Annotated in this window: 33 protein-coding genes and 3 pseudogenes (1 of these 36 only partly in view); 16 read left to right on the top strand and 20 right to left on the bottom strand. The window is 69.7% G+C overall.

The annotated features are described in order from the left end of the window. The 4 genes from KUTG_RS07250 to KUTG_RS07235 form a co-directional block, all read right to left on the bottom strand. Positions 1-1,560: the 5' portion of a glycoside hydrolase family 5 protein gene (locus KUTG_RS07250; protein WP_043715829.1), read on the bottom strand. The gene continues 180 nt to the left of window position 1, outside the view; 1,560 of the gene's 1,740 nt are visible here — the first part of the coding sequence; its start codon is at positions 1,558-1,560; the stop codon falls past the left edge of the window. A 123-nt stretch (positions 1,561-1,683) separates the two neighbouring features. Beyond that, a complete protein-coding gene (locus KUTG_RS07245) occupies positions 1,684-2,679 on the bottom strand; it encodes a trypsin-like serine peptidase (RefSeq protein WP_043715827.1) in 996 nt (331 codons plus the stop codon). A gap of 58 nt (positions 2,680-2,737) precedes the next feature. Continuing rightward, on the bottom strand, positions 2,738-3,940 hold the full coding sequence (locus KUTG_RS07240; protein WP_052394161.1) for a PucR family transcriptional regulator: 1,203 nt from the start codon (positions 3,938-3,940) through the stop codon (positions 2,738-2,740). 200 nt (positions 3,941-4,140) lie between these two features. Further along, positions 4,141-4,797, bottom strand: a complete 657-nt coding sequence (locus KUTG_RS07235) for a class I SAM-dependent methyltransferase (RefSeq protein ID WP_232240695.1) — start codon at positions 4,795-4,797, stop codon at positions 4,141-4,143. Positions 4,798-4,968: 171 nt separating this feature from the next. Between KUTG_RS07235 and KUTG_RS07230 the strand changes: the two are divergent. Together KUTG_RS07230 and KUTG_RS07225 are read left to right on the top strand one after the other, a co-directional pair. Beyond that, positions 4,969-6,146, top strand: a pseudogene (locus KUTG_RS07230) (ROK family protein). Between the two features lie 126 nt (positions 6,147-6,272). Next, a complete protein-coding gene (locus tag KUTG_RS07225) occupies positions 6,273-6,908 on the top strand; it encodes a winged helix-turn-helix transcriptional regulator (RefSeq protein ID WP_157494379.1) in 636 nt (211 codons plus the stop codon). A gap of 107 nt (positions 6,909-7,015) precedes the next feature. Here the strand turns inward: KUTG_RS07225 and KUTG_RS07220 are convergent, their stop codons facing one another. Both KUTG_RS07220 and KUTG_RS07215 read right to left on the bottom strand, forming a co-directional pair. Beyond that, on the bottom strand, positions 7,016-7,651 hold the full coding sequence (locus tag KUTG_RS07220; protein ID WP_043715825.1) for a DUF4360 domain-containing protein: 636 nt from the start codon (positions 7,649-7,651) through the stop codon (positions 7,016-7,018). A 161-nt stretch (positions 7,652-7,812) separates the two neighbouring features. Continuing rightward, positions 7,813-8,547, bottom strand: a complete 735-nt coding sequence (locus tag KUTG_RS07215; RefSeq protein ID WP_043715823.1) for an SDR family oxidoreductase — start codon at positions 8,545-8,547, stop codon at positions 7,813-7,815. 205 nt (positions 8,548-8,752) lie between these two features. On the opposite strand from KUTG_RS07215, the gene KUTG_RS07210 reads away from it, so the two are divergent. Next, positions 8,753-9,976 carry a serine/threonine-protein kinase gene (locus KUTG_RS07210; RefSeq protein WP_084581020.1) on the top strand — a complete coding sequence of 408 codons (1,224 nt, stop codon included), beginning with the start codon at positions 8,753-8,755 and terminating at the stop codon, positions 9,974-9,976. After that, positions 9,970-10,269 carry a hypothetical protein gene (locus KUTG_RS07205; protein WP_157494378.1) on the top strand — a complete coding sequence of 100 codons (300 nt, stop codon included), beginning with the start codon at positions 9,970-9,972 and terminating at the stop codon, positions 10,267-10,269. Before KUTG_RS07210 ends, KUTG_RS07205 begins: the two co-directional genes overlap by 7 nt. 21 nt (positions 10,270-10,290) lie before the next feature. On the opposite strand, the gene KUTG_RS07200 is transcribed toward KUTG_RS07205, so the two are convergent. Then, positions 10,291-11,856, bottom strand: coding sequence for a cellulose binding domain-containing protein (locus tag KUTG_RS07200; protein WP_043715814.1), 1,566 nt, complete (start codon positions 11,854-11,856; stop codon positions 10,291-10,293). 155 nt (positions 11,857-12,011) lie between these two features. On the opposite strand from KUTG_RS07200, the gene KUTG_RS07195 reads away from it, so the two are divergent. Together KUTG_RS07195 and KUTG_RS07190 are read left to right on the top strand one after the other, a co-directional pair. Next, positions 12,012-12,656 (top strand): 4'-phosphopantetheinyl transferase family protein, encoded by a 645-nt coding sequence (locus KUTG_RS07195; RefSeq protein ID WP_043728572.1) that lies wholly within the window; start codon positions 12,012-12,014, stop codon positions 12,654-12,656. Positions 12,657-12,697: 41 nt separating this feature from the next. Continuing rightward, positions 12,698-13,537, top strand: coding sequence for an LLM class F420-dependent oxidoreductase (locus KUTG_RS07190; protein WP_043715812.1), 840 nt, complete (start codon positions 12,698-12,700; stop codon positions 13,535-13,537). 60 nt (positions 13,538-13,597) lie between these two features. Here KUTG_RS07190 and fabI read toward each other — a convergent pair whose 3' ends face one another. The 7 genes from fabI to KUTG_RS07155 all read right to left on the bottom strand — a co-directional run bounded on the left by fabI (position 13,598) and on the right by KUTG_RS07155 (position 23,337). Next, on the bottom strand, positions 13,598-14,353 hold the full coding sequence (gene fabI / locus KUTG_RS07185) for an enoyl-ACP reductase FabI (protein WP_043715809.1): 756 nt from the start codon (positions 14,351-14,353) through the stop codon (positions 13,598-13,600). Beyond that, complete coding sequence (fabF, locus tag KUTG_RS07180) at positions 14,353-15,606, bottom strand: beta-ketoacyl-ACP synthase II (protein ID WP_043715807.1); 1,254 nt, start codon at positions 15,604-15,606, stop codon at positions 14,353-14,355. Before fabF ends, fabI begins: the two co-directional genes overlap by 1 nt. Before the next feature lie 4 nt (positions 15,607-15,610). Next, the gene (locus KUTG_RS07175; protein ID WP_043715804.1) at positions 15,611-17,269 is read right to left on the bottom strand and encodes a thiamine pyrophosphate-binding protein; all 1,659 of its coding nucleotides are present in this window, start codon (positions 17,267-17,269) and stop codon (positions 15,611-15,613) included. Between the two features lie 11 nt (positions 17,270-17,280). Further along, the gene (locus KUTG_RS07170) at positions 17,281-18,144 is read right to left on the bottom strand and encodes a DUF4429 domain-containing protein (RefSeq protein WP_043715802.1); all 864 of its coding nucleotides are present in this window, start codon (positions 18,142-18,144) and stop codon (positions 17,281-17,283) included. Next, complete coding sequence (locus KUTG_RS07165; protein WP_084579003.1) at positions 18,141-19,427, bottom strand: MFS transporter; 1,287 nt, start codon at positions 19,425-19,427, stop codon at positions 18,141-18,143. Before KUTG_RS07165 ends, KUTG_RS07170 begins: the two co-directional genes overlap by 4 nt. 674 nt (positions 19,428-20,101) lie before the next feature. Then, a complete protein-coding gene (gene lanKC, locus KUTG_RS07160; protein ID WP_043715798.1) occupies positions 20,102-22,696 on the bottom strand; it encodes a class III lanthionine synthetase LanKC in 2,595 nt (864 codons plus the stop codon). Continuing rightward, entirely contained in the window at positions 22,693-23,337 is a 645-nt protein-coding gene (locus KUTG_RS07155; RefSeq protein WP_043715796.1) for a GNAT family N-acetyltransferase, read from the bottom strand. The genes lanKC and KUTG_RS07155 overlap by 4 nt, the downstream gene beginning before the upstream one ends. An 830-nt stretch (positions 23,338-24,167) precedes the next feature. On the opposite strand from KUTG_RS07155, the gene KUTG_RS07150 reads away from it, so the two are divergent. The 4 genes from KUTG_RS07150 to KUTG_RS07135 all read left to right on the top strand — a co-directional run bounded on the left by KUTG_RS07150 (position 24,168) and on the right by KUTG_RS07135 (position 29,426). Further along, positions 24,168-25,391, top strand: a complete 1,224-nt coding sequence (locus KUTG_RS07150) for a class I adenylate-forming enzyme family protein (protein ID WP_052394157.1) — start codon at positions 24,168-24,170, stop codon at positions 25,389-25,391. Further along, positions 25,375-26,859: an aldehyde dehydrogenase family protein gene (locus KUTG_RS07145; RefSeq protein WP_198047051.1), complete on the top strand. Its 1,485-nt coding sequence runs from the start codon at positions 25,375-25,377 to the stop codon at positions 26,857-26,859. Before KUTG_RS07150 ends, KUTG_RS07145 begins: the two co-directional genes overlap by 17 nt. Beyond that, the gene (locus KUTG_RS07140) at positions 26,856-28,343 is read left to right on the top strand and encodes an FAD/NAD(P)-binding protein (protein WP_052394156.1); all 1,488 of its coding nucleotides are present in this window, start codon (positions 26,856-26,858) and stop codon (positions 28,341-28,343) included. Before KUTG_RS07145 ends, KUTG_RS07140 begins: the two co-directional genes overlap by 4 nt. Before the next feature lie 294 nt (positions 28,344-28,637). Continuing rightward, positions 28,638-29,426 carry a maleylpyruvate isomerase family mycothiol-dependent enzyme gene (locus KUTG_RS07135; protein ID WP_043715793.1) on the top strand — a complete coding sequence of 263 codons (789 nt, stop codon included), beginning with the start codon at positions 28,638-28,640 and terminating at the stop codon, positions 29,424-29,426. 252 nt (positions 29,427-29,678) lie between these two features. Here the strand turns inward: KUTG_RS07135 and KUTG_RS07130 are convergent, their stop codons facing one another. Then, a complete protein-coding gene (locus KUTG_RS07130) occupies positions 29,679-30,194 on the bottom strand; it encodes a hypothetical protein (protein ID WP_043715791.1) in 516 nt (171 codons plus the stop codon). A 192-nt stretch (positions 30,195-30,386) separates the two neighbouring features. Here KUTG_RS07130 and KUTG_RS07125 point away from each other — a divergent pair, with 192 nt between their 5' ends. Beyond that, positions 30,387-31,694, top strand: a complete 1,308-nt coding sequence (locus tag KUTG_RS07125) for a lysine N(6)-hydroxylase/L-ornithine N(5)-oxygenase family protein (RefSeq protein WP_043715789.1) — start codon at positions 30,387-30,389, stop codon at positions 31,692-31,694. Here the strand turns inward: KUTG_RS07125 and KUTG_RS07120 are convergent. Genes KUTG_RS07120 through KUTG_RS07110 form a run of 3 tightly spaced genes read right to left on the bottom strand, consistent with a single transcriptional unit; the run spans position 31,687 to position 34,582 of the window. Continuing rightward, positions 31,687-32,496, bottom strand: a complete 810-nt coding sequence (locus KUTG_RS07120) for an ABC transporter ATP-binding protein (protein WP_043715787.1) — start codon at positions 32,494-32,496, stop codon at positions 31,687-31,689. The two genes, KUTG_RS07125 and KUTG_RS07120, sit on opposite strands and share 8 nt — an antisense overlap. Before the next feature lie 3 nt (positions 32,497-32,499). Beyond that, positions 32,500-33,540: a FecCD family ABC transporter permease gene (locus KUTG_RS07115; protein ID WP_043715784.1), complete on the bottom strand. Its 1,041-nt coding sequence runs from the start codon at positions 33,538-33,540 to the stop codon at positions 32,500-32,502. Between the two features lies 1 nt (position 33,541). Next, a complete protein-coding gene (locus KUTG_RS07110; protein ID WP_043728570.1) occupies positions 33,542-34,582 on the bottom strand; it encodes a FecCD family ABC transporter permease in 1,041 nt (346 codons plus the stop codon). 130 nt (positions 34,583-34,712) lie between these two features. Here KUTG_RS07110 and KUTG_RS07105 point away from each other — a divergent pair, with 130 nt between their 5' ends. The 5 genes and pseudogenes from KUTG_RS07105 (at position 34,713) to KUTG_RS07090 (ending at position 55,329) form a co-directional block, all read left to right on the top strand. Continuing rightward, complete coding sequence (locus KUTG_RS07105) at positions 34,713-35,513, top strand: hypothetical protein (RefSeq protein WP_043715783.1); 801 nt, start codon at positions 34,713-34,715, stop codon at positions 35,511-35,513. Continuing rightward, positions 35,414-42,271: pseudogene (locus KUTG_RS63285) on the top strand (amino acid adenylation domain-containing protein); the annotation flags it as partial. The gene KUTG_RS07105 and the pseudogene KUTG_RS63285, both read left to right, overlap by 100 nt. A gap of 71 nt (positions 42,272-42,342) precedes the next feature. Beyond that, a complete protein-coding gene (locus KUTG_RS58105; protein WP_198047050.1) occupies positions 42,343-53,973 on the top strand; it encodes a non-ribosomal peptide synthetase in 11,631 nt (3,876 codons plus the stop codon). A gap of 110 nt (positions 53,974-54,083) precedes the next feature. Continuing rightward, complete coding sequence (locus KUTG_RS07095) at positions 54,084-55,109, top strand: ABC transporter substrate-binding protein (RefSeq protein WP_043728567.1); 1,026 nt, start codon at positions 54,084-54,086, stop codon at positions 55,107-55,109. A gap of 10 nt (positions 55,110-55,119) precedes the next feature. Next, positions 55,120-55,329 (top strand): MbtH family protein, encoded by a 210-nt coding sequence (locus KUTG_RS07090; RefSeq protein ID WP_043715781.1) that lies wholly within the window; start codon positions 55,120-55,122, stop codon positions 55,327-55,329. 76 nt (positions 55,330-55,405) lie between these two features. Here the strand turns inward: KUTG_RS07090 and KUTG_RS07085 are convergent, their stop codons facing one another. Together KUTG_RS07085 and KUTG_RS07080 are read right to left on the bottom strand one after the other, a co-directional pair. Continuing rightward, positions 55,406-57,157, bottom strand: coding sequence for an ABC transporter ATP-binding protein (locus KUTG_RS07085; protein WP_043715779.1), 1,752 nt, complete (start codon positions 57,155-57,157; stop codon positions 55,406-55,408). Then, positions 57,154-57,671, bottom strand: a pseudogene (locus KUTG_RS07080) (ATP-binding cassette domain-containing protein); the annotation flags it as partial. The pseudogene KUTG_RS07080 and the gene KUTG_RS07085, both read right to left, overlap by 4 nt.

Below are 57,671 nucleotides of genomic sequence, written 5' to 3'. Positions count from 1 at the left end.
TGCGTTCATGTCGGCCGGCACGTGCAGCTCCGTCGGGGCGTCCGAGGCCGATCCCTGCCACACCAGCACGCCGTAGCGGCCGCTGCCGACGATCGCCGACGTGGCGGGCATGGAGCCGGGGACCGGGTTCCAGGTCAGCACCTGGCTGCCGTCGCGCGACCGGTCCTCGTAGGTGAACGCCAGCGTGTGGCCGGCCACCGCCGCCGGGTACAGCCGGTCCAGCAGCCGCGAATCCAGGCGGAGCTGATTTCCTTGCACGGCCGAGTAGTCCTCGCCGTTCCAGGCGTCGGCCGTGGTCAGCACCTTGCTCGGGTTGTCGTTCATCAGCTCGTGGTGCTGTCCACTGTAGACGTCCCAGTGCCACTGCGTGCCCGACAGCACCGGGCCGGACTGCGCCGGGTGGCTCCACCAGTTCGCACCGGACAGCCGTGAGTCCAGCGCCTGGTACATCGCCTTCTCCACGGTCGGCGTCTTGTCCGACGTGTTGCCGGTCAACGGGTGCCCGAACTCGGTGACGATCGCCGCCGTGCCCAGTGCCGTGGCGCGGTCGCGGATCGTGCCGAAGTCGTTCGAGTACTGGCCGTCGCCGGCCTTGCCCGGCATGAACACGCCCGACTGCGCCAGCTCGTCGTAGAAGTGCGTGTTGAAGACGTAGCGGGTGCCCATCGCGCCGGTGTCGAGGAAGCCGCCGACCTGCTTCTGGAACGAGATGTTGGCGTTCCAGAACATGTTCGGCTCGACGAAGGCCGGCTTGTCCGGCCAGCCGGCGGTGTCCATGGCCTGCCGGAAGCGCTGGAAGAACGGCCACAGCACCGTCTGCTCCCAGGACTGGCTGGTCTGGTTGCTGTCGTAGCGGCCGGCGAACGGCTCGTTCCACGGGTCCATGCCGGCGAGCCCGGCGAACTCGTCGGCGCTCAGGTGGTCGTGCAGGTAGCGCATGGTCTGCGTGGCCTGGTTGACGAACTCGTCCTGCACGCCGTTGGCGTTGTGCCAGAAGTCGCTGGTGGCCGCGGTAACCGCGCCGTTGTTCGTGACGTTTTGTCCCCAGTGGACACAGAGGCCGCAGCTCTCCTGCGGGTAGTGGCCCTGGTCCACCACCCACTTCGGCGCGCCGTCGCCGCTGTACCAGCTGCCGGTGTTGAACAGGTAGCGGGAGTAGAGGTCCTGGTGGTAGTCCGGCAGCACCTCGAAGCCGGCGTCCAGGAAGGCCCGCATCTGGTCGGTCAGCTTGGTCAGATAGCCGGTGTCGACCTGGCCCTTGACCGGTTCAACGCCGGCCCACGAGATCATGAAGCGGACCGCGTTGGCGCCGGTGAGCCGGCGCATCGCCGCGGCCGAGGCCTGTGCGTCGGCCGTGCTCGCGAACGGCAGGAAACCGTTCTCGGCCAGCTTCACCTCGCCGGCTATGTTGAAGCCCCGCAACACGACCTCGCGGCCATGACCGTCCACAAAGGTCCCGTTGTGGACGGTCAGGCCGCGTGTTTCCGTTACCGCTGTCGCCGCGGGGGCCGTGCTGAGCACAGCCGTCGCCGCCGCGAGCACCGCGATCAGTGCCCTCATCACGCTCCCTGTAAAACATGAAAAAAATTCGCGCTTGACGGTAGTGATGAGCGTGAGCAGGGGTCAATGGGCCGTTCGGTGCCTTTCTCGATGCTCTTTGCGCTGATCGACTCGTTCGACAGGTCAGGAATGCTGGGCGCGTTCGTACAACGGTTTGGTGATCTTGCCGCTGAACTGCGGCCCGACCAGGTGTCGCGCGCATCCCGAGTGGTCTGGCGTGGCACAGACGTTGTCTGTGCCGGTCGTGAGATAGCCGCCCTGGGTGTTGTCGCCGACGACGGTGCCGATGCCGTGGTGGAAGTCGGCGATCCGGGGGCCGCCGCTGGAGCCGCCACCCATGGTGCAGGCCGCACCCCACATGTCGGGACCGGCCGGAAAGTCGGGCGGTCCCGGGTACTCCTTGGCGACGCCGTGGCAGAAGGCCGGCCGCTCGCCGGTGTACTCGGGCAGGTTGTCACGGGCGGGATCGCTGCTGGCGCGGGGATAGCCGAACTGGAACTGGTCGACGGCGCCGGGCCGGTCGAAGCCGATGTGCTGGGCGGCGCCGACGGCGTCCCGGACCCGCTGGCCCTGGGCGTTCGGGTTCAGCACCACGAAGGCCTGGTCGTACGGGTCGTACTTGGCGGCGTCCTGCTGGTCGTTGCGCAGCCAGGTCGCGTCGGCCACGCCGAGCCGGCCGACGAACTCGCCGTACGGGGCCTGGCCGTCGTGGTAGCCGGGGACGAACAGCACGTTGGCGTTCCAGGCGTTGTTGTCCCCCAACAGATCCGTGTTGTTCACGCAGTGCCCGGCGGTCACCGCCGTGCTGCGGTTGGCGCTGTCCACGACCGTCGCCGTGCAGCTGGCGTCCTCGCCGTGGTCGGTGAAGAACAGCCGGCCCACCGTCCGGTTCTCCCCGGTCCAGGGCGCGCCGTCGGGGCCGGCCTTGGGCGGGTTGTGCACAGTGGACGGCACGATGAGCGCCCTGATCCGCTCCGGCGTCCAGTAGGCCAGCACTGCCTGCTGGTCGGCGGCGCTGACCGCCTGCTCGTGCACCACCACATGGTCCGCGGCCGTCGCCGTCGGCGCGACGAAAACCGTGCCGGCGAAGAGAATTCCGATACCGAGTGCGGTTCGCATGCCGGGAGGCTACGGCCGAGATGTCAGGAACCTGTGGTGAGGACTTGAAGGTGCTGTGCTAGCCGGCTTCGCGGTCCTCCTGCTCCTGGGGCGGAGGCTCGATGAGGGAGGCGGCGCGGAGGGCGACCTCCAGCTCGAAACGGGCGTCGGGGCAGCGGAGCTGGTCCCCGAACAGGCGCTCCACCTGCCGCATGCGGTAGCGCACGGTTTGCGGGTGCACACGAAGGCGAGCGGCGATCTCGGGGGCGCCGCCGCGGGTCTCCAGCCATGCCAGCAGCGTCTCGCCCAGCCGCTTGTGCTGCTTGTCGGTCAGCGGCGCCAGCGGCGCGAGGCGCGTGCGGATGAGCTGCTCGACCAGGAACTCGTCGGTGAGCAGCCACAGCGTGGACAGGTGATCGGCGCACCGCACCGGGGAGGTGTCCTCGATGGTGTTGCGCCGCACCAGCTCCCGGGCCAGCTGCGCATGCCGGTACGACTTGGCGGCGTCGGACAGGGCGGTGGTCGGCCCGATCACCACCCGCCAGCCGGGCAGCGCGTCGGCGCAGCGGGACCACCAGTCGGCGGCGTCGGGATCGGGCACGATCAGGCAGGCCTGGGCGCCCTGGAAATCGGCCAGCACGGTGTCCGGCAGCTCGGGCACGGAGTCTCCGCTGACACGATCCAGCATCACGACGCAGAGCTGCGCCGGCAGCGGCCAGCGGGCGGGGGCGGCGAGCTCGGCCGCCTCGGGGCGGTCCCGGTCCTCCTCGCTGATCAGCAGCCGCACCAGGCGCTTGCGTCGCCGTTGCAAGCCCTGCGCGCTGCGGGCCTGCATGTCGGCGTAGCCCTCGACCGACAGGGCGATCAGCTCGTCGGCGTAGGCCAGGGTGGCCTCGCCGAGGGTGAACATCATGGCCGTGGGCAGGCCGCTGCGCTGCCTGAACCGAATCAGGTGCCGCCACGCCACGCGCGTGCCGAGGCGGTAGGCCTTCTGCAGTGAGTCGAGGCTGCGGCCCTCGCTGGCCTCCAGCCGGCCGAGCTGGCGGTACACCTCGGCGAAGTCGGCGCGGGGCCGGTCGGGTTCGGCGATGCGGTCCACGAACTGCTTCAGCGCCTGGTCGACGCCCAGCCGGATGGCCTGCCCGTAGCAGCCGTCCAGCGGCTTCGCGTACTCCGGGATCGTGGCCCGGATCGTGTGGACGATGTCCTCGGCCAGCGGGGCCAGCTGAGGTCTGATCAGTGTCGCCAATTCCCTGGGCAGCCGTTCGGCGGTCGTTCTCATGGCTTCATCCCCAGAACTGTCGTGGTGCGGTGATTCTGCCACACGGGACCGGTTTTGACTCCGGTCAGTAATCGTCACCACCGTGACAGTGAAGTGCTCATGATCGTGATAAAAACCGCAGAAAAGCCTTTCGCTCCATCACTGTCGAGTAACCCTCAACCCCCCGCGAGTCCCGCTCTCCGGCACACCGAAACACGGTTTCAAGCACACACCGCGACCAGGGACTTGGTCAGACCGGCGGCGCGCTCGTGCCAGATGTCCGAGTCGGGGAACAGCAGGCGCATCTCCGTCAGCGACAACAGCTCGGTGGCCAGCACGGCGTCGGTCGACTCGGCGCGGCCGGGAATCGCGGCGTGACCCAGCGGCCACAGGCGCACGGCCGCGGCCCGGGCCGGCACGGGCAGGAACTGGAGCCCGGGGAACGCCCAGTGCGGCTCGATGGGGAAATACCGGTAGGGCGTTTGCACCCAGTGCCGGTCGGAATGCCCGTGGATCACGTCCGCCAGCTGCCGCCGCCGGGAATAGCCACCGACGTGCTCCAGCAGGGAATTCGACACCACCAGGTCGAACTCCTTGCCCGACAGGCCTTCCGGCGCGCAGGCGTCGCCGACGACGTGGTCGACCCAGGGCTCCGGGGCCTGCGCCGGCACCAGGTTCACGGTCGTGACATGGGCCGGCCGGATGCTCGACTGCCGCCAGAAATCGGGCAGCCCGCCCAGATCGAGCACCCGCATCGACGCCAGCGACGGGAACCGCCGCGTCAGCTCGTTCCACCGCTTGGCCCGCGCCCGCGCGGACAGCGACCCCGGATTGTTCGGATCGGTCAGCACGCGCTGGATGGTGCGGCTCATGCTCATGGCCGGCTCCTCGCCCCTCGCCCCTCTACCCGACCCATCGGCCCGACCCCGTGACCGATTACGGGGGGTCGCTCGGACGCCACGAAACGGGCAAGGGCCCCTTCGGCCGCCCGACTACGTACACTCCGCCAGGTGAGCGAAACGGCCGGTATCCCGGTCAGACAGCAGGGGATGCGCGACCACAACCTGGGTGTGGTGCTGCGCGGCATCGCCGACGGCGAGGGCGTGTCGCGGGCCGAGGTGGCCGCGGCGACCGGCCTGACCAAGGCCACGGTCTCCAGCCTCGTCGACGAACTGGCCCGCCACGAGCTGATCGTGGAGGCCGGGCCGGCCGGCAACAGCGTTGGCCGCCCCGGACAAGCGCTGCGGCTCAACCCCGACGGGCCGGTCGGTGTCGGCGTCGAGATCAACGTGGACTACCTGGCGTGCTGCGTGCTCGACCTGTCCGGACGCCCACGGCACCAGGCGGTGTCGTTGGCGGACAACCGGGACCGGCCCGTGGCCGAAGTGCTGGCCGAGGCGGCGGGGCTGGTGGAGTCCGCGTTGGACGGGGCGAAAGCCGCCGGACTGTCGGCGTCCGGCGTCGTGGCGGCCGTGCCGGGCCTGGTGCGGACGGCCGAAGGGCTGCTGGCCTCCGCGCCGAATCTCGGCTGGACCCAGGTGGCGGTGGTGGACGACCTGTCCCGGCCCGGGTGGCCGCGGGTCAGCGTGGAGAACGAGGCGAACCTGGCGGCGCTGGGGGAGTTGTGGTTCGGCGAGCCCACCCGCACCGACTTCATCCACGTCTCGGGCGAGATCGGCATCGGCGCTGGCGTGATCGTCGGCGGCGAGCTGTTCCGTGGCCGCAACGGCTTCGCCGGGAGCTCGGTCACGTGACGGTGCGGCCCGACGGCCCCGTCTGCGGCTGCGGCGCCCGCGGCTGCCTGGAGGCGATCGCCGGCCAGGAGGCGATCCTGCGCGCGGCCGGCCTGCCGCCCAGCACCGGCACGACCCTGGCCACCCCGGCCGGGCCGTTGGCTCGGCTGGTGGAACGGGCGGTGGCAGGCGACGAGCGGGCCGTCAACGCCGTGCGGACGGCCGGTGAGGCCCTCGGCGTCGCCCTGGCCGGCATGGTCAACCTGCTCGACCTGGACGCCGTGCTGCTGGGCGGCATGTTCGCGTTGCTGGCGCCGTGGCTGCGGGAGCCGGTGCAGGCCGAGATGGCGACCAGGGTGTTGGGCGCTCGGTGGACGGAGCCGCAGGTCGAGGTGTCCAGACTCGGCTGGGAGGCGGCGGTTCGCGGCGCGGCCGGCTCCGTGGTCAACCGCATCGTGCAGAACCCGGCCGACCACATGCGCCGATCGGCCTGACCGGCCACGTCGGCTCTTGGACCGAGACCCGGAAAAACGCCGATTCCGCCTCTCGTGACCGTTCCCGAGGATAAGGTTGTATCAGCAAACTTTCGTGCCGGTGATCCCACGGGGGAGGTGAGGATCTTGAACATCAGGCGTGCCTACCACCAGTACTGCGGCCTCGCGTCCGCGCTGGACGTGTTGGGCGAGCGGTGGACCCTGCTGATCGTGCGTGAGCTCCTGTTGGGGCCGCGCCGCTACAGCGATCTGCTGGCCGACCTGCCGGGGCTGGGCACCAACCTGCTGGCCGACCGGCTGAAGTTCCTGGTCGACAAGGGCGTCATCCAGCAGTGCGCCGGCCGCCCCGCCTACGAGCTCACCGCGGGCGGCGCGCTGCTGCGGCCCATGGTGCTCGACCTCACCCGCTGGGGCTTCGGCTTCACCCCGGACAAGTCCACTGTGGACGCCGTGCGCCCGCGCTGGGGCTTCCTCGCCGCCGAGACCCGCCTGCGCGAGGACCGCGCCGGCGACATCGACGAGGACTATGAGTTCCACGTTGACGACGAGGTCTTCCGGTTCGAGGTACGGGACGGCCGCGTGCAGGCCGCGGCCGGGCGGGCCGGGGCGGCGTCGGTGGTGGCGACGGCGGACGCGGTGACGCTGGTGCGCTTGGGCGCCGGCCAGATGTCGGCGGACGACGCCATGGCGGCGGGGGAGCTGACCATCAGCGGCGCGGCCGACGCCGTGCGCCGCTGCCGGGAGCTACTGGACCTGGTCTGAAGCACCGCGAGTCCCGCTCTCTCGGGCAAGCATGAAGCAGGTTGCGACCGGCGCATGAGGAAGCCCCGCGCCACACCGTCGCACGGGGCTTCCTTTTGACCTGACCGTCAGGGGCAGGTCTTCCACGCGAAGTGGTAAGTGGTCGTAATGCCCACGTCCGTTGAGTCCATGCTGAGGAAGCTGGTTGTCGTCTTCGGGTTGGACGTTCCGGAGGCAACCCGGAGTTCGGTGTTAATGTTGAAGTTCCGCTCCTGGCCGCACGGCTCCCAGATCAGGGAGGCGATATCGGTGGTGTCGGTGTTCTGCCAGTCGTCGTCGAACGGCCCGGAGAGGTTGTGCGAGATATAGGCCGTCGGCGCGTTGCCCTGGAAGTAGTAGTTGGCGCGCTCCTGTCCGGTCGCACCCTTCTCCAGATGGCCGAATCCCCGGTAATCGGCCTCTGCGATCGCGTACGTGAATCCTGACGGCACGTGAACCCGGAGGTTCAGCTGGCAGTTCTTACGCAGGTCGGTCGGGAGCGCACCGACCCCGACCTGCGCCGTGTAGCTGCTGTAGGTCACGGTGAACGCCGTGTTGTCCGGGGCGACGGCGACCGCGGCCGTGCCGGCCGGGCACCCGGAGCCGAGGACCGTCGCGACGTCGATGACAATCTTGTCGGGCGGCGGAGGGGTGGTCCACGCAAACGGCTGGATCGTTTGCAAGAGGGAGAAAACCACACCGGTTGCGGCCAGCGTTTTCAGCATGGGTGTCCTTCCCAATACTCCACGACTGGGGGGCGGGTGCGACCCACGGTAGCCGCAAATGCGAAAAATGTGGCCCACTGAACGGAGTAACAAGCTGAGTCGTATTCAGCTTCGTCCTGACAGGGCACGATGGGATCGTCCCATGAGCGGCCTTTATTGTGTCAGCCGCGCCCGATGAATGGCATCGATGTGGCCATGACGGTCATGAACTGCACATTGGCGCTCAAGGGTAGGCCCGCCATGTAGAGCACCGCGTCGGACACCGCGGAGACGTCCATACGCGGTTCCGGGCGAATGGAGCCGTCCGCCTGGGGCGCACCGTCGGCCATTCGGGCGGTCATCGCCGTCTCGGCGTTGCCGACGTCGATCTGGCCGCACGCGATGTCGTGCTGGCGGCCCTCCAGCGACAGCACGCGGGTCAGTCCGGTCACGGCGTGCTTGCTCGCGGTGTAGGCCACCGAGTTGGGCCTCGGCACGTGCGCGGACAGCGAGCCGTTGTTGATGATCCGGCCGCCACGCGGCCGCTGGCGCTTCATCACCCGGAAGGCGGCACGGGCGCAGAGGAAGGAACCGGTGAGGTTGGTGCCGATCACCTTCGACCACATCTCGGCCGACATGTCCTCGACGGGCGCGGCCCGGCCGTTCGTGCCGGCATTGTTGACCAGAAGGTCGAGCCGGCCCCACGTGCTCTCCACGGTCTCGAACAGGGCCTCGACCTGTTCCTCGACCGCCACGTCACACGGCACGACCAGGGCGTTCTCCCGGTCGCCGGCGGTCTCCCGCAGCGTCTGCTCGCGCCGCCCGGCCAGCGCCACGTGGTAGCCGGCGTCCAGCAGGGCCACCGCCGTGGCCGCCCCGATGCCGGCGCCCGCGCCGGTCACAATTGCTGTCCTCATGCTGGTCAACGTACCGTCGCACGTCCATAGTGGACCCGGGTCAGGTGTGGCCAACACCTACTGCCCGTAGTAATACAAGGTCGCTATTGTGTGACCCATCGAGGGACGTGCGGGTGAGGGTGTTCACGAGGAGTAATCGGTCATCGACACGGGGCAGCTGATCGGCGGGCACTACCGGCTGGTCGAACGGGTGGGCAGCGGCGCCATGGGCGTCGTGTGGCAGGCCAGGGACGAGCGTCTCGAGCGGCTGGTCGCGATCAAGCAGCTCGTGCTGCAGCCCGGCCTGTCCGAGCAGGAGACGGACGAGGCGCGGCGGCGGGCCATGCGCGAGGCCCGGATCGCCGCCCGACTGCAGCATCCCAACGCGATCACGGTGTTCGACGTCGCCGAGAACGACGGCGAGCCGTGCCTGGTGATGGAGTTCCTGCCGTCCCGCAGCCTGTCCTCGGTGCTGGCCGAGCGCGGCACGCTCTCGCCCGAGGAGGCGGCCAAGATCTGCGCGCAGGTGGCCTCGGCGCTGTCCGCGGCGCACGCGGCCGGCATCGTGCACCGGGACGTGAAGCCGGCCAACATCCTGCTCACGGAGAACGGCACCGCCAAGATCACCGACTTCGGCATCTCCCGCGCCGTCGGCGACGTCACTGTCACACAGACCGGGATCTCGGCCGGAACGCCCGCGTACCTGGCGCCCGAGGTGGCCCGCGGCCACGACCCGAGCCCGGCGGCGGACGTGTTCTCGCTCGGCGCGACCTTGTACAACGCGGTCGAGGGCCGGCCGCCGTTCGGCACCAGCCAGAACCCGCTCGCCCTGCTGCACGCCGTCGCGACGGGCAAGGTGCCGCCGCCCAAGCAGGCCGGCTCCGTCACGACGCTGCTGATGGGCATGCTGGACGCCGAGCCCGAGGCCCGGCCGACCATGCGGGAGGCCGCGGACGCGCTGACCGAGGTCGGCGCCGGCCGCTCGATGACCTGGACGCCGACCGCGAGGACCGCCGTGTTGGCCGCCGAAGGCGAGGCCGAGCCGCCGGCGTTGTTCCTGGCCACCGCGACGCTGCCGGAGCAGACGACCAAGCAGGACGTGCGCCAGCCGCCGGCGCCGGACAAGCCGGCGTCGCGGCGGACGATCATCATCGGGCTGGTCGTGGCGGTGGTGGTGATCGCCACCGGCCTGATCGTGATCGCGGCCCTGAACGGCAACGGCAACGGCGGCACCCCGCCGACGACCTCGCTGAAGCCGACGACGACCGCGGGCCAGGTCCCGCCGCCGGCCAACACCGGGACGCAGCAGACCTCGTCCGCGCCGGCGCCGAGCAGCACGACCGGCGCCTCGACGACCACGACCACGACCACCACGACGACGACCCGGCCCAGGCCACCAACGATCCCGGCGGCCCGCCGATCGACAAGGGCCAGGCCGGCACCTTGGTGATCAACTACTACAACACCCCGAATCCGACCGCCGGGTGGGGTTCGCTGTCGACCAACATCCAGGCGCTGTTCAACAACGACCAGAACGCCTACAACCAGTACTGGGCCGGATTCAGCCAGGTCTACGGAAACGGCGCTTTCGGTGTGTCCGACAATCCCGACGGCTCGGTCTCGGTGCCGGTCGACGTCACCTTCATCGGCACGGACGGCAGCAACGTCACCCAGCACAAGCAGATCCGGGTCATCCGGGTGGCCGGCCAGTTGCGTATCGACGGCGACCCCCGCAAGAGCTGATCGGGGGCCGCCGCCTCGACATCAGCCGGTGAAAGCCTCGAATCGCCGGCTGAAGTCGTACGGCTGCTGCGTCACATTGGTGCAGTTGGTCAGGCTGCCGTTGCACGCGTTGCGGTCACGGGTGACCTCCCAGAAACCCAGCTCGCCCAGGTGCTTGCCGTTGGCGTAGGTGGCCAGCGCCGAGGCATTGGCCAGCGAGAACGTGCTGGCGTCGTCGTTGACGCCGAGCATCGGCGTCACACCGACCATGCCCCACAGCTGGGAATCGGTCTTCGCCGGGTAAATGGCCTTCAGCTGGTCATGCGTGGCCTGCGCCGCCTGCTGCGCCTTCAGGCCCATGTCGATGCCGTCGTGCTGGCCGTAATCCATGGCCATCACATTCACCAGGCTGACGTCCACGCCGTGGTTCACCGCCGACTGCACGATGTATGTGCCGTCCGAAGTGAGCCCGTAAGGCATCACCGGCAGCGTGTACGAGACCTGGAGGCCCGGATTCGCCGCCTGCAACTTCGCCAGCACCGCATTGCGCCGGTCGACGGAAGTGTGGTCGACGACCGCGGCGCCCTCGATGTCGAAATCGAGCCGGCTCGTGGCGTACGCGGTGATGATGGCCTGGTATTGCTGCTGAATCGCCGTCTGGTCGGTGCACGAGCCCGCGAGTTCGGTGCCGGCCTCGCCGCCGAAGGAGATCGTCACGTCGCCGCCCTGGGCCCGCAGCGCGTCGATGTCGGCCCGGTCCCAGCCGGTGGTCGGGTCGTAGGCGTTGAACCAGCTCGCCTTGCAGCCGTTGCCGGTGACGAAGGCCAGGGTGAAGTTCTGCAGCCCGGAGGCGTTGGCGGTGTCGGTCAGCACCGGCGTCGGCCACGAGCCCATGTCCACGTACGGCGCCACCTTCAGCGGCCACGTGCTGCCGCTGCCCGAGCCGGCGGCCGTCGTAACGGTGATGGCGTTGGAAGCCGCCGACTGGTTGCCGGCCAGGTCGTGCGCCTTGACCGTGAACGTGTACGCAGTGGACGGCGCCAGGCCGGTGACCGTGGCCGAGGTGCCGGCGATGGTCAGCGCCTTGGTCGACCCCTTGTAGACGTCGTAGCCGGTGACGCTGATGTTGTCCGTCGACCCCGACCAGCTCAGCGCGACGCCCGTGGTGGTGATGGTGCCGGCCTTCAGATTGCTCGGCGCGGACGGCGGCGTCGTGTCCACCACCCCGGCGCAGGTCGCCCCGTTCAGCAGGCAGTTGCCCGGCAGCGCCGATCCGCTGGCGACGAAGCCGAACGCCGCCGTCGCCCCGGCCGCCACCGTGCCGTTGTAGCTCTTGTTGGTGAACGTGTAGTGGTTGTTGCTGACGGTTTCCGTGGCGTCCCAGGACGACGACACGGTGGTGCCGGCCGGCAGGTCGAACTCCACCTTCCAGCTGCTGATGCCGTGATTGCTCTGGTTGGTGACGGTGTACTGGCCCTGGTATCCACCGCCCCAGGCGGAGGTCTGGGCGAAGTCGGCGCTGACGGCGCCGGGAGTGGCCGCAGTGGCCGGCGCGGCCAGCAAGGCCAGGGCGGCGACGACCAGCAGGGTTAGGCGTCGTGACGACATAGGGCTGCTCCAGTGAAGGTGGTGGCAGCCGTGCAGATCATGCGGGACCGTTCGACCGTCGCGCTAGGTCCGTTCGCCGTAGCCGGTGCTCGCCCGGCTTCGACATGGTCGTCGAGGTGCGGGGCGTCCCCGGCCGGACCGGTAACGTCCGTGCAGTGATCGAGGACCTGCTGCCCGCCGAGGTCGTGTCGGCCGACGTGCTCGGCGACGACCCCGACGCCCGGCTGCTGCCCGAGGAGGAGCCGGACGTCGCCCGGGCCGTGGAGAAGCGGGTCCGGGAGTTCACCATCGCGCGCACCTGCGCCCGGCGGGCCCTGGGCAAGCTCGGTGTGCCCGAGGTGCCGATCCTGCGCGGCCCCAAGCGGCAGCCGCTGTGGCCGGCCGGCATCGTCGGCAGCATCACCCACACCCGGGGCTACTACGCCGCCGCCGTCGCCCGGGCCGACGAGATGCTGACCGTCGGCATCGACGCCGAGATCCACGACGAGCTGCCCGACGGCGTTCTCGGCGTTGTCACCTTGCCCGAGGAGCGGGAGATGCTGGCCGCGCTGCCCGGCGATCTGTTCTGGGGCCGCATCCTGTTCAGCGCCAAGGAGAGCGTGTACAAGGCGTGGTTCCCGCTGACCGAGCGATGGCTCGGTTTTGGCGACGCGCGCCTGACCTTCCACCCGGACGAGAACCGGTTCTCGGTCGAGCTGCGGGTCGAGCCACCCCTGGTCTGTGGGGTGCCGTTGACCGGCTTCGAGGGCCGCTACCTGGTGCGGGACGGTTTCGTAGTGACGGCGATCGCCCTGCGCTGATACCGTGCCAACTAGAACGCGTTCTAGTTTGTGAGGTGGCTATGAGGTTCGGCGTCGTGCTATTCAGCAGCGACCGGGGCATCCGTCCGGCGACGTGCGCCCGCGCCGCCGAGGACGCCGGCTTCCACTCCTTCTACGTCCCCGAGCACACCCACATCCCCGTACGCCGCGACGCCGCCCATCCCCGCACCGGCGGCGCCGAGCTCCCCGACGACCGCTACCTGCGCACCCTGGACCCCTGGGTCTCCCTCGGTGCGGCCGCCGCCGTGACGTCGCGGATCCGCCTGGCCACGGCGGTTGCGCTGCCGGTGGAGTCCGATCCGATCACCCTGGCCAAGGCTATCGCGACCCTGGACTACCTGTCCGACGGCCGCGTCACGCTCGGCGCCGGCTTCGGCTGGAACACCGACGAACTGGCCGACCACGGCATCCCCGGCCGCTTCCGCTACACCGCGCTGCGCGAGTACATCGAGGCCATGCGGGCCTTGTGGACCTCTGACGTCGCTGCGTACCAAGGGAAGTTCGTGTCGTTCGGCGACAGCTGGGCCTACCCCAAGCCTGTCCAGTCCCACCTGCCGCTGCTGATTGGGGCCGGCGGCACCGAGCGCACCTTCGACTGGATCGCCGCCCACGCCGACGGCTGGATCACCACGCCCGGCGAGACCGACGTCGACGCCGCTGTGCGCCTGCTCCTGGAACGCTGGTCCAAGGCCTCCCGCCCCGGCAAGCCCTACATCGCCGCCCTGGACCGCGCCACCCCCGACCGTATCGAGCACCTCTCCGCCCTGGGAGTCGACGAGATCATCATCGGCGTCCCCGACAAGGACGAGGACACGGCCCTGGCCTTCCTAGCCAAAATGGGCACCCGCCTACACCCCTGAAGCTGTGAAGGGGGCTTTCCCGCACTCCGAGTGTGGGAAAGCCCCCTTCCCAACTCAAAGTCAGCCGATGATGTGCACGCCGCCGTCGGCGTAGACGATCGAGCCTGTTGTGGCCGGGAGCCAGTCGGACAGGAGGGCGCAGACCGTGCGGGCCACCGGCTCGGCGTTGTCGGCGTCCCAGCCCAGGGGAGCCCGGGCGTTCCACGTCTCGCCGATGTCGGCGAAGCCGGGGATGGACCGGGCGGCCATCGTGCGCAACGGCCCGGCCGCGACGAGGTTGGCCCGGACCCCATGCGGGCCGAGTTCCCTTGCCACGTAACGGGTGACGGACTCCAGCGCAGCCTTGGCCACGCCCATCCAGTCGTAGTCGGGCCACGCCACACGGGCGTCGTAGTCGAGGCCCACCAACGAAGCCCCGGGCGTCAAGAGCGGGGCAACGGCACCGGCCAAGGCCTTGAAGGAAAAGGCCGACACGTGCACGGCCGAGGCGACGTCCTCCCACGGCGTGGCCATGAAGTCGCCGAAGCACGAGGCGGGGGCGTTGGCGATGGAGTGCACGACCCCGTCCACGGCCGGCATGTGCTCGGCGACCCGCTCGGACAGCGACGCCAGGTCCGAGGCGGATGTCACGTCCAGCTCGACGACCGGCGCGGGCTTGGGCAGACGGTCGGCCAGCCGGCGGACCAGGGACAGCCGGCCGAAGCCGGTGAGCAGGACCTCGGCCCCCTGCGACTGGGCGACCCGGGCGGTGTGGAACGCGATGGACGACTCGGTGATGACCCCGGTGATCACGAGCCGCTTGCCGGTGAGCAGCATCAGTGCTCCCAGGCCGACAAAACCAGCACTGCGTTGTGCCCGCCGAAGCCGAAGGAGTTGCTGACGGCGACCCGAACCTCGTGCTCCTGTGCCACATTGGGCACGAAGTTCATCTCGGCGTCCAGAGGGTCGTCGAGGTTCACCGTGGGCGGCACGACGCTGTCCCGCATGGCCAGGGCGCACACGATGGCCTCGACCGCACCGCCGGCCCCGAGCATGTGGCCGGTCATCGACTTCGTCGAACTCACGGGCACGGCACTGGCGCGAGCCCCCAGCACAGATCGGATGGCGTAGACCTCACGCTCGTCGCCGATGGGAGTGCTGGTGCCGTGGGCGTTGATGTAGTCCACATCGGACGAATCGACGCCGGCGTCCTCCAGCGCCAGGCGCATGGCCTTGCGGGCGCCGATCGCCTCGGGATGCGGGGCGGTGAGGTGGTAAGCGTCCGAAGTGGACCCATAACCGCTGACCTCGGCCAGGATGGGCACGCCGCGGCGAAGGGCGTGTTCCAGTTCCTCCAACACCAGCACCCCGGCCCCGGAGCTCATCACGAAGCCGTCGCGGGCGGCGTCGAAGGGGCGGGAGGCCCGCGTCGGGTCGTCGTTACGGGTGGAGAGCGCGCGGGCATTGGCGCTACCGGCCAGATCGGCGCGGTTGAGGCAGCTCTCGGCCCCGCCGGCGACGACGACATCCGCTATGCCGTAACGGATCCAGCGGGCGGCCTCGCCGATGGAGTCGGTGCCGGTGGCGCAGGCGGTGGACTGGGCCCGGCTCGGACCCTGGGCCCCGATGCGCATCGTGACCTCGCCGACGGCGCTGTCGATCGCCCCGGTGACCTGCGAGAACGGGCTCACCGCGCGGGGACTGCGATCCCGCACGACGTGGGCGACCTGCTGGTTGTAGTTGGCCGCGCCGTAGCCGCTGCCGATCAGCACGCCGACCCGGTCGGCCTCGTCCGGCCCGATGGTGAACTTGGCGTGCTCGACGGCCTGCTGCGCGGCCCCGACCGCGTACTGGGCGAACGAGTCCAGCCGGCGGCTCACCGTCCGCGGCATGTAGTCCTCGGGGTTGAAGCCCCGCACCTCACCGCCGATCCGCACCGTGAGGCCCGTGGTGTCCACAGTGGTCAGCTCGGCGATGCCGCTGCACCCGCGCAGCATCGCCGACCACGTCTCCTCCACCGTCAGGCCAAGCGGGGTGACCGCGCCCCAGCCGGTGATCACGATCCGGCGCGGCGCTCCTGCAGTGCCCATCTCGTCACGACCTTTCCTCTTTCAGTGTCGGGAAGTCCCCCTCCAGCTGTGAAATCCCGGGCGGCGCGTCGTCCAGCTCGACCGGCACCCGCGCGATGGCGACCGTGCCGTGCTCGGTCGCGGCCAGCGCGTCGGTCAGCTGCTCGCGCAGGTGGCCCCGCTCGGTGAGCGTGATGGCGTGCACGTGGGGATGCCGGGTCGGCGCGGTCCGGGCCCGGGTGAACGAGAACTCGGTCAGCCCGCGCTGCTCCAGCTGCGTCTGCAGCCAGCCGTAGCCGCCGTTGTCCAGCACCACGAACAACACGCCGATACCGTTCTCCACCAGGGTGTCCACATCGGACATGACCATGGTGAACGCGCCGTCGCCGACGAAGGCGACCACCTGGCGGTCCGGGTGGGCCAGCCGCACGCCGCCGGCCGCCGCCGCGCCGAAGCCGAGGCTGGTCTGCTCGGACGGCACGATCGAGCCGCCGCACCGGAAGTACGGGAAGATGTAGGACCACATGTCCTGCAAACCGTTCTCCTGCACGAGGATCGCGTCCGGCCGCAGCGCGTCCTGCAAGGCGGCCAGCACCTCGGCGATCTGGAGCCGGGGCGTGGCCCGCAGTCGGGCCAGCTCAGTCGCGGCATCGTCCACAAGCGACCGTCGAGCGCCGGTGACCCGCTTGAGCCACTGGGGGTCGGGCTCGCCGACCAACCCCAGCCACGACCGCACGACATCGCCGCCGTCGCCCAGCACTCGCGGCCCGGCGAACTCCGTGCTGAACTCGGCGGCGTCGATGTTGACCTGCACGGTCTGCTGGTCGTGCCGCCAGCCGTAGCGAGCGGTCTCCTCCAGCCGGCTGCCCAGGGTGATCACCAGATCGGCGTCGCGCACCAGCTCCGACACCGCCGGCCGCGCGTACAATCCGGCCAGGCCAAGGAACTGCGGATGCTCCTCGTCGAACGAGCCACGCCCGGACGCCGTCGCCAGCACCGCCGCGCCGGTCTTCTCGGCCAGCTTCTCCAGCAGTCGCCCCGAGTTCCGGTGCCGCATGCCGCCGCCGACCAGGATCAACGGCCTACGCGCCAGCTGAATCGCCTGCACGGCAGCACTGTCGGCGCCGGCAACCGAAACCGTGCGCTCGATCGGCGCGGCCCAGGGCCGGGTGCGCACGATCTCCGTCTCCCGCAGGTCGTCCGGGAACTCGACGTACACCGGCCCCGGAACCCCGCTCGCCGCAACGTCGAATGCCCGCTCCAGGGCGGCCACCACCCGTGACGGGTGATCCACCCGGGTCGCCCACTTGGTCAGCGGGGCCAGCACCGCCAGCTGGTCGAGCTCCTGAAAGGCCCCGGAGCCCCGGTGCTCCGACGACGTCCCGGTAGCGAGGACGACCACCGGGACGGCGGAGAACCTGGCCTCCAGCAAGCCGGTCAGCGTGTTCGTGACGGCCGGTCCCTTGCCCACCACGACAACGCCGGGTCGGCCGGACGCCATGGCGTGGCCGGTGGCCATGAACACGGCGTTGCGCTGGTCCCGGCACAACACCGAAGTCAGCTTGGAGCCGTCGACGGCGGCCAGGTAGCCCAGGTCGTCGCTGGGCAGGCCGAACACCGTCTCCACGCCGGCGGTTTCCAGGTAGTCGACGGTGGCGTGCCAGCAGCCGGGATAGGTGATCATCAGCGTGCCCCTCAGATCTGGTCCAGCAGGTGCTTCTTCTTGGCTTCGAACTCCTCGCGGCTGAGCAGGCCGTCGGCCATCAGCCCGCCCAGCGTGCGGATGGCCGCCGCGACCTGCTCGGCGCGGACGCCGGCCGAGGTCAGGTCCCCGATCGGGCCGCTGCCGTTGCCGATGGCGGCCGTCAGCGCCGCCGCGAAGGGCAGGGACTCCGCGACGGCGCCGTAGCCGAGCCCGAACAGCAGGGTGTGCGGGTCGTCGATCACGTCCATCTGCGGCCGCAGCACACCGACCGGCCGCAGCCGCAGGTGGCCCCGCACGAACCCGGGCAGCGACCACTCCACGGCGGCCAGCTCGCCGATCCGGTACACCTGGTCGCCGCCGGCCTGCTTGGCCAGGCTGGCCTTCATGCCCCAGGACAACCGCACCGAGTCGCCGTCGAACGTGGCGACACCGTCGAAACCGCGCAGCCGCAACGGAGCCGTGTCCGTGTCGAGCAGGAAGCGCGGCGCCGGCTCGTCGGTCAGCGCGCACCGGTCGTTGATCGTGTCCTTGTACCGCAAGGCGTGTTCGGCCTGGTGCTGGTCCAGCTCCAGCCGGTAGAGCGCGTAGTCCTCGGGCAGCTGCCCGGCCGCGACCTCGGTGTACGGGTCGGAGCCCGGCCGCAGGGACAGGGCCAGCGACGGCAGCCCGTCGTCGTCGTGCACGGTGGCCGAGGTGATCGCCTCGAACGGCACCAGCCGCTGCCCGATCCGGCGCAGCAGTCTCGGCACTCCCTTGCTGGCCGAGTAGTTGACCTGCACACCGGCCGGGGTGAACGCCCACGTGGCGTTCCGGCCGGCCAGCGTCAGGTCGAAGTCCAGTTCCGGGCTGCTCATGACGACACCTCCGCGGTTGTGGTGACGGGCTTGGGCGGACGGAGCTGGTGCAGGGACCGGACGAACAGCAGCGACACCGCCACCACCAGGTAGCAGCCGCCGATGAGGGCGAAGGCGGCGTGCGCGCCGACGCCGGTGATCAGCCAGGTCACCAGCGCCACGGCGACCGGTCCGGGACCGGAGATGACGGTCGTCGCGACGCTGGTGACCCGGCCGAACATCCGCTCCGGCACGCGTTCCTGCAGCGCGGCCAGGTAGAGCAGGTCGATCGGGCTGGTGAGCACGCCGGCCACCACCATCAAGCCGAGCGCGACGGCCGTGTGGTCGTTCACCGACAGCAGCAGCACCACCAGGGCGAACCCCAGATAGGCGCTCAGGTACAGGCCGCGCGGCGGGGCTCTGTGCCCGAAGACGCTGTAGCCGACGGTGCCGGCCAGCGACCCGAGGCCGAAGCAGCTGACCAGCACCCCGTACCAGGTCACGGAGCCCAACACCTGCTGCGCGTACAGGGTGAGGCCGATGTTGGCGATGGCCGCGTCCAGTGCGGCGAAGAAGACGGTGAAGCAGATCAGCGTGCGTAACAGGCGGTCGGACCAGAAGTACCGGATGGCCTCCCGGAACTCGCGCTGGTACGAGCGACGGCGGGGTCGGGTGGCGTTGACCTCGTCGATGGTGGTCATCGTCGGCCGGCGCAGGAACACCAGCGCCACGGTCAGGGCGAGCAGCGCGCAGACAGCGTCGGCCAGGATGGTGAAGACGCTGCCCAGCACCGCGGCGATAATGCCGGCGGCGATCGGGCTGGCCAGGTTGGACACCCCGTTCATGGCGCGCACGGTGCCGTTGGCGCGGGCCAGGTTGCGGCCCGAGGCTTCGGCGACGGCCGGGATCATGCCGAAGATGGCGACCCGGCCGGGTGACTCCACGCAGCTGCGCACGAACGAGAGCGAGACCAGCAGCCACGGCGGCAGCAGCCCGGCCGCGAACAGGGCGACCGTCAGCGCCGCGGTGGTCGAGCCGCCGGCGAGCGAGAAGATCCAGGCCCGGCGCATGCCGACCCGGTCGATCAGCGGCCCCATCAGGCCACCGGTGAGCAGGGAGCCGACGAGCGCGGCGGCGGCGATCCAGCCGGTCAGCGTCGCGCTTCCGGTGGTGGTGAGAACGAAAAGAGGAAGGCCGTAGGAGCCGATTCCGACGCCGACCATGCTGGTGCCGAACGCGAGCAGCATGATCGGATATCCGACCCGGGCCGGCGTCGCGTCGAGCGCTTTCACAGGTGCCGCCATCGTGTTCTCACCCGCCTTTCGGTCTCGCCGGAGACAATAAATGGCCGGTGCGGGCGTTGCACGCCGCCCGCACCGACCGACTATCGCTTAACGCATCAGGCGTTGAAGCAGGTGGCACTCACCGTGCTGCCCGGGAGGCGGGACTCGACGGCCGCGGTCTCCATGTTCTGCAGGTCCAGGATCATGGTGTGCTCCTTTGTGCTGAAGAATTCCGTCTGACAACAAGGGTGAATCTGGTTCAGCAGCCACCGCTGACGGTCGAGCCCGGCAGGCGGGTCTCGGCGGCGGAGGTCTCCAGGGTCTGAAGGTCCAGGATCATGAGTGTCACCTCGCTTCGTGCGCTAGTGCGAAAAGAATGACTTCGGGCGCTTTTCAGCAGCCACCGCTCACGGTCGAGCCCGGCAGGCGGGTCTCGGCGGCGGACGTCTCCAGGGTCTGAAGGTCCAGGATCATTGGTGGTCACCTCGCTTCGAAGACTAGTTCGGAAAGTGGGCTACAGGCGCTGATTTCTCAGCAGCCACCGCTGACGGTCGAGCCCGGCAGGCGGGTCTCGGCGGCGGACGTCTCCAGGGTCTGAAGGTCCAGGATCATGGGTGATCACCTCCGTTCGCGTATGACATTCCCCGGGGCTGAGCCGGGTCGTAGAAGAGCCCTCGCGTTGATATCGGAAGAAATCACTGTGCGAAGGGCATGAACGGCACGCCAGGTCGAATCGTCGAGTTTATGGCTGCGATGATTCCGGCGTTGCCGGTCGAGAAGTCCATGGACAAGCGGGACGATCCGTCACCGGGAAAAGAGGCATGTCCATGATATTCGAGCAGATGCCACCGGAGCTTCGCGAGGTGATCCTCAGCGCTGGATTCTAGGTCCTGTCCGATTCGCTCTGAAATGAGACTAGCATGCCCCGAGCGGGAAAGTCCAGAGAGAATCGCGAGCAATCCAGCGCGGCCGTTGAAAAGCTGCGCGTCCATTACGAACATGCTCTCGCAGGCGCGCGAAAGCGGACCCAGAGCGGCCAGGACGCGCTCGTCGGCGGTGTGTCGGGACACCATGTCGCCCACCAGCGCGATACCGGCGGAGCCGATCTCCAGGTACGGGAGCCGGCGGAAGCCGCCGTCCACCTGGAGCGTGCCGTCCTGTTCGTCGGCCACGCACAGGTCCAGGTCGCGGTGCACGGCCCGGACCGCCTGATCGAGCCAGACGCGATCCTGGGTCGCCTCGTACAGCCGCAACAGGAACAGCGCTGGCCCGGACCAGCCCCGCAGCAGGCCCCCGTTGGTGCCGGAGTCGCGGACCCGCCCCAGCCGACCGGGCGGCCGGTCGATGCCGCAGGGTTGACCGCTCTCCAACGCGTCGCCGACCCGGAGACCCAGCTCCAGCGCTCGGGCGAGATGCCCGGCGCCGGGCCGTTTGTCGTGCAGGTGCAGCAGATTCAGCCCGATGCCGGCCAACCCGCTGAACAGCGTCAGGTCGGTCGTCTCGGCCACCAGGTCGGCCGCCCGGACCACCAGACCCGCCGCTTCCGCCCGATAGCCGAGATGGTCGAGCACGTGGGCCACGCCGTGTACGCCGTCGAAGAAGCCTGGCCGCTCCACCGGCACGGATGCCTTGTGCAGCAACCATTCCCGGTGTTTGCGTTCGGTCGGCAGCCCCGCTGACGACAGCGCCCACAGCACGCCGGCGGCGCCGTGCGCGAAGCTGGCGCCGTCGGTGGAGATGAAACCCTCGATGTCACCGGGAAAGAGGCGATCCTCACGGTCGGGCGTGGCGCTGGCGGCGATCGCCGCCGCCAGCGATTCGACGGCCGCGGACCACCCGGCTTCGCCCCAGCGCGCGGACGGGGCGGACACCGGGGCCGGAACCTGGTTCACGGCGCGGCGATCCGACAGCTCGTGCACCGGCTTGGTGAACTCCGGCGGCAGCTCGAACAGCTGTTCCGCTTCGCTCATCAGCTCACCGAGCTTGGCCGGCGCCAACGCCAGCACGCTGGTCAGCGGCATGAACATCCACAGCCGCAACACGGTCAACGCCTGGCGGTCCACGTCGACGCCCGACACCTCACGTGACACGAAACCCGCGTGGCCGGCCAGCTGGCGGCGCTGTTCGCTCGCCGGGAACGCGCTTTCGAAGTCGACGAGGCCGGGCTCGTCGTTGTCGTCGACCATGATGTTGGCCGGGTGCAGGTCCGCGAACACCACGCCGCGCTCGTGCACCCGCGCCACCAGCTCGGTGATCCGGTCGTGCAGCTTGATCGCCCGCTCGGCGTAGGCCCGGCGCTGCTCGGGCGTGGAAGACACGCCCACCAACGGGAACTGGTTGGCCATCCAGTGCTGCAGGGCCTGCCCGGGCACCCGGTCCATCACCAGGAACCGGTGCTCCCACACCTGGACGACCTCGTGCAGCGCCGGAATCCCTTGCACACCCGCCAATTGGCGTAGCGCCCACTCCTCCTGAGCCAGCCTCGTGACCGCATCCTGCTCATCACCGGACAGTCCGGCGTGCGGCCGTGCCTCCTTGATGACGACCTCGTGCCCGTCGGTGCGCCGCTTGGCCACGTACACGCCGCCGCCGTTGGAGAAGTGCAGCGCCTCGGTCACGTCGTAATCGAGCTGCCCACCGGACTTCACCTTGTCGTGATGCGGCTGAAGGAAAGCCGGCAGCTGGACCCACTCCGGCACGGTGAACACCGGGCGACGCTCGTCCGGCACCAGCGTGCCGTCCGGCCGTTCGATCGCCAGCTCACGCTCGCCGTCCTCGGTCACGCAGTAGCGCTTGTCGAAGCCGCCGTAGCGCACGTACAGGGGCCCGTCGTGGAAACGCAGGTCGCTCAGCACGTACGGGCCGTCCGCGCCGCCGACGAGCTCGTCCAAGCCGACCAGCACCCGCTCCAGTTCGGCCTCGTCGACGGGGTAGATGGTGACGAGCTTGCCGCTCGCCGCCCGTGGCGCGTACTTCATGCTGTACGCGTGCAGCAACGCCCGGCCGCGTAGGAACTTGAAGGCCACGCCGTGTTCGACCAGGTAGCCCGCGACGGCCTTGAGCACCTCCAGCGCGTTCGACGGCACGGCCGACACGTGAATCTTCCAGCCCTGCTTGGGAAGGACCAGGCCGTCCGGCCGCAGCATGACCCACGGCCCCGCGCCGCTGCGCCGCCAGCCGGCCGGCACGTCACCGGTGGCCAGCTCGAAGGTCTGCTCGGCGTGCCAGCGCATCGGATCCTCGAAGAACACCCGGTCGGCCAGCGAATACAGCTCTATTGCCGGTTTCATCGCATCTCTCCCCAGGACGAGGGCCCGTCGTTGGCGAGGTACTTGGCCAGCGACTCCCGGGCCCTGGCCTTGTCCTCGGCCGGGACGAGCTCGGGCATCGGCAGCCGGCGCCCGTACTCGGCCCGGTTGGCGTAGTACTCGTGCCGCAGGATCGACCAGATCGTGCGGTGGTGGTACTCGCCGTCGACGAAGTAGTAGTCGCGCAGCACACCCTCCAACGTGAAGCCGTCCCTGGTCAGCACCTGCAGTGAATGCCGGTTGTAGCTGGCCGTCGAGAACTCCACCCGGTGGGCGTTGAGCTGGTGGAACACAAAATCGGTGAGCAGGCTCAGCGCCTCGGCGCCGTAGCCGGCCTGCCACCTCTCGGAGATGCCGACCGCGCCGCCCATCGCGTACGAGTGGGCCCCGCCGCCGCCCGCGGCCCGGTAGTTGACCACGCCCACCGGCTCGCCGTCCCTTGACACGACAACGAAGTACCGCACCTGCCCGCTCTCGGCGGCCTGCCGCAGCGCGGCCGCGTCGATCGCCTCGTGGGTGTCGCCGGTCAGGGCCGCGGCGTGCGACATCGGCCGCAGCCACGCCGCGATCCGGTCGTAGTCGTCGGACTCCGGCCAGCGCAGCGCACAGATCGCGCCTTTCATGGTGTGTGTGCTCCCTCCGGACCGCTCCGGCCCATGGGAAACGGGCTGTGGGCGCGCCAGGGCGCGCCACAGCGTGAGTGTGTGTGGTGTGAAACGGCCGCATGCCTGATTCGCGGGCACACGAGGAGAACCCTCGGCCCGCCCAGTGGCGAACGGCGTGAAAGACGGCAGTCGCATCTGCCGCACACCGGGGGGCGCACCAACGTGCGCTCACGGCGCGCCTCTGCGCGCTCACCCCAGCACTACCCCAGTTACTGCACCCCAGTCGTTCCGCTCTGGTTACACGACTACCGGTAGGACGTTCGACTGTCAACGGCCTTGCCCGGACGGATCGGTCACGCTTTCCCGAACGACGCTCGCACACCACTTACGAACGTGGTCCGCAAATCCCGTTCGATTCTGATGAGGCTTTGAGCCACGCTCAAATGACTACTCCATCGGTGTTTCACGGTGTTCCAACCGTCGTACGACGTTTGATTCGCGCGTAGGCGGTGCGGCGCAACGTCTTCCCACGTCCGTACGGGTGCGCGGGGGCAGGGGTGGATGCGTTCCCACGCCGAACCGAGCTTCATTCTTGAACCGCGTGGCCGGGCCCGGTAGCGTTCATGACGGTGGTCACGTCGCAGGCCAGCACCTCGAATTCGCCCGGCAGTCGCCGGGATCCGCTCACCAAATCCGTTGTCGCGCGCCGTCTTCACGGCGCGCGGGCCTGGAAGGGGAGCGTCGATCGTGTCGAACACAAAGGTCCGTAGCCGTGTTTCCCGAGTTGAGGAAACAAGGAAACACCGAAACCGTGCGATGTTCGCATGCGACGAGCAGAGGAGCACCAGGTGAGCAGCGTCGACGTGCGTCTGGTCAGCGAGGGTTCGGTCTGGTCCACGCAGACGGTGGCCCGCCGGTGCGCCGCCCTGGCGAGGAAACTGGTCGCGGCCGGCTTACGGTCGGGCGACCGCGTCGCCCTCGTCGGCGCGAATTCCACCGATTACGTGCTTGCGCTGCTCACCCTGATCCATCTCGACGTGTCCATCATGCTGCTGGACGAGCACCAGTCGGCCGAGGACCGCGCGCCCGCGTTGCGCTCCGTGCAGTGGATGCTCGGCAGCGACGCCGTCGCCACCGACGCGCCGCCGGGGGTGCGGGTCGTGAGGATGGCCGACGTGGCGCCGGCGGCCGACGCCAACGTCACCGACGAGCCGCTGGCCCTGGACTTCTCGGCGTGGTGGAACCGCCGGGACGCCCTGGTGCTGCTCACCTCCGGCACCACCGGCGCGCCGGCCATCATCGTCCGCAGTGGACGGTCGGTGCGCAGCAATATCGACGCCACCGCGCGCCGCATGGGCTACCGTGACGACGACGTCATGCTGCCGATGCTGCCGTTCTCGCACCAGTACGGCCTGTCGCTGATCCTGCTGTGGTGGCAGAGCCGGTGCTGCCTGGTGATCGTGCCGCGGGCCCGGCTCGACCGGGCCGTCGAGGCCATCACCAGCATGCGCGTCACCGTCGTCGACACCACCCCGTCGACCTACGACTCGCTGCTGCGGGTCATGGACCACCGCCAGGTCACCCCCGACCAGCTGGCCCACGTGCGCATGTGGTGCGTCGGCGGCGCGCCGCTGGGCAGCACCCTGATCGCCAAGTTCCGCGAGTTCACCGGCAAGCCGCTGCTGGACGGCTACGGCAGCAGCGAGGCCGGCAACATCGCGCTGGCCGCGCCCGGCGACGAGAACCTGTGCGGCAAGCCGCTGGACGGCTTCGAGGTCGACGTCCTCGACGACAAGGGCATCCCGGTGCCGGCCGGTGTCGTGGGCGAGCTGGTGGTGCGCAGCGAGGATCTGCTCGTCGGCACCATCGACAAGGACGGCCGGTTCCTGGAGAGCACGCGAACCCTGTACCACACCAACGACATCGGCTACCTCGACGAGGACGGCAACGTCGCCGTGCTCGGCCGCAAGGGCGCGGTGCACCGGCACGGGCACACCCTGTACCCGGAAGCCCTGGCACGTAAGGCCGAAGCCTTTCGGCGCGCCGGTCCGTGTGGTGGCGCTGGAGCATGAGCGCCGCGGCAGCAAGCTGGTGTTCGTCGTCGCCGACGAGTCCGGGCGCGACCCGAAGTACTGGCGGCGCGTGTTCGGCGAGCGCCTGGCCGTGCACGAGCAGCCCAACCAGGTGCTCGTCGTGCACAACTTTCCCCTCAACCACAACGGAAAGGTCGATCAGCGGGCGTTGCGCGAGCTGGCCGCGGGCCAGGTCAAGGACGACCCGGAGGAGGTGTTCCCGGTGGCCATCAACGGCATGCGCACCGACCTGAGCCGGATCCCGCTGGCCGAGCGGGTCGACGCGCTGCGCAAGGTCGAGCAGTACCTGCGGGAGCACCGCGACGAGGTGCTCGGCGTGCTCACCGAGATGTCCAACTACCGCACCGCCGCCGGCGAGCTGAACACCGCGCTGGCCACCCTCAAGGGCGCCGCCGCCGAGGTCGCGCTGTGGTCGCCGCCGCTGGTCAACCGCACCGCCGTGTTCATGCCGTCCAACGTCCCGCTGTTCGGCTACGTGCTGTACCTGCTGGTGCCGGCCCTGTACAGCGAGGAGGTCGTGTTCCGGCCGTCCGCGCACATCCGCCGGCAGCTGATCGCCCTGCACGAGCTGCTCGCCCCCGTGCACGGGCTGCCGATCACGCTGTCCACCAGCACCCAGAAGGAGTTCGTCACCGGCGAGACCGCCGCCTCCGAGGTGGTGGTGTTCACCGGGGCGTACTCCAACGCCGAGAAGATCCGCGCCCAGCTGCGCCCCGATCAGCTGTTCGTGTACTACGGCCAGGGCATCAACCCGTTCGTCGTCGGCCCCGGCGCGGACGTCGACCTGGCCGTCACCGACCTGCTGGAGATCCGGCTGCTCAACTCCGGCCAGGACTGCTTCGGCCCGGACCTGGTGTGCGTGCACGAGTCGCTGGAGGAGCGCTTCTTCGCCACGCTCGGCAAGCGCATCGACGAGCTGGTGCTGGGGGAGCGGTCCGACCCCAAGGCCGACTACTCGCCGATGTTCTACGAGCAGGCGTTCGGCTTCGCCCTGGAGTACCTGCACCGCAACGCCCGGCACATCGTGCACGGCGGCCGCGTCGACCTGTCCCGGATGAGCCTGGAGCCGACCGTGCTGCGGCGGCCCAAGGGGCACAAGGTGACCTGCGACGAGCTGTTCGCGCCCATCTTCAACGTCGTCGTGTACGGCGACCAGCGCGCCCTGCACGACATCCTGACGCTGCCGTTCCTGGAGGAGCGGGCGATGGGCGCGATGGTGTACGGGGACCTGCCGGAGACGGTGAAGCTGCTGCGCAAGCGGCACGAGGTGTGCCTGAACACCACGCTGCTGGAGGCCGACGACGGCAACGCCCCGTTCGGCGGCCGTGGCATGGTCGCCAATTACGTTGCCTACCAGGGAAGGCGGGTCGCCGAGCCGCTGCTGATCTCCAAGGCCGTCGCCGACTACATCGGCGCCGACCGGCGGCAGCTGACCACGAGCGCATGAGCGCGCGGGTGTGCATCGTGGGCGCCGGGCCGCGCGGCACCTCGGTGCTGGAGCGGCTCGGCGCGCTTGCCGGTTCTCTCGATCTCGAAGTGCATGTGGTGGACCCCTTTCCGCCGGGTCCGGGACGGATCTGGCGGGAACGGCAGCCGTCGCTGCTGTGGATGAACTCGACCGTCGCCGGGGTGGCGATGTTCGGGCCGGGCGTGCCGTCGCTGGGGGAGTGGTCCGGGCTGCCGGCGACGGCCTTCGCCACGCGGCCGCAGGCGGGTGCGTACTTCTCGTGGGTGTTCGAGCAGGCGGCGTCTCGTGTGTCACGTCTGGTCGTGCACACCGACCGCGTTGTGGACATTGTGGACGGACGGGTTGTTTTGTCGTCCGGTGTGGCGTTTGACGTGGATGCCGTGATTCTGGCCCAGGGGCACATCGACCCGCTGCCTTCCTCTGCGGAGCTTGAGTACCTCGACCATGCTCGACGTTTCGGCCTGACCTACGTGCCAAGCGGCTATGCCTCCGATGTGTCGGCGATCCCCGCCGGTGCGCCGGTGATCGCCCGTGGCCTGGGGCTGACCTTTGTGGACTACATGGTGTTGCTCACCGAAGGCCGCGGCGGCCAGTTCCACCGCGTTCCCGGCGGGGAGCTGGTGTACGAGCCGAGCGGGCGGGAACCGGTGCTGTACGCCGGTTCCCGCAGCGGCCTGCCGTATCACGCCAAGCCCGGGTACCGGCTGGCGGAACCCGCGCCGCTGCCCAAGTTCCTGGACCGGGAGACCGTGCCGGGTGCTGCTTTGGACTTCGGTTCCGATCTCTGGCCGTTGGTCGTCAAGGAAGGGGCGTGGGGCTACTACCACGAGCTCTTCCTGGCCCACCCGGAGCGGGTCCGAGGCCAGTGGGCGGACTTCGTCACGGGGTTCGAGAAGTTCGACTGGGGTTCCGCTGAGCTGGACGCCCTGATCGAGGAGGCAGTACCGGGCGACCGCTTCGACATCGACGCCCTGTTCGAGCCTTTGCGTTGGCACGGCGGGGATTTCCACACCTTCGCCGAGCGGTTCCTGGCCGAGGTGCTGGATGTCCGTAACAACCGGGACCGCAGCCCGCTCATCGGGGCCGTCAACGGCATCGGCTCTGCTCTCGGCGTGGTGCACGAGCTGCTGGCCGAGCGGCGCATCGCCGGGGCGTCCCGGGTGATCGACATCGAGCAGCGGTTCCTGCCCATGACCAGCTTCCTGACCAGCGGACCGCCGGGGCGGCGGACAGAAGAAAATGCTGGCCCTGGCCCGCGCCGGGTTCGTCCGCTTCCTCGGGCCGGGCCTGGAGATCACGCCTCGTGCGGACGGCTTCGTGGCGGTGACCGAGGCCGCGACGCTCACCGCCCGCTGCCTGATCGAGGCCCGGCTGCCTCCGCCCAGCATCGGCCGTGCCGACGATCCCCTGGTGCGGGCCCTGTTGGCGCGGGGCGAGTGCGTGGAGGACTTAGGCTCGATTAGTGAGGTGGTTGTTAGGCCAGGAGTCTTATCGCAATTAGATTCAAGACGGTAGGGTATCGCCCCATAGAGGGGTTGTCCGTACGCGGGCTATACCCTCACTGGTTCAACAAAGGATAGCCTGGGGTCCCCGTGAGGTTTACGATCCCGGTTATGAAGTTCGCATAGGGCCAGAGCGGCTCTATTTAAACCAGACACACGTACAGTTGAGGCTAGGGTGAGCGCGATTCAAGCGATGCAGGCGCCTTGACCCGCCGTGGGGCGGTGGTGGTATTCTGCAGCGACTATCTTGTCGACATGAGCAGCCAAGCCGCCCAGATCATCGCCGCGCTGCGTCGCGGCCACGACGAGCTCGTCAGCCGGCTGGCCGCGCTGGGGCCGGACGACATCGTGCGCACCTCGGGCTCCGCGGACTGGACCGTGGCCCAGACGGTCAGCCACCTCGGCAGCGGCGCCGTGATCTCCAAGGCGTCCCTCGACGCCGCCCTCGCCGGCGACGCCAACCCCGGCATGGACTTCAACAAGGAGGTGTGGGCCCGCTGGGACGGCATGACTCCGGACGAGCAGGTCGCCGCCTTCCCCGCCGTGAACGAGGAGCTGGTCGGCGCCTTCGAGGCGTTGGACGACCGGGCGCTGGTCGAGCTGCGGATCGACCTCGGCTTCATGCCCCAGCCGCTGGACGTGGCCGGGGTCGCCGGCATGCGGCTCACCGAGTTCGCCCTGCACGCGTGGGACGTCAACGTCGCCTTCGATCCCACCGCCACCGTCGCCCGTGACGCCGCCGTGCTGTTGGTCGACACCATCGGCCCGCTGCTGCGCTTCGCCGGCAAGGCCGACCAGGTCGACGGCGCCGTGACGGTCGCCGTGCGGGCCACCATGCCCGACCGCGACCTGGGTCTGGTCATCGACGACGTGGTCGAGCTGACCGACCTGCCGGCCGCCGCCGAGGCCAAGATCGTCGCGCCGACCGAGTACCTGGTGCGGCTGTTCTCCGGTCGGCACGCAGCCGAGCACACCCCGGAGTCCGTGAAGGTCACCGGTTCACTGACCCTGGACGACCTGCGGCGCGTCTTCCCCGGCTACTGATCACTGGGGGACAGGACCCGGGCGGTTGTCGTCCGGGTCTCCACATCGTTATGCCAGTGACGCCAGCGCGTCCATCACCGCCGTCACCGCCGGTCGGGTCCGGGAGCCCGCCCGGTACTTGACGGATCTCCGCGCCGTCGCGGCCTTGCCACCCGAACCCGTGCTCACGTCAGCCGGCGCGCACGCCCACCCCTGACGTTCCCGGTCCGTGCACGCCACGCCGTCTCTCATCTCGCGCGGCACCTCAAAGACTCAACGCCACTCCCACCGAATGCCATGCACCCCCGGCCGGGCATCCAGCGTCACCGTGTGCGCCGACCTCCCGCCGGTCAACCCCACGGCCTCCTCAACCACCCGCCCACCCCTATCCCCCCGATACCCCCAGCACCGCACCGGCACGGCCGCGGCATGGAACCGCACCTGAATCACCAGATCCCAAGCCGGCGCGGTCAACACCTGCTCCCAGTGATCGGCCGGCGCCAGGTTGACTTCGTACTCGACGATGCAGGTGTCCCCGACGCCGAGCGGGTGGTCCAGCAACAACACGCCACCGCCGCCGTCCCGGCAGTTCCGCGTGTTGATGACCCGGGCGTCGGACGGGAGACCGGGGAGGAAACGGGAGACGTGGTCACGGCAGGCGCGGAGCACGGCACGTGTGCGGGCGGTCTGACGAGGGGCGTGCACGACGGTGTGCAGCGAGACGATGAAGGTGTCGGCGGCGCCGCGAAGCGGGTCGCAGGCGGATCTCGGGGCGGGAATCGTCGGCACGGTACTCCCAAGAGCGGCGGTCGTCCGGAGCCGATTGTCCGCCGCCGACAGGGCGGGGGAGCGTCCTTAACTCTTGCGTCCAGGCCTTAACTCTTGACGAGGAGCGGGACGAACATCACCACGATCGTACTAGGATAGGCTCACCTAAGTTAGGTTAGGGTTCCCTGAACCGGGGCGGACAGAGGGAGCGACATGAGTGCTGAGGCCGGCGAGCAGGTTCCGATCTACGACCTCGTAGGGGTGGGGTTCGGGCCCTCGAACCTGGCGCTGGCGATCGCCCTCGCGGAGCACAACGCGAACGCGGCGGAGCCGGTCACGGCGCACTTCCTGGAACGCCAACCGCGCTTCGGCTGGCATCGGGGCATGCTCATCGACACCGCCACGATGCAGGTGTCGTTCCTCAAGGACCTGGTCACGATGCGCAACCCGACCAGCGAGTTCACGTTCGTCAACTACCTGCACTCGGCCGGCCGCCTGGTCGATTTCATCAACCACAAAAACCTCTTCCCGCTCCGCGTGGAGTTCCACGACTACTTCGAATGGGCGGCGGCCAAGGTCGACGACGTGGTCTCCTACGGCGTCGAAGTGGTCGACGTGCAACCGGTCCATGACGGCGAGGAAATCGCTTTCCTCGACGTGCGGACGTCGGACGGCACGATGCTGAGGGCCCGCAACCTGGTGATGGGCACCGGTCTGCGGCCGCAGCTGCCGGAAGGCATCACCACCGGCCCCAGGGTCTGGCACAACAACGAACTGCTGCGCCGCATCCCCACCATGAAGGACCCCAGGAGGTTCGTGATCATCGGCGCCGGCCAGAGCGCGGCGGAGGTCGCGGCGCTGCTGCACGACGAGTTCCCTCGCGCCGAGATCTGCGCGGTGTTCGCCCGTTACGGCTACAGCCCGGCCGACGACAGCTCCTTCGCGAACCGGATCTTCGACCCCGAAGCGGTCGACCAGTTCTACCGCGCGGGCGAACCGGTCAAGGACCGTCTGATGCGCTACCACGGCTCCACGAACTACTCGGCGGTCGACGTCGACCTGATCGACGAGCTCTACCGCCGCGTCTACCGCGAGAAAGTCCTCGGCACGCAACGACTGCGCCTGTTCAACGTGTCCCGGCCGGTGCAGGTGGTGGACACGGGCAGCACGGTCACGGCGGCGGTGGAATCGCTGACCACGGGCGACCGCACAGTCCTCGACGCCGACGCGGTCATCTACGCCACGGGGTATCTGCCGGCCGATCCGACGCCGCTGTTGGGCGACCTCAGCAAACAGTGTGCCCGGGACGAAGAAGGTCGCCTCAAGGTCGAGAGGGACTACCGGATCACGACGGAATCCGTGATCAGGGGCGGGATCTATCTCCAGGGCGGCACGGAGCACACGCACGGCATCACGTCCTCGCTGCTGTCGAACACGGCGGTGCGCGTCGGCGAGATCCTGACGTCCATTGTGGACCGACGTGCCAGCCTGATGCCCAGGTACGCGGTCAGCGTCAGCTGACACCCTGGTGGTGCCGGCTGATCGGGATCACCATCGGCGTGCCGCTGACCGGGTCGGGACTGACCCGGCAGCGCACGCCGAACACGGTGTCCACCAGCTCCTCGGTGATGACCTCGGAAGGCCGGCCGGACGCGACGATCCGGCCGGCCTTCATTGCGATCAGGTGATCGGCGTAGCGGCAGGCCTGAGGAAGATCGTGCAGCACCATGACAACGGTCCGGCCCTCGTCGCGGTTCAGGTCGACGACGAGGTCCAGAACGTCGATCTGATGGGCAAGATCCAGGTAGGTGGTCGGCTCGTCCAGGAGCAACACGGGCGTGCCCTGGGCGACGGCCATGGCGATCCACGCCCGCTGTCGCTGCCCGCCGGAAAGCTCATCGACGCGGCGGTCGGCCAGGTCGGTCATCTCCGTGGCCGCCAAGGCATTCCGTACGGCACCTTCGTCCGAAGTGGACCACTGCCGCCACCACGTCTGATGCGGGGCCCGGCCACGGCTGACGAGATCCGACACGGTCATGCCCTCGGGGGCGATGGGGGACTGGGGCAGAATTCCCAGCCGCTGGGCCACCTGACGGGTCGGCAGCTGATGGATCGACTGGCCGTCAAGGAAAACGCCGCCGGACTGAGGCGTCAACAAACGGGCCACCGTACGCAACAAGGTCGACTTGCCACACGCGTTCGGCCCGACGACGGCGGTGATCTGGCCGGGCGGGATGTTCAGGTCGAGGCCGTCGATGACGATCCGGTCGTCGTAGGCGACGCGCAGCCCCTGCACCCGCAGCGAGGGCGTGTCCGATGTCATGTGTCAGCCTCCGGAGCCGGAACGGTTGGCCCTGACCAGCAGCCAGAGCAGGACCGGGGCGCCGAGCGCGCCGGTCACGATGCCGACCGGCAGGCCGGTCGGGGTGATCACGCGGGCCACGATGTCGCTGCCCAGCACCAGAACCGCGCCGCCGAGCGCGGACGCGACGACCGGCGGCGACGACAGCCGGGCCAGCCGCTGCGCGATCTGCGGGGCGGTCAGGGCCACGAAGGCGATGGGGCCGGCCGAAGCCGTGGCGAACGCGACGAGACCGGCGCCGGCCAACAACAGGCCGAGCCGCACGGGCTGCACCGGGGTGCCGAGACCGGCGGCCACCTCGTCCCCGAGCTGGAGCGTGCTCATCCACCGTGAAAGGCCCAGCACCAAAGGAAAGAGTACGACGAACGCCGCGAACAGTGGCACCACGTTGTCCCAGCCGCGATTGGCCAGATTGCCGACGAGCCAGCCCATCGACGCCTGCGCCTCGGTGATCTGCGCCTTGCTGAGCAGATAGTCGGTCAGGCTGGTGCACATCGCCGAAATACCGATGCCCACCAACAGAATGCGGTAGCCGCTGGTGCCGCGCCGCCACGCCAGCACGTAGACGATCAATCCGGATGCCAGACCGCCGAGCAGCCCGAGTGAGGTGCTGCCGAGCCCATCGCCGAAACCGAAGGCCAGGCCGGCGACAACAGCTGTTGCCGCGCCGGCGTTGATCCCGATCATGTCGGGGCTGGCCAGCGGATTGCGGGTGATGGTCTGGAACACCGCGCCCGAGGCGCCGAACGCCAGCCCGGCCAACAGGCCGGTCAGCGCCCGCGGCAGCCGGAGCTCCTGCACGATGTAGCCGTTCCCGGTGTCGCCGACGCCGAACAGCCCGGACAGCACGTCGGACAGCCCCATCGGCACCTCGCCGATGGTCATGCCCAAGCACAGCAACAGAAACGCCAGCACCAGCAGCACGAGGCCGACCAGAGCGACGCGTGGTCGCACCCGCACGGACACCGCGGGCCTGGCGAGGCGGATGGTCACGGGCAGGCTCATGTCACGACTCCAGCTGCTTGCGCCTGCGGACCAGGTGGATGAACACCGGCGCGCCGATGAACGCCACGATCACGCCGGCGCGGATCTCGCCGGGCCGAGCCAGGATTCGGCCGAGGATGTCGGCGGCCAGCAGCAGCACCGGCGCGAGCACCGCGGAGTACGGCAGCAGCCAGCGGTGGTCGGGGCCGATGGCGAACCGCACGGCGTGCGGGATGATCAAGCCGAGGAAGACGATCGGCCCGGCGACGGCGACGGCCGCGCCGGTCAGCAGCGTGACGGCCAGCGCGCCGCGCAGCCGCAGCGGCCCGAGCCGCCGCCCGAGCGCCACGGCGACGTCGTCACCGAGGGCGAGGCTGTTCAGCGCCGGTCCGCATGCGATCGCCAGCACGGCGCCGACCAGCAGAAACGGCGACACCTGGAGCAGCTGGGTGGTGTCGGCGCCGGTGAGCGAGCCGGCCGACCAGAACCGGAAGCGGTTGAGCGCGGCCGGGTCCCTCAGCACCATCGCGCTCGTGAACGACCCCAGCAGCGCGGTGACGGCGGCCCCGGCCAGTGTGAGTTTCACCGGGCTGGAGCCGGCATTGCCTCGCGTGCCGAGGAAGTAGACGACGGCGGTGGCGGCCATCGCGCCGCCGAACGCGAACCAGATGTAGCCGTACAGCGAGCTCACGCCGACCACGGTGATCGAGAACACGATGGCGAACGCCGCGCCGGCGCTGACGCCGAGCAGCCCCGGGTCGGCCAGCGGGTTGCGGGTCAGGGCCTGCATCACCGTGCCGGCCAGGCCCAGCGCGGCCCCGACCAGCAGGCCCAGCGCGGTGCGAGGCATCCGGACACTGTGGATGATCACGGCGTCGGCCGAGCCGTCGTTGTGCACCAGCACCCGCCAGACGTCGCCGAACGAGATCTCCTTGGATCCCAGCCAGATGCTCAGCAGGCACAGCAGCGCCAGCACGCCGACCGCGGCCACCAGGCCGAGCGCCCGCGCCGCCTGCTGTGGCGGACGTCGCGGGAGAACGACGCCTTCGAGGTCTGGCCGCACCACGCCTCCGATGGGTACGAATTTAGGTAAGGCTAACACTATGGAGTGCATCCTAACCTTCCTTTTGTTAGGGTCACCTAAGTTTGTGCCCGGTCGCGGGCACCGTGAGCAGCGGGAGGCTGGTCTACCGGTGAGCAACGGTGACGCTGTGCAGCACGTCGCGGACTTCGGGTTCTGGCTCGATCGCCTTGCCACCGCGCCGAAGGAGCTGCTGCTGCCGGTGGACCGGCCGCACCCGGCCGAGCCCGTGCCACCGCGGGGCCGCCGCACCCGTGCACTGACGGTGATCGACCGACTGAACGACGTCTCGGTGATGGCCGGCTTCGCGGTGCTGCTGCACCGGTACGCGGGCACGGCGGACATCGTCTTCGGCACGGGGTCATTGATCCCGATTCGGGTGGATCTCGCCGGTTCGCCGAGCTTCGCGGAGGTCGAGTCGCGGGTCCGCGCCGCTCACGCGGAGGCGTTGGCGCACGAGGTCCCGTTCGACGAACTGATCGGCGAGCTGCAGCCGGAGCGGGGCCGCGGCGGGGCCGTGCTGGTCAACGTCGGGTTCGACGCGCAGACCGACCTGCCGCTGGATCTGATTGTGTCCCTCGACGGTGCCGTGCTCGAAGCCCGCTACCGCGAGGACGTCCTCGACGGGTCCACAGTGGACCGCATGCTGCGGCACCTGGAGCGGTTGCTGCAAGACGCCTTCGACCGTCCACAGTGCCCGGTCGGACAGCTGAACTTGCTGTCGGAGAACGAGGTTCGGCAACTACTCGTCGACTGGACGACACCGATCTCGACTCCGAGCTCGTCACGCTGCTGGACCTGTTCGCGGCCCGAGTGCAGGCGACGCCCGACGCGATTGCCTTGGTGTTCAAGGACATTCAGCTCACCTACGCCGAGCTCGACGCCCGGGCCAACCGCCTCGCGCACGTCCTGATCGGGCACGGCGCCGGCCCGGAGCGGGTGGTCGCGCTGGCAGTGCCGCGGTCGATCGAGATGATCGTCGCCGAGCTGGCCGTGCTCAAGGCTGGGGCCGCGTATCTGCCGCTGGACGAGGACTATCCGGCCGAGCGCATCGCGTTCATGGTGTCCGACGCCGGCCCGGTGTGCGTCGTGACCACGCGCGACCTGGCCGACCGCTTCGACGGCGACGTCGTGCTGCTGGACGAGCTCGACCTGGAGGCCGCGCCGTCGACCGACCCGGCCGCCGAGATCGTCCCGGCCAACGCGGCCTACGTGATCTACACGTCGGGCTCGACGGGCCGGCCCAAGGGCGTCGTGGTGTCACACGCCGGCGTAGCCAAGCTGGTGGCGACGCAGGTGCAGCGCTTCGGCGTCGGCCCGCAGAGCCGCGTGTTGCAGTTCGCGTCGCCGAGCTTTGACGTGGCGTTCTGGGATCTGTGCCTGGGTTTGCTGTCCGGTGGTCGGCTGGTGATTGTGCCGTCCGAGCTGCGCTTCCCGGGGCCCGGTCTCGTGGAGTACGCCCACGCCCACGACGTGAACTTCATGATCCTCCCGCCGGCGCTGCTGGCCGAGCTGCCGGAAGACCTTGATCTGCCGACGGACAGCGTGTTGCTGGCCGGTACGGAGCGTGTGTCGCCGGAGTTGGTGCGCCGTTGGGCGCCGGGTCGGCGGATGTTCAACGCGTACGGTCCGACCGAGGCGACGACGAACTCGACCCTGGGCCTGTGCGATCCGGCGAGCTCCATCGTGCCGATCGGCATCCCGGACCCGGGCACGAAGGCGTATGTGCTGGATGCGAGCCTGCGGCCGGTTCCTCCCGGCGTGGTCGGCGAGCTCTACCTGTCGGGTTCCGGTCTGGCGCGGGGGTATCTGGGCCGGGCGGCGCTGACGTCGGAGCGGTTCGTGGCCGATCCGTTCGGCGACGGCGGCCGGCTGTACCGCACCGGCGACTTAGTCCGCTGGCTGGCCGACGGACGCTTGGTGTTCCTCGGCCGAGCCGATGACCAGGTCAAGATCCGCGGTTATCGGATCGAGCTCGGCGAGATCGAATCAGTGCTCACCGAACACCCGCGGGTCGCGCAGTCGGTGGTGATCGCTCAGGACAGCCGCCTCATCGCCTACGCCGTGCCGGCGGCCGGCCGCGACGACGAATCGGAGCTGGAGCACGTCAACGAATGGCATGAGCTGCACGAGGACGTGTTCACCGGCGCCGAAGCCGGTGGTATGGAAGAGAACTTTGTCGGCTGGAACTCCAGCTACGACGGCTCCGAGATCCCCCTGGACGAGATGCGGGAGTGGCACGCGGCGACCATCGAGCGGATCCTGTCGCTGCGGCCGAAGCGCGTGCTGGAGATCGGCGTCGGCAGCGGGCTGATCGTGTCGAAGGTCGCGCCTGAGGTCGAACAGTATTGGGGCGTCGACCTTTCCGAGAAGGCGGTCGACAATCTGCGGCGGGCGCTGCCGCCGGAGCTGGCGGACAAGGTGCATCTGGCCGCCCGACCGGCGCACGATCTGGGGGAGCTGTCGGACGAGCCGTTCGACACGGTGGTCATCAACTCCGTCGCGCAGTACTTCCCGAGCGCGGACTACCTGGCCGACGTGATCAGGAACGTCGCCGCCCGGCTGGCCCCGGGCGGCGTGATCTTCCTCGGCGACATCCGGAATCTGCGGTCCCTCAAAGCTTTCCGGACGGCCACCGAGCTCAGGCACGGCCGCCGCACCATGGCCACCGTCGAGCAGGCCATCGCCCGGGAGGGCGAGCTGGTGCTCGACCCGGACTTCTTCACCGGCTTCGACGGCCTGGACGACGTCGACGTGCTGGTCAAACGCGGTGCGGCCCACAACGAACTGACCCGACACCGTTACGACGTCGTCCTGCGCAAGGCCCCGCGCCGGCCGGTCGAGGAGCAGGTGATCGAGTTCAGCGATCTCGCTGCCGTGGAACGGCTTCTGGTCGTCGACCGGCCGGCGCGGCTGCGCGTCACGGGCGTGCCGGACGCGCGCCTGTCCGGCGAGCTGGCCGCGGTCCGCGCGCTGCACGAGGCAAACCCGGGTCTGGCTCTCACAGCGCTCGACGGTCGGGCCGGGATCGACCCGGAGGACCTGCACCGACTCGGCGAACGGGTGGGTGTCCGGGTGGCCGTCACGGTGACCGCCGAGGCAGGTTGGCTGGACGTCGTCTTCTCGAAGGGCGAGGACGGCCCCGCCTACCGGCCGACGCAGGCCAAGACCCGGGCGAACAACCCGGCGGCCCGTCGGGGGACCGCCGGCCTGGTGTCGTCGCTGCGGGCGCATGTGCGGGATCGGTTGCCGCAGTACATGGTGCCGTCGGCGTTCGTGGTCCTGGACCACCTGCCGGTGTTGGCGTCGGGCAAGCTGGACCGCAACGCCCTGCCCCGGCCGGAGCAGCCTTCGGCCGGGCAGGGCCGCGCCGCCCGCAACCCCGTCGAGCAGTTGCTGTGCGAGCTGTTCGCCGACGTCCTGGACGTGCCCCGGGTCGGGCCGGACGACGATTTCTTCGACCTGGGCGGCCATTCGCTGACCGCGACCCGCCTGATCCAGCGCATCCGCTCCGCCGTCGGGGCCGAGGTGCCGGTGCGGGCCGTGTTCGACGCATCGACCGCCGCCGCCCTGTCGGATCAGCTGGCCGGCGCGGTGTCCGGTGTCGAGCGCCCGGCGCTGGTCCGCGTCGAGGATCGGCCGTCGCTGGTCCCGTTGTCCTTTGCGCAGCAGCGACTGTGGTTCCTGCACGGGCTCGAAGGCGGTTCGGCCACCTACAACGTGCCGTTCGTCATGCGCCTGTCCGGTGAGCTGGACGTCGAGGCGTTGCGCGCAGCGTTGGCCGACGTGCTGGACCGGCACGAGGCGCTGCGCACGGTGTTCCCGACCGCGGATGGCGTTCCGCACCAGCATGTTCTGCCGTCGTCGCCGGTCGAGCTGGCCGTGCGGCCCGTTGCCGAGTCCGAAGTGGATGCCGCGATCGACGACATCGTGCGCACGGTGTTCGACCTGGAGGCCGGCCCGGTGGTTCGGGCCGAGCTGTTGGCCGTCGACCAGCGTCGGCACGTCTTTGTGCTGGTGGTGCACCACATTGCCGCCGACGGATGGTCGATCGGCCCGCTGTGGCGGGATATCGCCACCGCCTACACGGCCCGCCGCCGCGACGACGTTCCACAGTGGATCCAGCTACCCGTGCAATACGTGGATTACACGCTGTGGCAGCGAGATCTGTTGGCCACCGACGAAGCGGCCCAGCTGGCGTACTGGCGCAAGACATTGGACGGCCTGCCGGAGCGGATCGCGCTGCCGCTGGACCGGCCACACCCGGCCGTGTCCTCGTACCGGGGCGAGCACTTCACCTTCGCCTGGGACGAGGAGTTGCTGACCGGCCTGGCCGACCTCGCCCGGGTGTGCGGCTCCAGCGTGTTCATGGTCGTGCACGCCGGCCTGACGGCCCTGCTGTCCCGGCTCGGCGGCGGCGCCGACATCCCCATCGGCACGCCCATCGCCGGCCGCGCCGATCAGGCGCTGGACAACCTGGTCGGGTTCTTCGTGAACACGTTGGTGCTGCGGGTGAACACCGACGGCGACCCGTCCTTCCGGGATCTCGTGGCTCGGGTCCGTGAGCGCAGTCTCGACGCCTACGCCCATCAGGACGTGCCGTTCGAGCGGCTGGTCGAGGCGCTGAACCCGACCCGGTCGCTGGCCTACCACCCGCTGTTCCAGACCATGTTGGCCTGGCAGAACACGCCTGCGTCCGAGGTGGCGCTGCCCGGGCTGAGCGTGGCCGAGCAGCCGGTCGGCACCGGCACGGCCAAGTTCGACCTGTGGATCTCGCTGACCGAGCGGGCCGACGGCATCCACGGCCAGACCGAGTTCAACGCCGAGGTCTTCGACCGCGCCACCGTCGATGCGATCCTGGGCCGGCTGGTGGTGCTGCTGCGCCAGACTGTCGCGAACCCGGAGCGCCGCCTGAGCAGCCTCGATGTGCTCACCGCGACGGAGCGGGACCGGCTGGAGACCGTGTGGTCCGGGGACGTGGCCGATGTGCCGGCGGTGACCGTGCCGGAGCTGTTCGCGGCGCAGGTTGCGAGGACGCCTGATCACCCGGCGCTGTGGTTCGAGGGGGAGGAGCTCAGCTACGCCGAGCTCGATGCCGCCTCCGATCGGCTTGCGCACGCGTTGATCGCGCGGGGTGTGGGGCCGGAGCACGTGGTGGCGCTGGCGTTGCCGCGGTCGGTGCACCTGGTGGTGGGCATCCTGGCCGTGCTCAAGGCCGGGGCGGCGTATCTGCCGCTGGACCCGGGCTATCCGGCCGAGCGCATCGAGTTCATGCTGGCCGACGCCCAGCCGGCCCTGGTGTTGACAACAAGTGTTGTCGGCTTGTCCGGGGCCTTGGTGCTGGACGACCCGGCGTTGATCGACGAACTGGCCGGCATGCCGGCGACGCCGGTCTCGACGGCCTTGAGGCCGGAGAATCCGGCGTACGTGATCTATACGTCGGGGTCGACGGGTCGTCCCAAGGGTGTGGTGGTGTCGCATTCCGGCATCGTGAACCGCCTGCTGTGGATGCAGGACGAGTACGGTCTCCAAGCCGATGATCGTGTGTTGCAGAAGACGTCGTCGAGTTTTGACGTGTCGGTGTGGGAGTTTCTGTGGCCGTTGATCGTCGGTGCGACCGAGGTGGTGGCGCGGCCGGAGGGGCATAAGGATCCGGTGTATCTGGCCCGGTTGATCCGTGAGCAGCAGGTCACCACTGTCCACTTTGTGCCGTCGATGCTTCAGGTGTTCCTTCAGGAGCCCGGGGCGGCGGAGTGTGTGAGTCTGCGGCGGGTGGTGTGTTCCGGTGAGGCGTTGCCGCCGGAGGCGGTGGCGTTGTTCCATCGCACGTTGAAGGCCGACCTACACAACCTGTATGGCCCGACCGAGGCCTCCGTCGACGTGACGGCCTGGCATTTGAAGACGGCTGAGCAGACTGTCCCGATTGGACGTCCGGTGTGGAACACCCGGGCCTATGTCCTGGACGCTTCGCTGCGGCCGGTGCCGCCGGGCACGCTGGGTGAGCTGTACTTGGCCGGTGTCCAGCTGGCCCGCGGCTACCTCGGCCGCGCGGCCTTGACGTCCGAACGGTTCGTGGCGGATCCCCATGGCGCACCGGGTTCCCGCATGTACCGGACCGGAGACGTGGCTCGGTTCCGTACTGACGGGGTGTTGGAGTTCCTCGGGCGTGGGGATGAGCAGGTCAAGATCCGCGGGTTCCGGATCGAGCCGGGGGAGATCGCCGCGACGCTGGCGAGCCATGATGGTGTGGCCCACGCGGTCGTCATCCCGCGCGAAGACCGGCCCGGCGATGTGCGGCTGGTCGGCTACGTCGTCCCGGCGGCCGAGGACGCGGAGCCGGTCGAGCAGACCGAGCAGGTCGGCGAGTGGCGCGAGCTGTACGACTCCATGTACGCCGTCGAGAGCGCTGACGGCGACGACTTCACCGGCTGGAACTCCAGCTACACCGGCGAGCCGATCCCGCTCGACGACACGCGGGAGTGGCGGGACGCGATCGTGGCCCGGATCGCCGAGCTGCGGCCGCGCCGGGTGCTGGAGCTGGGCGTCGGCACCGGCCTGCTGCTGACCGAGCTCGCCCCGCACTGCGAAAGCTACTGGGGCACCGACTTTTCGGCCCAGGTCATCGCCTCGCTGGGCCGCCGGGTCGAGGCCAACCCCGCGCTGGCCGGCAAGGTCGAGCTCCGCACCGCCGACGCCGCCGGCCTCGCGGCCCTGCCCCAGGGCTACTTCGATACCATCGTCCTCAACTCCGTCGTCCAGTACTTCCCCAGCGGCAGCTACCTGCTCGACGTGCTCCGCGGCGCCCTGGCCCTGCTTGCCCCCGGCGGTGCCGTGGTCATCGGTGACGTGCGTGACCTCCGCCAGGTCCGGGCCTTCCACACCGCCGTCGCCGTGGCCCGGGGTGAGGAAGACCGCATTGAGCAGCGGCTGCTGCGCGAGAAGGAGCTCCTCGTAGCGCCCGAGTTCTTCGCCGGCATCGACGGCATTGCCGGCGCCGACATTCGGGTCAAGCGGGGTCGGGCCGTCAACGAGCTCACCCAGTACCGCTACGACGTCGTCCTGCACACCGACCCCCAGCGCGTCTGGCCGGTCACCGCAAACGCTTTCGCCTGGGGCACAGACGTATCCACTGTGGACGAGGTCGCCACGCTGCTCGACAACAGCACCGAATTCCGGATCAACGGCGTGCCCAACGCCCGCACCGCCAACGGCATCGACCCCGAAGACTGGTACCGCCTCGGCCTCGACCTGGGTCGCCGCACCGCGGTGACCTGGTCCGAAGCCGGTGACGGCTCGGTCGATGTGGTGTTCGCTGGGGACGATCGCTTCCCGGTCGGGGCATTGCGGCCCGGTGGTGAACAGCTGCTGTCGTACACCGGAAACCCGGGACGATTCCGTCGGATCACGGCACTGACCACCCAGCTCCGGGCGCTGGCCGCGGAGCGGCTGCCGGAGCACATGGTGCCGTCGGCGATCGTGGTCCTGGATGTGCTGCCGGTGACGGCCAACGGGAAGCTCGACCGTCGGGCGTTGCCGTCGCCGGATCCGGTGGAGGCGACGTCGGACCGGGAGCCGGCGAGCCCGGCCGAGCGGCAGCTGTGCGCGCTGTTTGCGGAGATCCTCGGCCTGCCGAAGGTGGGCCCGGACGACAGCTTCTTCGAACTCGGCGGCCACTCGCTGCTTGCCACGCGGCTCATCGCGCGGGTGCGAGCCGAGTGCGGGGTCGAGCTGGAGTGCGGTCGGTGTTCGAGACGCCGACCGCGGCGGGCCTGGCCGGCCGGCTGGGCACGGCGGGCACGGCCTCGCGTCCGTCGCCGACTCGGCGCGCAAGGCCGGAGCTGGTGCCGCTGTCCGGCGCCCAGCGGCGACTGTGGTTCCTCGACCAGCTCGAAGGACCGTCCGCCACCTACAACGTGCCGCTGATCATGCGATTCGAAGGCGACCTCGACATCGACGCGCTCGCCGTCGCACTGTCCGATGTGGTCGGTCGACACGAGGCACTGCGGACCCGGTTTCCGCAGCGTGACGGCATTCCGTACCAGGACATCCTGGACGACGCCGGCGCGACCCTGCGACTGCGTGACGTCGCCCCGGCCGACTTCGATGAGGTGCTGACCGGCCTCGTGCGCGGGCCGTTCGACCTCGAACGACACGCGCCGATGCGCACGGAACTCCTTCGACTGGGCGAGAAGGAACACGTGCTGGCCCTGGTGTTCCACCACATCGCCTCCGACGGGTGGTCGATGGCCCCACTCTGGCGCGACATCGCCACTGCCTACACCGCCCGCCTCGACGGCCGGACTCCACAGTGGACGGAGCTGCCCGTCCAGTACGCGGATTACACGCTGTGGCAGCACGAACTGCTCGGCAGTGAGGACGACCCGGACAGTGTGCTGTCGGCGCAGCTGGACTACTGGCGTGACACGCTGGACGGCCTGCCGGAGCGGATCCAGCTGCCGCTGGACCGGCCGCACCCGGCGACCGCGACGTTCAGGGGAGAGCTGCACACCTTCGCCTGGGACGCCGACCTCCACGCCGGCCTGGCGGCCCTCGCCCGCGAGTCCGGGGCCAGCGTGTTCATGGTCGTGCACGCGGCACTGGCCGCGCTGCTCACGCGGCTGGGCGCCGGCACCGACGTGCCCATCGGCTCGCCCATCGCCGGCCGCACCGATCAGGCCCTCGATGAGCTGGTCGGGTTCTTCGTCAACACGTTGGTGCTGCGCGTCGACACCGCCGGCGAGCCCACGTTCCGCGAGCTCATCGGCCGCGTGCGGGAGCGAAACCTCGACGCCTACGCCCATCAGGACGTGCCCTTCGAGCGGCTGGTCGAGGTGCTCAACCCGGCCCGGTCGCTCTCGTACCACCCGCTGTTCCAGGTGATGATCGCCGGCCAGAACAACGCCCGCGCCGAGGTCGTGCTGCCGGGGCTGGCGGTCAGCGAGGTTCCGGTGACCACCGGCACCTCCAAGTTCGACCTGTCGATCTCGCTGACCGAGCGGGAGGCCGGCATCGGCGGCGTGCTGGAGTTCAACACCGACGTCTTCGACCACGCCGGGGCCAACGCGATCCTGTGGCGGCTCGAAGTGTTGGTGCGGGCCGCACTGGCCGCGCCGGACCGTCCGATCGGCGCGCTGGACCTGCTGGCCGGCGACGAGCACGATCGGGTGCTGACGCAGTGGGCCGGCAGCCTCGACCCGGCCGGCACCGAGACGTTCCCCGGACTGTTCTCTCGGCGTGTGACCGAGGCGCCGGACAAGGTGGCGCTGGTCTTCGACGACGTCCAGTTGACCTATGCGGAGCTGGACGCGCGGGCGAACCAGTTGGCGCGCCTGCTGATCGAGCGCGGCGCCGGCCCGGAGCGGGGCGTGGGGCTCGCGGTGCCCCGGTCGGCCGAGATGATCATCGCCGAGCTGGCCGTGCTCAAGTCGGGGGCGGCCTACCTGCCGCTGGACGCCGACTACCCGGCCGACCGGATCGCGTTCATGGTCGAGGACTCGGCCCCGGTGTGCATCGTCACGACCACCGACGTCGAGGCCAAGCTGCCGGCGGACGTGCCGCGCGTGCTCGTGAACGACCCAGCACTGGCTGATATGTCCACTGTGGATCCCGGGATTACCATCCAGCCGGAGGACGCGGCATACGTGATCTACACCTCGGGCTCCTCCGGTCGCCCCAAGGGTGTTGTGCTGCAACACTCCGGTGTGGCCAAGCTCGTCGCCACGCAGGTCGAGCGGTTCGGGGTCGGGCCGCAGAGCGTGGTGTTGCAGTTCGCCTCGCCGAGCTTTGACGTGGCGTTCTGGGATCTCTGCCTGGGTTTGCTGTCCGGCGGTCGGCTTGTGGTCGTGCCGACGGAGCTGCGGTTTCCCGGGGCAGGGCTGGTGGACTACGCGTTCGCCAACGACGTGAACTTCATGATCTTGCCGCCGGCTTTGCTGGCGGAGATGCCCGAGGAACTGGATCTGCCCCGGGACAGCGTGCTTCTCGCTGGCACGGAGCGTGTGTCACCGGAGTTGGTGCGGCGGTGGGCGCCGGGTCGGCGGATGTTCAACGCCTACGGTCCGACCGAGGCGACGACGAACTCGACCCTGGGCCTGTGTGATCCCGAGAGCCCGATCGTGCCGATCGGCGTCCCCGATCCAGGCACGAAGGCGTATGTGCTGGATGCGAGCCTGCGGCCGGTGCCGCCCGGCGTCGTGGGGGAGCTGTACCTCGCGGGATCTGGTCTGGCGCGGGGGTACCTGGGGCGGGCAGGGTTGACGTCGGAGCGGTTCGTGGCGGATCCGTTCGGCGATGGCGGGCGGCTGTACCGTACCGGTGACCTGGTGCGTTGGCTGGCCGACGGCCGCTTGGTGTTCCTCGGTCGGGCCGATGACCAGGTCAAGATCCGTGGGTATCGGATCGAGCTCGGCGAGATCGAGTCCGTGCTGGTGGAGCACGGGCAGATCGGCCAGTCGGTGGTGATCGCCAAGGACGGGCGGCTGCTGGCCTACGTGGTCCCGGCGGCCTCGCGCGACGAGGAGGCCGAGCTCAGTCACGTCGACGAATGGCATGAGCTGCACGAGGACGTGTTCGCCGCTGCGGCCGCCGGTGGCATGGAGGAGAACTTCGCCGGCTGGAACTCCAGCTACGACGGCACCGCCATTCCCCTCGACGAGATGCGGGAATGGCACGCGGCGACCGTCGAGCGGATCTTGTCGCTGCGGCCGAAGCGCGTGCTGGAGATCGGCGTCGGCAGTGGCCTGATCGTGTCGCGGATAGCGCCTCACGCCGATGAGTACTGGGGCGTCGACCTTTCCGAGAAGGCGGTCGACAACCTGCGCCGGGCCTTGCCACCGGAGCTGGCGGCCAAGGCGCACTTGGCCGCCAGTCCGGCGCACGACCTCGGTGCGCTGTCGGAAGAGCCGTTCGACACGGTGATCATCAACTCCGTCGCGCAGTACTTCCCGAGCACCGAGTACCTGGCCGAGGTAATCAGCACGGCCGGTGCGCACCTCCGTCCTGGCGGCGTGATTTTCCTCGGTGACATCCGGAACCTCCGCTCGCTCAAGGCCTTCCGTACCGGCACCGAGCTGCGCCACGGCCGTCGCACCATGGCCGCCGTCGAGCAGGCGATCGCCCGTGAGGGTGAGCTCGTGCTCGACCCGGACTACTTCGCCGGGTTCGAAGGTTTCGACGACGTCGACGTCTGGGTGAAGCGGGGCCACGCCCACAACGAGCTCACCCGGCACCGCTACGACGTGATCATGCGTAAGGCCGTGAAGCCGGCCCCGGTCGAGGAACACGTCGCGTCCTTCGACACGATCGAGGACGCCAAACGTTTGCTGTCCGAGCGTCCGGGGCGTTTGCGCCTGACCGGCGTGCCCAACGCCCGGTTGTCGGGCGAGCTCGCGGCGATCGCCGCGCTGGCCGTCGGCGACAACGAGACCGCGCTGTCCGCACTGGACGAACGAGACGGCGTGGATCCCGAGTCACTGCAAGCGCTTGCGGCGAGCCTCGGCTATCAGATGTACGCGACCGTCACGGCCGATGCAGGCCTCCTGGAGGTCGTGTTCACCACCGGTGCACCGACTCGCATCCACCGATCCCGGCCGGTCCGGGCCTCCCGTGCCGCTTTGGGCAACAACCCGGCCGGCCAGCGGGATCACAGCGCGCTGGTCGCCTCGCTGCGCGCCCACGTGCGGGATCGCCTGCCGCAGTACATGATGCCGTCGGCCTATGTGATGCTGGACCGGCTGCCGCTGCTGGCGTCCGGCAAGCTGGACCGCCGGGCCCTGCCCAGCGCCGACGTGCAGGAGGCCACCGCCGGCCATGCGCCGCGGACTCCGGTCGAGGAGGTCCTCTGTGGACTGTTCGCCGAGGTCCTCGACGTCGCCTCGGTCGGCATCGACGACGATTTCTTCGCCCTGGGCGGCCATTCGCTGATGGCCACCCGCCTGGTCGCCCGGCTCCGTTCGGTGTTCGGTGTCGAGCTCCAGCTGCGGTCGGTGTTCGAGACCCCGACCGTCGCCGGTCTGGCTGGCCTACTGTCCACAGCGGACTCTGCAGTGGCCCGGCCGGCGCTGGTGCGGGCCGACCCGCGGCCGGACGTGCTGCCGCTGTCGTTCGCTCAGCAGCGCCTGTGGTTCCTACACCGCTTCGAGGGCCCGTCTGCGACGTACAACATGCCGGCGGCGGTCCGGCTCAACGGTGACCTCGACGTGGCGGCGCTGCGGTTGGCGTTGCGGGACATCGTCGAGCGGCACGAGGCGCTGCGCACGGTGTTCCCCGAGATCGACGGCGAGGCCCGGCAGCTCGTCCTCGACGACGTCGACGTGCCGCTGCCCATTCGCACGGCCACCGAGGCAACGCTGGCCGCTGCGGTGTCGGAGGCGGCGGCCACGGTGTTCCGGCTGGAGTCCGAGATCCAGTTCCGGGTGACGCTGTTCCAGCTGGGTGAGCGCGAGCATGTGCTGCTGATGATGTTCCACCACATCGCCGGCGACGGCTGGTCGATGGCCCCGCTGTGGCGGGACCTCGGCATCGCCTACCAGGCTCGCAGCCGCGGTCATGCTCCACAGTGGACTCTGTTGCCCGTCCAGTACGCCGACTTCACGCTGTGGCAACGGGAGGCCCTCGGCGACGCGGTGATCGAGCCGCAGCTGGACTACTGGCGTCGGGCGTTGGCCGGCCTGCCGGAGCGGATCGAGCTGCCGACCACCCGGCCGCATCCGGCGGTGTCGTCGTACCAGGGCGAGCATTTCACGTTCGAGTGGGACGCCGAGCTGCACCGGGGTATCGCCGAGCTGGCGCTGTCCTGTGGCGCCACGGTGTTCATGGTCGTGCACGCCGCGTTGACGGCGCTGCTTTCCCGGTTGGGCGCCGGCAGCGACATCCCGATCGGCACGTCCGTGGCCGGCCGAACCGACGAGGCGTTGGACGAGCTCGTCGGCTTTTTCGTGAACATGCTGGTGTTGCGGGTCGACACCGGCGGCGATCCGTCGTTCCGCGACCTGCTGGCCCGGGTCCGCGACCGCAACCTCGATGCCCACGCCCATCAGGACGTGCCGTTCGAGCGGCTGGTCGAGGCCCTGAACCCGGTCCGGTCGATGACGCACCACCCGCTGTTCCAGACGATGCTGTCATGGCAGAACAACGCCGTCGCGGACATCGACCTGCCCGGCCTGACGGCCGAGGAGGAGCCGGTCTCGACCGGCACTTCTCGCGCGGACCTGGTGTTTTTCGTCGGCGAGCGCCCCGGCCGGCTCACCGGTATCCGTGGCTCGGCCGAGTACAACAGCGACGTCTTCGACCGCGCCGACGTGGAAGCCCTGCTGGCCCGGCTGGTGTCACTGTTGCGGCAGGTGGTTGCCGCCCCCGACAGCCGCATCGGTGCGCTGGACGTCCTGACGGATCCTGAGCGAGACCGTCTGGCGTCCATGTGGTCCGGGGAGACTGCTGATGTTCCGGCGGTGACCGTGCCGGAACTGTTCGCGGCGCAGGCCCTGCGGACGCCCGATCATCCGGCGCTGGTGTTCGAGGGGGAGCAGCTCACCTATGCCGAGCTGGACGCGGCCTCGAACCGGCTGGCCCACGAGCTGATCGCGGGGGGTGCCGGGCCGGAGCGGGTGGTGGCGCTCGTGCTGCCACGATCGGTGCACCTTGTGGTGGGTATCCTGGCCGTGCTGAAGGCCGGGGCGGCGTATCTGCCGGTCGACCCGGGCTATCCGGCCGAGCGCATCGAGTTCATGCTGGCCGACGCCCAGCCGGCCCTGGTGTTGACAACATCTGTTGTCGGCCTTCCGGGCTCGCTGCTGCTGGACGACCCGGCCACTGCCTCAGGCCGGCCGACGACGCCCGTGTCGACGGCCTTGAGGCCGGAGAATCCGGCGTACGTGATCTATACGTCGGGGTCGACGGGTCGTCCGAAGGGTGTGGTGGTGTCGCATTCCGGCATCGTGAACCGGTTGTTGTGGATGCAGGGCGAGTTCGGCTTGCGGGCCGATGACAAGGTGTTGCAGAAGACGTCGTCGAGTTTTGACGTGTCGGTGTGGGAGTTTCTGTGGCCGTTGATCGTCGGTGCGACCGAGGTGGTGGCGCGGCCGGAGGGGCATAAGGATCCGGTGTATCTGGCCCGGTTGATCCGTGAGCAGCAGGTCACCACTGTCCACTTTGTGCCGTCGATGCTCCAGGTCTTCTTGCAGGAGCCCGGGGCGGCGGAGTGTGTGAGTCTGCGGCGGGTGGTGTGTTCCGGTGAGGCGTTGCCGTCTGAGGCGGTGGCGTTGTTCCATCGGACGCTTTCTGCGGAACTACACAATTTGTATGGTCCGACCGAGGCCTCCGTCGACGTGACGGCGTGGCATCTGAAGACGGTCGAGCAGACTGTCCCGATTGGACGTCCGGTGTGGAACACCCGGGCCTGTGTCCTGGACGCTTCGCTGCGGCCGGTGCCGCCGGGTACGCCGGGTGAGCTGTATCTGGCCGGGGTGCAGTTGGCCCGTGGGTATCTGGGGCGTGCGGGGTTGACGTCCGAGCGGTTTGTGGCGGATCCCCATGGCGCACCGGGTTCCCGCTTGTACCGGACCGGAGACGTGGCTCGGTTCCGTACTGACGGGGTGTTGGAGTTCCTCGGGCGTGGGGACGAGCAGGTCAAGATCCGGGGGTTCCGGATCGAACCCGGCGAGATCGAGGCCGTGCTGGCCCAGGACCCGGCCGTCGCCTACGCCATTGTCATCCCGCGCGAGGACAGGCCCGGCGACGTGCGACTCGTCGGCTATGTCGTGCCGGCCGCCGACGCCCATGTCGAGCCCGAGGAGCAGGTTGGCGAGTGGCGCGAGCTGTACGACTCCATGTACGCCACGCCCGTGCCGGACGGCGACAACTTCATCGGTTGGAACTCCAGCTACAACGGCGAACCCTTGCCGCTCGCGGAGATGCGCGAGTGGCGGGACGCCGTGGTGGCCCGTATTCGCGAGCTGCGGCCCCGCCGCGTCCTGGAAATCGGCGTGGGCACCGGTCTGCTACTCACCGAGTTGGCCCCCGAGTGCGAAAGCTACTGGGGCATCGACCTTTCCGGCGAGGTCATCGCCGCCCTCGGCCGCCGCGTCGCCGCCGACCCGGCGCTGGCCGGCAAGGTCGAGCTCCGCACCGCCGAGGCCGCCGCGCTCGGCGACCTTCCCACCGGCTTCTTCGACACCATCGTGCTCAACTCCGTCGTCCAGTACTTCCCCAACGGCGCCTACCTCCTCGACGTGCTTCGTAATGCCTTGTCCCTCCTCGCCACCGGTGGCGCCGTGGTAATCGGCGACGTCCGTGACCTCCGCCAGGTCCGGGCCTTCCACGCCGCCGTCGCCACGGCTCGCGGCGACGAGCGCCTGATCGAGCAGCTCCTCATGCGTGAGAAGGAACTCCTCGTAGCGCCCGAGTTCTTCGCCGGTATCGACGGTGTTGCCGGCGCCGATATTCGGGTCAAGCGGGGCCGGGCCGTCAACGAGCTCACCCAGTACCGATACGACGTCGTCCTGCACACCGACCCCCATCGCGTCCAACCCGTCACGGCCAATGCTCTCGCCTGGGGCACCGATGTGTCCACAGTGGAACAGGTCGCCGCACTCCTCAAAGACGGCACCGAGATCCGCGTCAACGACGTGCCCAACGCCCGCACCGCCGACGGCATCAACCCCGAGGACTGGTACCGGCTCGGCGATCGCATGGGTCGGCGGACTGTGGTCACGTGGTCGGCAACTGGCGACGGTTCGGTGGATGTGGTGTTCGCGGCGGATGACCGGTTCCCGGTGAATGCCTTTGCGCCGGGGGCCGAACAGCTGCTGTCGTACACGGGAAACCCGGGGCGGTTCAGGCGGATGGCGGGGCTGGCGGCGGAGCTGAGGGCCAGGGTGGGGGAGCGGCTGCCGGAGCATATGGTGCCGTCGGCGATCGTGGTGCTGGAGCAGATTCCGCTGACCGCCAACGGGAAGCTTGATCGGCGGGCGTTGCCGGCGCCGGCGGTGCACACGACGGACCGGACGCAGAGGACACCGGTGGGGCAGGCGCTGTGCGAGCTGTTCGCGGATGTCCTCGGGGTGCCGGTGGTGGGAGCGGACGACAGCTTCTTCGACCTGGGTGGGCACTCGCTGCTGGCGACCCGGCTGGTGAGCCGGATCCGGGCGATGCTGGGGGTGGAAGCGCAGATCCGGACGGTGTTCGACGCGCCGACGCCGGCGCGGCTGGCGGAGCTGCTGGACGCGGGACGGGAGCGGCGGCGGGCGCTGACGCGGGTGGCGCGGCCGGAGGTGCTGCCGCTGTCCTTTGCGCAGCAGCGGCTCTGGTTCCTCGACCGGCTCGACGGCCTCAACCCGACGTACAACATCGCCTGGGCGTGGGAGCTGGACGGACCGGTCGACACGGGCGCGTTAAGGCAGGCGCTGGCCGATGTGGTTGCCCGGCACGAGATTCTGCGCACGATCATCGTCGAGGAGAACGGCACGCCGAGGCAGGTCGTGTTGGACGAAGCGATCCCGGTGCTGGAAACCGAGACGGTGAGCGAAGAACAGGTCACCGAACGGGTCGCGGCAGCGGCAAGCTACTGCTTCCGGCTGGACGCGGAGATCCCGATCCGGGCCAGCCTGATCTCGACCGGACCGCGACGGCACGTGATTGTGCTGCTGGTTCACCACATCGCCGGCGACGGCTGGTCGATGTCCCCGCTCAAGCGGGACCTGGACACCGCCTACATCGCCCGCAGCAGCGGTCAGGTTCCACAGTGGACTCCGCTGCCCGTGCAGTACGTGGACTACACACTGTGGCAGCGCGAAGTCTTCGGCCGGACCGACGACCCGGACAGCCTGCTCGGCCAGCAGGCCGCGTTCTGGTGGGACACCCTGGCCGGCATCCCCGACGAGCTCACGCTGCCGGTCGACCGGCAACGCCCGGCCCGCGCCACCAACCGCGGCGGCGTAGTGCCGTTCACCGTGCCGGCGGAGGTGCACCGAAGGCTCCGCGAACTCGCGAACGGCAGCGACACCAGCACGTTCATGGTGTTGCAGGCGGCGCTGGCCGCCCTGCTGACCCGGCTCGGCGCGGGGACCGACATCCCGCTCGGCACGCCCGTCGCCGGCCGCACCGATCACGCATTGGAGGATCTGGCCGGGTTCTTCGTCAACACGCTCGTGCTGCGCACGGACACCGACGGCGATCCGACGTTCCGCCAGCTGCTGTCCCGAGTGCGGGAAGCCGACCTGGCCGCCTACGCGCACCAGGACCTGCCGTTCGAGCACCTGGTCGAAGTGCTCAACCCGCCGCGCTCGCTGGCCCGGCACCCGCTGTTCCAGGTCATGCTGGCCGTCTACCACGCCAACGGCGGGCCGGAGCAGCTGCTGGGCCTGCCGGCGTCCTGGCGGGACACGGGCCTGCGGCAGGCCAAGTTCGACTTGTCCTTCGACATGATCGAGACCGCCGGCTCGGACGGCATCGACGGCGAGCTGGAGTACAGCCTCGACCTGTTCGACGAGGCAACCGCCCGCACACTCGGGCAACGCCTGGTCCGGCTGATGACCGCCGTCGTGGCCGATCCGGATCGCCCGCTGAGTCGCATCGACGTGCTGGAAACCGGTGAACGGCAACAGATCCTGCAAGAGTGGGGCGTCGGCGAGCGGCTCACCATGACCGCGCCGACGGTCGTGGACCGGCTTGCCGCGCAGGTTGTCGCCACGCCCAAGGCGATCGCCCTGAGCGACGCCAACGGAAGCGCCACCTTCGCGGAGTTCGCGGCGACCACCGACCGCCTCGCCCGCTGGCTCACCAGCCACGGCGCAGGCCCGGAAGTCGTGGTGGCACTGGTGTTGCCGCGTTCCGCCGCCGTGATCGAGGCGATCTTCGGCGTCTTCAAGTCGGGTGCGGCTTACCTGCCGGTGGACCCCGACCAGCCGGTCGAACGCCTCGCCGCGCTGCTGGACGACGCCGATGCAAAGCTGATCATCACCACCCGTGGGCTCGCCGATCGACTGCCCGGCTGGCAAGTCCTGTTCGTGGAGGACATTGTGGACAGTGATGCCGTCCTCACGCCGCCGTCCCCGTCGAACCCCGCCTATGTGCTCTACACGTCCGGATCGACGGGCAAGCCCAAGGGCGTGGTGATCCCGCACTCCGGGCTGGTGAACTTGTTCCACAGCCACCGGGAAACCCTCTACCGCCCGGCCGTGGCCAAGGCCGGCGGGCGACAGCTGAGGGTCGGGCACGCCTGGGCGTTCTTCTTCGACGCCTCCTGGCAGCCGCAGCTGTGGATGCTCGACGGGCACGAGGTGCACGTCGTCGACGACGACACCCGCCGCGACCCGGACCGGCTGGCGGCGGTGGTGATCGACCGCCGGCTCGACTTCGTCGAGCTGACCCCGTCGCACTTCGCCCAGATCGCCGCCGCCGGCGTGATCAAGGACGGCAAGTGCTCCCTCGGCGTGATCGGCGTCGGTGGCGAGGCCGTTCCGCAGCCGCTGTGGGAGACCTTCCAGTCGTTGCCCGGCACGGAGTCGTACAACCTCTACGGCCCGACCGAGGCCACCGTCGACGCCCTCGTCGGCCGAATCCGGGACTCCGAGCGGCCCGTGGTCGGCCGCCCGGTCGCCAACGCCCGCGCCTACGTCCTCGACGATCACCTGAACCCGGTGCCGGTCGGCGTCCGGGGCGAGCTCTACCTCGCCGGCGCCGGGCTGGCCCGCGGCTACCTCGGGCGGCCCGAGCTCACCGCCGAGCGCTTCGTTGCCGATCCCTTTGGTGCGCCAGGGGATCGCATGTACCGCACCGGCGACCTCGCCCGCTGGACGTCCGACGGTCAGCTGGACTACCTCGGTCGTGGCGACGATCAGGTCAAGATCCGCGGCTTCCGTATCGAACCCGCCGAGATCGAGACCGCGCTGGTTCGCCACCCCGATGTGGACCAGGCCTTCGTGATCGTTCGCGAGGACCGCCCGGGGGACAAGCGCCTCGTCGCCTACACCACGCCGGCCGATGTCGACCCACAGGAACTCCGCCGGGCGTTGTCCCGCTCGTTGCCGGAGTACATGGTGCCGGCGGCGATCGTGCCGTTGGATGCCTTCCCCGTCACCCGCAACGGCAAGCTCGACCGTGCCGCCCTGCCCGTGCCCGAACTCGGCGCCGCCGGCCGCGAACCGGTCACGCCGATGGAACGCGCCCTGTGCGAGGTCTTCGCCGAGGTGCTGGGGCTGGGGCTGGAGTCCATCGGCGCCGACGACGACCTGTTCTCCCTCGGCGGCCACTCGATGCTGTTGGTGCTGCTGCGCAACAGGATCGCCGAGCGGGTGGGGGTGGAGGTCCCGATCGCCGAGTTCTTCCGGACGCCGACAGCAGCGGGTTTGGCGGCGTTGGTGGAGGAAAGCCAATGACCCGCAGGGAGGGCTCCATCACAGCCGGCTCATCTCCCGCCCCGACGGTTGCCGCAGGTCAGTCCGCCAAATAAGGTATGCCTAACCTAAGATCTGGCCGAGAGGTGAACATGTCCGTGTTTCAAGGCGCCGGCGGGCTGAGCAGGCGTGGATTCCTGATCGGGGCGGGCGGTGTCGCGGCGACCGTGGTGCTGGCCGCGTGCGGCAACGGCAACGGTGGGGGAGCGGCGGCGTCGACGGGGCCATGGGAGTTCACCGACGACCGAGGCCAGAAGATCACCCGTGACCGGCGCCCGACCCGGGTGGTGGCCTACGTCAGCTCGGCCGCCCCGCTGTGGGACTACGGCGTGCACGCCATCGGCGTCTTCGGACCGCAGAAGACCGCCGACGGCAAGAAGGAGATCCAGGCCGGCAACATCGACCTGGCCGCCGAGACCTCGGTCGGCAACGCCTGGGACGACTTCAGCCTGGAGAAGTTCGCGGCCCTCAAGCCGGACCTGGTCGTCACCGGCCTGTCCGGGGCCAAGCCGACCGACCTGTGGGTCATCCAGAACGACCTCACCGGCAAGGTGGAGAGGGTCGCGCCCATCGTGGCGCTGTCGGAGTACAAGGTCACGCTGCCCAAGGTGATCCAGCGCTACGAGCAGCTCGCCGTGGCGCTGGGCGGCGACGCCAACTCGCCGACCATCACCAAGGCCAAGGCCGACTTCCAGCAGGCCTCCGACGACCTCAAGGCGGCCGTCAAGTCCAAGCCGGGCCTGAAGGTGCTGGCCGTGTCCAGCGACAAGGACAACCTCTACGTCGGCAAGCCGGAGTTCTTCGCCGACCTGTCCTACTACCGCGACCTCGGCCTCGACCTGGTCAACGGCTCCGGCCCCGACGACTACTTCGAGACGCTGAGCTGGGAGCAGGCCGGCAAGTACCCGGCCGACCTCATCCTGTCCGACAGCCGCACCTTCGCCCTGTCCAAGCAGCAGCTGGCGCAGATCCCGACGTGGGCCCAGCTGCCGGCGGTCAAGGCCGGCGCGGTCGCCGACTGGTCGACCGAGCCCCGCTTCAATCCCGTGCTGGCGACTCCGGTCATCCAGAAGCTGACCGAGGTCGTCAAGGGCGCCCGCACCGACATCGCCGCCTGAGGAGACCGCTATGACGAACCCGTTCGAGGATCAGGACGGCACCTATCTGGTGCTGGTCAACGCCGAGAACCAGCACAGCCTGTGGCCGGCGGCAATCGACGTGCCGGCGGGCTGGACCGTGGCTTTCGGCCCGGATGCGCGGCAGGCCTGCCTCGACCACGTCGAGGCGAACTGGACCGACATGAGGCCGAAGTCCCTGGCCGACGCGATGGATTCGTAGCTATTCCGCGTGGGCCTCGCACCCTCTGGCCGGACGACCCGCCGGGAGAATCCCTCCCGGCGGGTCGTCGTGTATTTCAGGCCCTTTGCCCCGACCATGCGGCCCAGAGCGTTGAATACCGGCCGCCGGCGGCCACCAATTCCTCGTGAGTGCCGGTTTCCACGACCGCGCCGGCGTCGAGCACGACAATGCGATCGGACGCCGCGGCCTGGGTGAGCCGGTGGGCCACGACCAATGCGGTGCGGCCTTGCAAAGCCGCGGCGGCGGAGGCCTCGAGAACACGGGAACCGGCGCTGCCGGCATCGGCCGTGGCCTCGTCGAGGATGGCGATGGGCGGGTCGGCCAGCACGAGACGCACCAGGGCCAGCTGCTGGGCCTGGGTCACGGTGAGCTGGTGGCCGCCCTCGCCGACCACGGTGGCGAGGCCCTCGGGCAGACCGTCCACCCAGGACAGTGCGCCGACCGTCGTGAGGGCGTCGCGGAGCTCGGCGTCGGTGGCCGACGGCCGGGCCAGGCGCAGGTCCTCGGCCAGCGGACCGGCGAAGACGTGCACCTCCTGGCTGATCAGCGCCACGGTGCGGCGGATGCCGTCGGGGCCGAGGTCCTCCAGCGGCACGTCGCCGAGCGTGATCGATCCGGCGGTCGGCTGGTGGATGCCGGCGATCAGCTTGGCCAGCGTGGTCTTGCCGGCGCCGCTCGCGCCGACGAGTGCCACTCGCTCGCCCGGGGAGACGGCGATGTCCACGTCCCGCAGCACCGGATGACCGTCCACATAGGAGAAACCGGTGCCCGCGGTCTTCACCGAGGCGTCGACGGGCCGAGCCGGCTCGTGGGGCTCCTCGGCCGGCGGAAGATCGGCCACGCCGATCAGCCGGGCCAGGCTGGCGTTGGCCGCCTGGGCATCGTCGACCAGGGCCAGCGCGGTGGTGATCGGCCCGAACAGGCTGTGGAAGTACAGCGCGGCGGCGGTGGCCACACCGACGGTCGCCAGGTTGGCGCCGACCAGCACAAAGCCCACCGCCAGCACGGCCGACAGCCCGACGAACTCGGCCAGGTTCAGCCGCGCGTAGAACCGCGTGACCAGCCGGATGCCTTGCAGCGCAAGGTTGACGGCGCCTTCGGATCGCTCCCGTACCCGTGCCAGATGTGTGTCGGACAGCCGGAAGGCCCGTACGGTCCGTGCGCCGCCGATCGTGTCCAACAGCTGCTGTTGTTGCGTGCCAACGGCTTCGCGCTGGCTGGCGTACAGCGGCTTGGCCCGCGGCACGTACCACCGCACGGTGTGCAGCTGCACCGGCACGGCCACCAGCGCCGCCAGCAGGAACCGCCAGTCCAGCACGGCCAGCGCGCCGAGGGTCAGCACGACCGTCAGCACCGACCGGCCGAGCTCCGGCAGCGCCTGCCGCACGGCATCGGCGACCACCGACACGTCATTGGTGACCCGGGTGGTGAGGTCGCCGGAACCGGCCTTTTCCAGCTGGTCCAACGGCAAACCGAGGGCACGGGCGACGAACCGCTCCCGCAGCTCGGCCAGGATCGTCTCGCCCAACCGCGCCACCAGCGACATGCCGGCGGCGGTCGCTGCCGCGCCGGCCACAGCGACCAGGACCAACTCCACCACCGGCGTCACCAGCTCGACCGCCGGCCGGCGGCTCGCGACCAGGTCGATGATCCGGCCGAGGAGGGGAGCGGTGAACAGTCCGATCGCCGTAGCGGCGATCAGCATGGCGAACGCGGCCGCGGTGCGGGCCTTGGCCCGGCCGAACAGTTCGCCGACGACGGCGCGAACGCGATGGCCGTCGGCCACGGGAAGAAGTTGACGGGTCACGCCAGCACCGCCGCTCGGTAGTCGGCCCGCGCCGCGAGAACGGCGTGGCTGCCCTGTTCCACTATTCGGCCGTCATCGAGCAGCACGACCCGATCGGTCGTCGCGAGCAGCGCCGGGCTGGTGGTCACGATGATCGTCGTGCGGCCGCGCCGCAGCGCGGCAAGACCGGCCGCGATCCGGGCCTCGGTTACGGTGTCGACCGCGGTGGTCGGGTCGTGCAACACCAACACCGGGGCGTCCACGGCCAGCGCCCGGGCCAGCGCGACCCGCTGCCGCTGCCCGCCGGACAACGACCGCCCGCGCTCGGTCACGGCCGTGGCCACGCCGTTGGGCAGCGCGCTGGCCACCTCGTCGACAGCGGCCGCGGTCAGCGCCTCGTCCACGTACGGACCGGCCGAGATGTTCTCGGTGATCGTGCCGGGGAACAGGTCCGCGTCGTGCGAGGCAACGAGAACTACCTCGCGCACCCGACTCTTCCCTGGACAGATCCACCGAGTCCACCGACACCGTGCCC

It is taken from the genome of Kutzneria sp. 744 (genome assembly GCF_000568255.1).
Taxonomy (GTDB): Bacteria; Actinomycetota; Actinomycetes; order Mycobacteriales; family Pseudonocardiaceae; genus Kutzneria.
The sequence above is the reverse complement of the archived record's forward strand: the minus strand, read 5'-3'. Positions and strand labels throughout refer to the sequence as shown.

Coding starts and splice junctions, on each gene's coding strand:
- KUTG_RS07140 (WP_052394156.1), top strand. CDS start 26,856: ATGAGCGCGCGGGTGTGCATCGTGGGCGCCGGGCCGCGCGGCACCTCG.
- KUTG_RS07220 (WP_043715825.1), bottom strand. CDS start 7,651: ATGCTGAAAACGCTGGCCGCAACCGGTGTGGTTTTCTCCCTCTTGCAA.
- KUTG_RS07155 (WP_043715796.1), bottom strand. CDS start 23,337: ATGAAAGGCGCGATCTGTGCGCTGCGCTGGCCGGAGTCCGACGACTAC.
- KUTG_RS07165 (WP_084579003.1), bottom strand. CDS start 19,427: ATGGCGGCACCTGTGAAAGCGCTCGACGCGACGCCGGCCCGGGTCGGA.
- KUTG_RS07120 (WP_043715787.1), bottom strand. CDS start 32,496: ATGACATCGGACACGCCCTCGCTGCGGGTGCAGGGGCTGCGCGTCGCC.
- KUTG_RS07190 (WP_043715812.1), top strand. CDS start 12,698: ATGAGGTTCGGCGTCGTGCTATTCAGCAGCGACCGGGGCATCCGTCCG.
- KUTG_RS07135 (WP_043715793.1), top strand. CDS start 28,638: ATGAGCAGCCAAGCCGCCCAGATCATCGCCGCGCTGCGTCGCGGCCAC.
- KUTG_RS07090 (WP_043715781.1), top strand. CDS start 55,120: ATGACGAACCCGTTCGAGGATCAGGACGGCACCTATCTGGTGCTGGTC.
- KUTG_RS07115 (WP_043715784.1), bottom strand. CDS start 33,540: ATGAGCCTGCCCGTGACCATCCGCCTCGCCAGGCCCGCGGTGTCCGTG.
- KUTG_RS07240 (WP_052394161.1), bottom strand. CDS start 3,940: ATGAGAACGACCGCCGAACGGCTGCCCAGGGAATTGGCGACACTGATC.
- KUTG_RS07200 (WP_043715814.1), bottom strand. CDS start 11,856: ATGTCGTCACGACGCCTAACCCTGCTGGTCGTCGCCGCCCTGGCCTTG.
- KUTG_RS07175 (WP_043715804.1), bottom strand. CDS start 17,269: ATGATCACCTATCCCGGCTGCTGGCACGCCACCGTCGACTACCTGGAA.
- fabI (WP_043715809.1), bottom strand. CDS start 14,353: ATGCTGCTCACCGGCAAGCGGCTCGTGATCACCGGGGTCATCACCGAG.
- KUTG_RS07215 (WP_043715823.1), bottom strand. CDS start 8,547: ATGAGGACAGCAATTGTGACCGGCGCGGGCGCCGGCATCGGGGCGGCC.
- KUTG_RS07095 (WP_043728567.1), top strand. CDS start 54,084: ATGTCCGTGTTTCAAGGCGCCGGCGGGCTGAGCAGGCGTGGATTCCTG.
- fabF (WP_043715807.1), bottom strand. CDS start 15,606: ATGGGCACTGCAGGAGCGCCGCGCCGGATCGTGATCACCGGCTGGGGC.
- KUTG_RS07125 (WP_043715789.1), top strand. CDS start 30,387: ATGAGTGCTGAGGCCGGCGAGCAGGTTCCGATCTACGACCTCGTAGGG.
- KUTG_RS07170 (WP_043715802.1), bottom strand. CDS start 18,144: ATGAGCAGCCCGGAACTGGACTTCGACCTGACGCTGGCCGGCCGGAAC.
- KUTG_RS07245 (WP_043715827.1), bottom strand. CDS start 2,679: ATGCGAACCGCACTCGGTATCGGAATTCTCTTCGCCGGCACGGTTTTC.
- KUTG_RS07210 (WP_084581020.1), top strand. CDS start 8,753: ATGGGCGTCGTGTGGCAGGCCAGGGACGAGCGTCTCGAGCGGCTGGTC.
- KUTG_RS07235 (WP_232240695.1), bottom strand. CDS start 4,797: ATGAGCATGAGCCGCACCATCCAGCGCGTGCTGACCGATCCGAACAAT.
- lanKC (WP_043715798.1), bottom strand. CDS start 22,696: ATGAAACCGGCAATAGAGCTGTATTCGCTGGCCGACCGGGTGTTCTTC.